The organism is Bradyrhizobium sp. ARR65 (assembly GCF_000472385.1).
Taxonomy (GTDB): domain Bacteria; phylum Pseudomonadota; class Alphaproteobacteria; order Rhizobiales; family Xanthobacteraceae; genus Bradyrhizobium.
Genome location: NZ_AWZU01000015.1, coordinates 57,672 through 115,342, shown reverse-complemented (window position 1 = coordinate 115,342; position 57,671 = coordinate 57,672). Strand labels below are relative to the sequence as shown.

Genomic DNA, 57,671 nt, shown 5'->3' with positions numbered 1-57,671 from the left:
CTGTTGCGCCTGCAATTCGCCGGCGAGCTGCTGGGACTGCTTCAGCAGTCCTTCGGTCTGCATCGTGGCTTCGATCGAGTTGAGAACGATGCCGATGGAATCTGTGAGCTGCTCGAGGAAAGTCATCTGCGAGGTGGTGAAGCTGCTCAACGACGCAAGCTCGATCACCGCCTTGACCTGGCTTTCGAACAATACCGGCAGGACAACGAGATTCCGTGGCACGACGCGCATCAGGGCGGATCGGACCGGAACAGTGTCGGCCGGAATGTCGGAGATCAGGCGCTGGCGCTTGTCCAGGGCACATTGGCCGATCAGCCCCTCGCCGAACTGCATCGCTTCCGGATGCGGATAGTTGCCGTCGGCGGCATAGGTCGCAAGCAGGCGCAATCGCGAGCTGTCCTCGTTGTCGACCTGGTAGATCACGCCCATATGGGCGTTGACCAGCGGGGTCAATTCGGTCAGCAGCAGCCGGCCTACGGTGGTGAGATCGCGCTGGCCCTGCAGCATATTGGTGAAACGGGCAAGGTTCGTCTTCAGCCAATCCTGCTCGGTGTTGAGCTCGGTGGTGAGCCGCAGGTTGGTGATCATGGTATTGATGTTGTCTTTCAACTCGGCGACTTCGCCGCGTGCATCCACCTGGATCGACCGGGTGAGATCGCCCTTGGTCACGGCCGTGGCGACTTCCGCGATCGCGCGCACCTGCGAGGTGAGGTTGGCGGCAAGCAGGTTGACGTTGCCGGTCAGATCCTTCCAGGTTCCGGCGGCGCCGGGCACGTTGGCCTGCCCGCCGAGCCGCCCCTCAACGCCAACCTCGCGCGCCACGCTGGTGACCTGATCGGCGAAGGTCGCGAGCGTCTCGGTCATGTTGTTGATGGTTTCGGCAAGGGCCGCGACCTCGCCCTTGGATTTCACCGTCAGGTTCTGCTTGAGGTCGCCGTTGGCGACCGCGGTGACGACCTTGACGATGCCGCGCACCTGCTCGGTCAAGTTGGCCGCCATGAAATTCACGGTGTCGGTCAGGTCCTTCCAGGTGCCGGCGACCCCGGGCACCTGGGCCTGGCCGCCGAGCTTGCCTTCGGTACCGACCTCGCGGGCGACGCGCGTCACTTCGCCCGCGAAGGCATTGAGCTGGTCCACCATGGTGTTGATTGTGTTCTTCAGCTCAAGAATTTCGCCCTTCACGTCCACGGTGATTTTGCGTGAGAGGTCACCGCGCGCAACGGCCGTGGTCACTTCCGCGATGTTGCGCACCTGGGTGGTCAGGTTGGCTGCGAGCAGGTTGACGTTATCGGTGAGGTCCTTCCAGGTGCCGCCGACCCCGGGCACCACCGCCTGGCCGCCCAGCCGTCCCTCGGTGCCGACCTCGCGCGCGACGCGCGTCACTTCGGCGGCGAAGGAGCGAAGCTGCTCCACCATGGTGTTCAGTGTGTCCTTGAGCAGCAGGATCTCGCCGCGCACGTCCACCGTGATCTTCTTCGAGAGGTCGCCGCCGGCGATCGCGGTTGCGACCTCGGCGATGTTGCGCACCTGAGCGGTCAGGTTCGACGCCATGAAGTTGACGTTGTCGGTGAGGTCCTTCCAGGTGCCGGCGACTTCTGGCACCTCGGCCTGGCCGCCGAGCTTGCCTTCGGTGCCGACCTCGCGCGCCACGCGCGTCACTTCGGAGGCAAAGGCGTTGAGCTGGTCCACCATGGTGTTGATGGTGTTTTTCAGCTCGAGGATTTCCCCCTTCACGTCGACCGTGATCTTGCGCGAGAGGTCGCCGCGTGCAACAGCCGTGGTCACTTCCGCGATGTTGCGAACCTGCGCCGTCAGATTGCCGGCCATCGAATTGACGCTGTCGGTCAAGTCTTTCCACGTGCCGGCCACGCCGGGCACGTTGGCCTGTCCGCCCAGCCGTCCTTCGGTGCCGACCTCTCGTGCCACGCGCGTCACCTCGCCCGCGAAGCGGTTGAGCTGGTCGACCATGGTGTTGAGGGTTTCCTTGAGCTGCAGGATCTCTCCACGCACGTCGACCGTGATCTTGCGCGAGAGATCGCCATTGGCGATCGCGGTCGCGACTTCGGCGATGTTGCGGACCTGCGCGGTGAGATTGCCGGCCATGGAGTTGACGCTGTCGGTCAGGTCCTTCCAGGTGCCCGCAACGCCGGGCACCTCGGCCTGGCCGCCGAGCTTGCCGTCGGTGCCGACCTCGCGCGCCACGCGCGTGACTTCGCCGGCAAAGGCGTTGAGCTGGTCGACCATGGTATTGAGCGTTTCCTTCAATTGAAGGATTTCGCCCGAAACGTTCACGGTGATCTTTTTGGACAGATTGCCCTTGGCCACCGCGGTCGCGACTTCGGCGATGTTGCGGACCTGCGCGGTCAGGTTGGAGGCCATCGAATTGACGCTGTCGGTCAGGTCCTTCCAGGTGCCGGCGACGCCGCGCACCATGGCCTGTCCGCCGAGCTTGCCTTCGGTGCCGACCTCGCGCGCCACGCGTGTCACCTCGCCCGCGAAGGCGTTGAGCTGGTCCACCATGGTGTTGATGGTGTCCTTGAGCTCGAGGATTTCGCCGCGCACGTCGACCGTGATCTTCTTCGACAGGTCGCCATTGGCGACCGCGGTCGTCACCTCCGCGATGTTGCGGACCTGCGCCGTCAGGTTGGACGCCATCGAGTTGACGCTCTCGGTCAGGTCTTTCCAGGTGCCGGCGACGCCGAGCACGTTGGCCTGTCCGCCGAGCTTGCCTTCAGTGCCGACCTCGCGCGCGACGCGCGTCACTTCCGAGGCAAAGGCATTGAGCTGGTCGACCATGGTGTTGAGCGTTTCCTTCAACTGAAGGATCTCGCCCGACACGTTCACGGTGATCTTCTTGGAGAGGTCGCCGCTCGCGATCGCCGTCGCGACGTCCGAAATGTTGCGGACCTGCGCCGTCAGGTTCGATGCCATGAAGTTGACGCTGTCGGTGAGGTCCTTCCAGGTGCCGGCGACGCCGGGCACCTTCGCCTGTCCGCCGAGCTTGCCTTCGGTGCCGACCTCGCGTGCAACACGCGTCACTTCGGAAGCGAAGGAGTTGAGCTGGTCGACCATCGTATTGATGGTGTCTTTCAGCTCCAGGATCTCGCCGCGCACGTCCACCGTGATCTTGCGCGAGAGGTCGCCGCGCGCGACAGCGGTGGTGACGTTGGCGATGTTGCGCACCTGTGCGGTCAGATTGCCGCACATCGCATTCACGGAGTCGGTCAGGTCCTTCCAGGTGCCGGCGACGCCGGGCACGATCGCCTGTCCACCCAGCTTACCATCGGTGCCGACCTCGCGCGCCACGCGCGTCACTTCGGAGGCGAACGAGCGTAGCTGGTCCACCATCGTGTTGATGGCTTCCTTGAGCTGCAGGATCTCGCCCCGCACATCGACGGTGATCTTTTTCGACAGGTCGCCGTTCGCCACCGCGATCGTCACCTCGGCGATGTTGCGGACCTGGTTGGTCAGGTTGTTGGCCATGGAGTTGACGCTCTCCGTCAAATCCTTCCACACGCCCGTCACTTCCGGCACCTGCGCCTGTCCGCCGAGCTTGCCTTCGGTGCCGACCTCGCGCGCCACGCGCGTCACCTCCGAGGTGAACACGGAGAGCTGCTTGATCATCGTGTTGACGATATTGGCCGACTGCAGAAATTCGCCGCCCAGCGGGCGGCCGTCGACATCGAGCTGCACCGTCTGCAAGAGATCGCCCTGCGCCACGGCGGCGACCGCGCGCGTCACTTCGCGGGTCGGCCACAACAGATCATCGATCAGGGTGTTGACGGAATCTTCCATGTCGGCCCAGGAGCCGGAAGCGAGGCCGAACCTGACGCGCTGGCGGGTCTTGCCTTCGCGCCCCACCGCCTGGCCGACACGCTCGAGCTGCTGGGCCATGCGCTCATTGGCGGCAACGATCTCGTTGAAGGTGTCGGCGATCTTGCCATCGACACCGTGATGGTCGCCGCTCATGCGCACCGAGAAGTCGCCGCTGCGCATCGCCTGCAATGCGTGCAGCAGCTCCTGTTGAGGATCCCGCTTCCCGTTTCCGTTGGGTGGTAGCTTTACGCCGCGGCGGCTCGATGATGCAACGGGATCGAGGTCGCTCATGGCATTCCCCCAAAAAAATGCGCGCCGATTTGGGACACAATCTACACAAGAAAGCTTCGGCAGAATTCCAGATCAAGCAATAAAAGGAAGAGGGCAAAAAATGGAACCTGGCCGATTTGGCCTAGAGAAACTAATAGAAAGCATCTGAGTTGGTTCCAGCCGGAATTAAAAAAAGCCGCCATGCAGTCCGGGCGGTGGAGATCCGAGATTGGCGGGAGCCAAACCGATCCGTAGGGGAGCGCTTGGTTCCGCTCCGGAATGAACATTTATTCAGGTTTGCAGCACCCGGCTCCGTCGGCCGCTGCGGGCCATCGGGACACCGTTTTCGCTCCTTCAGCAGGGCGCGGGATATTGGTGGGATTATTGCCGCCTGGGGCTCTGGCGGCGCGGCGCGGCCTGCGAATTGGCCGCCGATTGAGGCTCGAACTTCTGGCTCATTTTGTTGGCAGCGTCGCTGACGTCGAGCAGAGTGCGGCGGCCTTCTTCCATGTAGATTGCCGACTTGCGCCGCAAACCATCGGCCATCTCGCGGATCGACCTGACCTTTTCAAAGAGTTCGCCGACCCTGCCATCCGCCAGGCCCGGCACCAGCCCGTCGATCTTGGTGACCGCGTTGTCAAAGCTGGCAAACGCGCCCTCGGCCTTGTCGATGGCATCATCGATCGCCTCGCCCTTGCTCTTCAATGAAGCCGTATAGCTTTCAAAAGAGAGCAAAGTGTCCTTCAACACGGCCTGGTTGTCCACGATCACCTTGTCGACGTTGTGCAGGGTGTCGGTGATCGATTGTTGTTCGCTCCAATCGGCCGTCAGCACGGGTATGCCGTCCTGATCCAGTGGGACCGGTGGCGCGCTTGCGGCGCCGCCGACCAGTGAGATCGCCGCAAGCCCGGTTAGTCCCTGGAACTCGATGCCGACGACGGTGTCCTTGCGAATCGGGGTCGCGTTGTCCAGCATCACCATCGCTACGATCCTGCGCGGGCCTTCCAGTTTGATCGATGTGATCTCGCCGGAGGGAATGCCGTCGAAGTTCACCGCGCCGCCTTTGCGCAGACCATTGGCCGAGCCGTCAAATACGATGCGCAGAGGACTGCGCTGTTGCGCGTGGCGCAGCTTCTGAACGGAGAGCATGCCGACAACGACCGCGGCGATGACCGCAAGCGTTGTCGTCCCGATCACGAGGTTGGTAAGGCGCATCCTGATTCCGAAAGCCGCATCCGCCCGGCGGCGGAGCGCCGGGACGTTATTGTACGTTCAAGGGGATGAAAGCGGAAGATTAATGACCGGCCGCGTCCTTGGCGGCGGCGTTGTTGAGCACGATCAGCGCGTCCACGGCGACCCCGGTCTTGGTATTGATCAGGAACGGGTTGACGTCGATGGACGCGATACGATTGCCGGCGTCGGCGATCAGGTTGGACAGCCCGACCAGAGCCTTGACCGCCGAGGCCTCGTGCAGGGCGGGCTTGCCGCGATAGCCTCGCAGCTTCACGCCGGCCTTGGTGCGGCCGATCAGCTTGCGCGCTTCCGCCTCATCGATCGGCGCGCCGGCGAGCGCCACGTCCTTCATCAACTCGATCTCGATGCCGCCGGTGCCGAACAGCACCACCGGCCCCATTTCGGCATCGAGCGAGGCGCCGACGACAAGTTCGAGATCGGCCTTGACCTGCTGCGCGATCAGGATGCCTTCAAGTTTGGGCTTGCTCTTCAGCTTCTTCACCCGCGCCGTGATGTCGTCGAAGGCCTTCCTCACCTCGGCTGCGCTGTTGAGATTGAGCATGACACCGCCGATATCGGACTTGTGCAGGATGTCGGGGCTGACCACCTGGGCGACAACGGGAAAGCCGATCTGTTTGGCGATCGTCACGGCCTCCGCAGCGGTCTGCGCAATTCCTTCCTTCGAGATCGGGATGCCGTAGGCTTTCAGCAGCTTCTTCGAGGCGACCTCGTCCAGGGCCGCGCCGCTTGCGTTCTTTAGCGTTTTCTCCAACAGCGCGCGGGCCTGAGGCTTCGAGCTCGAAACGATATCCGGCACGTCCTTGTCGAGCGCGGCATAGTCGATCAGCGCCTGGATGGCGCCGACGGCGCGGTCCATGCCTTGCAGCACCGCGATGTTCGGCAGCGATTTGCGTAAGCCCTTGGTATGGTCGGTGAAGCCGATCGACATCGCGCTGATATAGATCACGGGCTTCGCGGCTTCGCCCGCCATGTCGTTGACGATGCGCAAGCTGCGCTCGCGCAATTCATGCGGTGCTTTCGGCAGCTCGGAGTCGATGATGACGATGTCGGTGTCGGGGTCGTCGATCATGATCTTGATCGATTTCATGTAGACGGAGGGATCGACAACGGCCGCGAATCCGGCGTCCAGCGGATTGCCCACGATCGAGCCAGGGCCGAGCATTTTAGCCAGCTTGGAGCTGGCGTCCCGGCTCAGCGGTGCGAAATTCAGGCCGGCCGAATGAAACGCGTCGATCAGAAGCCCGCGCTTGCCGCCCGACAGCGTCACAGCGGCGAGGCGGTTGCCCTTGGGCAGATCTGCATGGACAAAACACTCGGTGGTTTCGATCAGTTCGTCGAGGCCGCGGACACGGATGACGCCTTCGCGGTTGGAGATCGCATCAAAGCTTTCGATCGAGCCGGCGAGCGCGCCGGTATGCGCCATCGCCGCCGCGCGGCCGCCTTCGGAGGCGCCGAGTTTGAGGGCGATCACCGGCTTGCCGGCGGCGCGCGCCGCCTTGCAAGCATCGCGAAAGGCCTTGGTGTTGCGCACGCCTTCGAGGTAGACGACGATCACGCGAATGGAGGGATCGGCCGCGAAATAGGCCATCAGATCGGGCGTCTCGAGCCCCGCCTCATTGCCTGTCGTCACCATGTAGCCGACGCCGACGGCGCGATCCTCCAGCGCCTGGCGGATCGCCATCACGATCGCGCCGGATTGGCCGGCGATCGCCACCGCGCCTTGCTCCATGGTCACGATACGGTCGTCGATGTTGGTGAAGATCTTTTCGCCGGCGCTCAAATTGCCCAGGCAGTTCGGCCCCGTAACCGCAAGTCCGGTCTCGCGCACGGCGGCCTGCAGCTCGGCTGCAAGCCGCTGGCTCTCCTCGTCCTGCAATTCGCTGAAGCCTGAGGTGACGATGGTCGCTGAACGTGCGCCGGCGGCCGCCGCATCGCGCACCACCTGGACGGCGACGCGCGCCGGCACGAGCACCAGCACGTGATCGGGCTTTTCGGGCAGCGAGGCAAAATCCTTGTAGCAGGTCACGCCCCACACCGTGTCACGCTTGGCGTTAACGGGATAAAGGCGGCCCTCGTAGCCGTATTTGATCAGGTTGTTCCAGATCCGCTCGGCGTAGTTGCCCGGCTTGTCGGTGGCGCCGACCAGCACGATGTTGCGCGGATGCAGCATCGCATGGATGCCCTTGATGACCGGGCTTGCGTCCGGTGACGGCGACCACTTTTCCGAGATGGCGGAGACCTTGGCTTCCATGGCGTAACTTTCCCCTTGTGCTTTTTCTTTCTTTTTCCGCGCGGCGGTGAATTCGCATCACCCTTTCTTGCGAATGTTTATGGACAGTCGGAGAGCGTGGCAACTCACGTCAGGCGATGGGCGCCTTGCGTGGAGGCCGCTCACCAACTTGGTCGCGGCCGCGAAGGTGAGGCGATGCCGGCGAGCAGCACGGCGAGAATGCCGGTCAGGAAAATGCCGTCGAAGGTTCCCGCGCCGCCAATCGAAGCGACAGGCGCGCCGAGCCCGCCGATCCTGCCGAGGTTCATCAGGTCGGCGCCGATCAGCGTGCCCATGGAGCCTCCGATATAGGCGAGCGGCGGGGCATATTCGCGGGAGAGGATAAAGGCGAGAATGGCGGTGGCGACCACCGGTGCAAAGACGGGCACGGCGATGCCGACGCCGTGCACCGGCGTTGCCATGGCATGGATGATGAGCGCGATGACGATCACGGCGATGGCTGCACGCAGCCAGAGCTGATAGCGGAGCACCAGATAGATGGACATCAAAGTCGGGATCACCGCACCGCCGACATTTACGGCCAGCACCGTGCCGGGATAGCGGGTGACCAGCGGCACGACATATTCCATGCCGAAGAAGTCGACGATTTCTCCGGTCTTCACCGTCTCCCCTGGCAGTATGGTGATCGGGATGTTGAAATAGCTGCCGATCAGCGAACCAAACAGCAGCAGCAATGCCGCGCCCGGCCCGACGCCCAGTCGCATATAGGCGTAGCGCAGGATCCGAAGCTGGATCAGGATGATGAGCGCTGCGAACAGCAGGACCAGGATAGAAAACAGGCCCGGCGTCAGCGGCAGGTAATGTATCTGGGAGTCCATGCGTCTCGCGCGCTTCGATTCGGTTGGTCTGATTGGCCCGGATCAGAAGCATCTCACGGGATTGGCGCCATGACAAACGAGAAGCGGTGGGTGGAATCAGGAACCGGGGCCCATCAGCATGGCGTGGACGACATAGCGTTCCGGCCCCGGCGTCAGCGCCCCAAACGGCCAGCAGGTTGACAGCACGAGCTCATATCCGTCGCGGAGCGGATCGATCCCCGAGGCATCGAACCGGACCACGGAGGCGCTGTCGACCCGATAGCGGAACCGCTTGCCATCGCTGCGAGTGACGTCGATTTCGTCGCCAATGACGACGTCCTGCAGAAAGCGGAAATGGGTGTCGCGATGCGCGGAATAGACGGCAACGCCGCGCTCGCCGGCTTCAGGCGTCAGCTCGACATGTCCCGGGCCGAACGCAAGCGCCTGGCCGCTGGAGCCCGCGAGCGCGATGCTGCTGACATGCAGCCGCTTCACCTCGATGCGCGCCACCGGCCAGGTATCCGCCCATGACCACGGCTTGGTTGGCTGTCCGGTGGTGATGGTTCTTGCAAAAGCGCGCTCCAGCAGAAGCTGCGCAACCCACGCCTTGGCATGGATATAGGCGCCCTGACCGAGCAGGACGATGCCGACGAGGGTAATGAGGAGGGCGAGGCAGGGCGCGCTAGGAGTCGTCATTGTGCTCGTTGTTTGTCTCGGTCATTCCGGGGCGATGCGAAGCATCGCCCCGGAATCTCCAGATTCCCAGCTCGCGCTCACGCGCCCCGGAATGACGGGCTACTAGGAAGGCAGCGCGCGCGGCCTGGTGGGACGGGTGGCCGCGCGCGCCTCGAGAGCGGAGCTTGGGGGTCTCCGCTCTCGATCACAGCGTCAACGCGCAAGCCGTTGACGTCGGTTGACCGCCAAGAGGATCAGGCCGAGCGCGAGCAGGATGCTGCCCGCGATCATCTTCGCTTCCGCATCGGTTGCCGTCTTCGGCAAGGTGAGGGTGCTCGGCGCGGGCACGACTGCTGGCCGCTTGAGCAGTGCAAGCTGCGTCTTCGCGCCCCCGGCATCGGCGCGACGCTCGGTCGGCTCAGCCGGCAGATGTCCGCGCTCGCCAAACACCTTCTCGAAATCCCAGCCCGCGGGAAGGTTGAGCGGCAGCTCGGACGGTTTCATCGGCTCGCCCGCAGGGCGGCTCGGCGTCTTGTCGACCGCGACCAGGCTGGTGAGCCGCGAAACCAGTCGATGCTCCAGCGCGAGCGCCAGGATCGCCTTGTCGGCTTCTTCGGGAGACATCTGCCGCATGGTGCGCGCGACTTCGGCATCGCTGACCTTGCGCCGCGCCCAGAGCTTTGAAATGCCTTTGCCTTGGGCGGCATTCGCAAGCGGGAGCGTCACCACCCACGGCCGGTCGCCGATACGGCCTTTGACCTCGATCGAGCCCGCGAGCTTGTCGAGCTTCGCCGCCAGCACCAGCGGCTCGTCGCGATAGAGGTCCGGAAGTGCGGCCGGCGTGATGTCAGCCGCCGCATCCGAAAATGTTGCAGTGAGGCCGGTGACTTCAGGACTTTCCAGCTTGGCGAACAGCCCGCGCATCCGCTCCTCGACCTGGTCGACCGAGCCGATATGGGTGAAGGCGCCGCGGCCGAGTTCGGCGGCGCGCGTCATCAGGAACGTGTTTGGCGCCGAGCCGATGCCGACCATGAACACCCGCGAGCGGCCACGCATGGCGGCGATGGTGTCGAACAATTGCTGCTCATTGCCGATCGCGCCATCGGTCAGGAACACGACCTGACGAATATGCTCGGCGTCGGCGTCGGCATTGTCGGTCAGGGCCGCGCGCATCGCCGGCACCATTTCGGTGCCGCCGCGCGCCTGCAAGCCGTTGACGAACGACAGGGCGGTGTCGAGGTGCCGGGCGTCGGCCGGCACGGAAGAGGGGAACAGCACGTCCATGGTGTCGTCGAAGCGGATAACGTTGAAGCGGTCGGCGGGCCGCAGCCGACCGAGCGCGTAAACGAGGCTGGCTTTGGCCTGAACGATGGAGGTGCCGCCCATCGAACCGGAATTGTCGATCACAAAGATCACCTCGCGGGCGAACTGCTTCTGCTCGGCTTGCGCAACGGACGGCGGCGTCACGAAGGCCAGGAGATAGTCGGCACTGCCGACATGCTCGCGAAACAGGCCGACCGACGGCGCTTGTTCGGCGGCAGCTTTCCAGGTCAATTCGAAATCGCGATCGGCCGCCACCGGGCCGTTGGCGAGGCGGATAACCCGCGTCGTCTCGTTGGGACTCTCGATTTGAACCTCATGGTAGTGGCTCTTCACATCGCCCAAGGGAAAGCCGGCTTGCAGGCGAACGGTGATGCTGGTCGGGTTGACCGGCGCGTTCTCTGCAGGATCCGCTACCTGCGGCGAGATGCGGTCACGGTCGGGGACTGGATCGGATCTGGTTACGCCCCAACCGCTGCCGTCCGTGCGCAGATCGGCGGTTTGCACCACCGGGGCCGGATTGTAGCGTGGCGCGACGACCAGGGGCACGCGCAGCGAGAACTCGTTGCCGGATTGATGGACCGGCTCCTGATATTCGATCTGCACCAGCACGGTCTCGCCGGGGCCGATATTGGCGACCGAATTGGTGAAAATGTTCGGCCGCTCCTGCTCGGTCAGTGCGGCTTTCTGGCCGTTTTGCTTGGCCTCTTCGTAGATGACGCGGGCCTGCTGCCGCTCCTTGATGTCGCCGACGATCACGCGGTCGCCGACCACCATCTTGAGCGTATCCACGGCGCCGCCATCCGGCAGCGGATAGACGTAAGTCGCCTCCACCCATTGTTGCGTCGGATTGCGGAAGAGCTGGGTGACACGGGCGCGAATGGTCGGCCCGGACACCGTGATATCGACGTCGATGCCGAGCCGCGTCGCGTCGGCATAGCCGTCGTCGTTCTTCAGCAGTAGCGAGCCGGCTCGGGCATCGCTTGGCTTTATGAATGCCACGGGCTGGGCCTCGGCCGACCAGACCGGCTCGAAGCGGACCGCCAGGGCCACCGATCCGATCAGCAGCGTCGCAACGAGCTGCGCGAGCAGGAACAGCAGTATTGTTACTATTCTCGACAGGATTGAATGGCTATCGGTCTCGATCTCATCGCCGGTAATCATCTGGATTGCTCCCGAAATTGCTCTTCCGGTCGGGATTTCTGCGGAATGGCTTGCCTTGGCGCGAGCAGAATGATCGGCAATGTTCGGCCGCCGCCCGTCCGGTCGCGCCGCCTCGGAGGCGGTCTTGTCCGGTTTTGTGCCGAATTGTGCGTCTGCTAGAATGCAAGGAATCGGACAGGGGTTATGATGTCGGAGCCGGACAACCAGCTTTCCGCCGAGCAGAGCCGGCAGATCGCAGAACTCATTCGCGAGGAGATCGCGCGGCGGCGCATGTCGCGGCAGGCGCTGGCCGAGCAGGCGAAGCTCAGCCTGTCGACGCTGGAGAAAGCGCTGGGCGGGCGGCGTCCATTCACGCTGGCAACGACGGTGCGGCTGGAGCAGGCGCTCGGTGTCGCCTTGCGCAAGGTGCCGGATGGCGCGGCCGTCGCGCCGCTCGTCAACGGCGATATCGCGCCCGATAGCCTTGGCGCCTATTCGCGCCGGGCCGTGGCCTGGCTTGAGGGCACCTACATCACCCTTCGCCCCTCCTTTGGCGACAAGGATGCGATCTATGCCTATCGCACCGAGATCGCCTGGGACTCAAAGGCGACGTCGCTGATCTTTCGTGAAGGCGAAAGGCAGGATGCGGCCTATACCCAATGGGGCGAGGTGGCGGTGCCGAACCAGTCCGGCTTCATCTATCTCGTCACCAACCGCAACGGGCAGCACCGCCTGATCACGGTATCGCGGCCGACCATCTCCGGCGAGATGTATGGCATCATCACGACGTTGCTGGCCGGACGCGGTTCGCTGCTGACGCCGATCGCCGCGCCGATTGCCTTCCTGCCAATCAAGAATGTCGCAAGCCCGACTGTGGGGCGGATTTCGTCAAACGACGCGAACTACCCGCTCTACCGCCAGCATCTTCGGCGCACGACGGAAGAACCGTTTGCGATGTTCCTGCCGGGGTAGTTCAGCAAACATTTGGTGTTGTCCGGCTGCTTCTCCCTCGCCCCGCTAGCGACAGGGCTATCGCATATGGCGCCGTCCGATTTTTGCGATGACGTTTTCCGCATCGTCATGGCCGGGCTTGGTCCGGCCACCCACGTCTTTTTCACGCGAAAACCAGGACGTGGATGCCCAGCACAAGGCCGGGCATGACGAGTTTGTGGACCAACCGACCAGATAACGCACATCGAACCTGCAGCGTCATCCGCATATGCGATAACCCCTGCTGCAAGCGGGGCGAGGTGGGGCCATAGCCAGCCTACCGTCCCGTCTCGGCGCTGATGACGTCGCCGAACAGGTCCCACTTGCCGTTGGTGAAGCGCATCATCTTGAGTTGCTCGATCGGTGCAAAGTCGGTCGGGCTGGTGTTGATTTTGATGCCGGGGATCAGGGTCTCAGGCGCGAAGTCCTTCAGGCTCGCAGCCTGCTTCATCACGTTCTCGCGCGTCAGCTCGTCGCCGCACTGCTTTAACACCTGCACCATGGTTTGCGCCGCGGCATAGCCGTAGGCCAGATTGAGATCGGCGAGATTGGCACCCGGCATGTATTTCTCGGTAAAGGCCATGAACTTCTTCATGCCTTCATCGTCCTTCCATTGCGGGTCGGACGCATCCTTCAGATAACCTGCCGACAACACGCCTTCCGACGCCTCCAATCCGGCGGGCTTCATCACGGCGCCGATGGAGATGGAAACGTCGGTCAAGAGATGCATCGGCTTCCACTGCAGTTCGGCCGCTTTCTTGATCGCCTGGGCCGCAAACTTCGGCGTGGTGATGTCGACGAGGACGTCGGCGCCTGTGCCCTTCAGTTTCACGATATGGGAATCGATCGAAGGCTCGGTCGTCTCATAGCTCTCTTCGGCGATGATCAGGCTCGAGGCCTTCTCGCCCAGCACATCCTTTAGCCCCGCGAGATAGTCCTTGCCGAAATCGTCATTCTGGTAGAACACCGCGATCTTGGCATCGGGCTTCTCCTTCAGAATATATTTGGCGAAGATCCGCGCCTCGGCCCGGTAGCTCGGTTGGAAGCCCATGGTCCAGGGAAAGGTTTTCGGATCGTCCCACTTGCTGGCGCCGGTGGCCACAAAGAGCTGAGGCACCTTCTTGGTGTTCTGATATTTCTGCACTGCGGTCTGGGTCGGCGTGCCCAGCGCGTTAAACACCAGGAACACCTCGTCGCTTTCGATCAGCTTGCGCACTTGCTCCACGGTTTTCGGCGGGCTGTAGCCGTCGTCATAGGAGATGAAATTGATCTTGCGCCCGTTCACGCCGCCATTGTCGTTGACCATCTTGAAATAGGCTTCTTCGGTCTTGCCGATGATGCCATAGGCGGAAGCCGGTCCACTATAGGCCTCGACATTGCCGATCTTGATTTCGGTGCCGGTGGCGCCGGTGTCGTATTTCTTTTGCGCGAACGCGTTTTGTGTGGCGAGCAGCGTGAAAGCGGCTGCAGCGGCAAGTAAAGGCAATTTCGTGTTGTTCATCGAGAGCGTTCCCTAGACTTTCTTGGTTGTTAAAGATTGATAGGCAGGGTTCGAAACCGGCGGTCTTGCGCCGCCTTGTGACGTAGCATGCCGAACCGGGCCGCAGCGCGCCAGCAGGACCTTTGGCATGGTGCCATAGGCGGGCAGGTTGGGGAGGCGTTACGCTAACCTGTCTTGCGTTGACTGGCTGAGAACTTCGGTCGCATTGGGCCATTCCGCAGCACGGAAATAGACTGAGCTGAGGCGATGCGAAGCATCGAAATCGGGTCTGAGTTACAAGCAATCGGGTATAGCGAGGAAGCAACAGGAAGATCCAATGATCACCCTTTATCATTGCGACGGCGCACGCTCGTTCCGCCCGCTCTGGATGCTGGAAGAGATGGGTCTTGCGTATGAGCTGAAAATGCTGCCGTTTCCGCCGCGGGTGCTCGCGAAAGATTATCTCGCGCTCAATCCGCTCGGCACTATTCCGCTGATGATCGACGGCGACCTGAAGATGACGGAGTCCTCCGGCATCTGCCACTATCTCGGCACCAAGTATGGGCCGACACCCTTGATCGTCGGTGTCGACGAGCCGGCCTATGGGACGTTCTTGAACTGGATGTATTTCAGCGACGCGACGCTGACCTTTCCGCAGACACTGGTGCTCCGCTACAGCCGGCTCGAGCCGGAGGAGCGGCGCAATCCGCAGGTCGCGACCGACTACGCCAAGTGGTTCCTGGGCCGTCTGCGTGCCGTCGAGACCGTGACCGGGAACGTGGAGACATTGTGCGCCGGCCGCTTCACCGCCGCCGATATCGTAATCGGCTATGCTCTGCGGCTCGCCGACAGCATCGGGCTGTCAGGGGATTTCGGGCCGAATGTCGCGGCCTATTGGGCGCGGCTGCAGCAGCGCGATAGCTACAAGCGAGCCCGCGAGGCCGAACGCCGGGCCGGGGTAGAGCAGAAGGTCGCGCCGCGTTTGCGGCTGTGATGTATCGCTCCGTTATTCCGGGATGGCGCGTCAGCGCCAGACCCGGAATCTCGCGCCACAAGCCCCAGATCCCGGGTTCGATGCTTGCGCACACCCCGGAATGACGTCATGTGGTTAATCCATCTGCCGGTGACATCGCCCGAATTTGCGTTATCTTGCTGCCAACCACAGCGGCCGCAAGAGCCGCGCGAGGAGGAGCCGCTGATGGACGAGAAGGGCCGCGCATCCGGTCATTTGATGCTGATCACCCCAGAGCGCGTGTTCTATGCCGGCCTTTTGGGTCGGCCCCGGGCGCGCTGTTCGGGCGCATTCCATGTCTATGTTGCGATGAGGGGCGGGCTACGGTTGTCGACCGCGGAAGGCCGCGAGGCCCATGGCGAATTGCTGGCGATTATGCCGAACGTGCGTCACACGGTTAGCAGCGACCACCCTTCCGTGATTTCCGTGACCGTGGAGCCGGAAAGCGTCCGTCCCGGCTCCCTCAATGAACTGACGGCGCGGCTGTTGGGCCAAGAGCGCCAGCTTTTCATCGGCCGCATTCGCGCGGCCTATGAGGAGCTGCGCAGCCGCACCTGTCGCGAGGACATTACGAGCGCCGCCTTCGATCGCATGTGCTTCAGCGAAGCCTTGCCGCGGCGCATAATCGATCCGCGCGTCGCCAGGGCGATTGCGCAAATCGTCCGGTTCTCCGGCGAGCCCGTCACGGCAGCGAGCTGCGCGAGCGAAGCTGGCTTGTCGACCTCGCGTTTCCTGCATCTGTTCAAGGAGCAGACCGGCATCTCCTTCCGCTCCTTCCGGGCCTGGAAACGGGCGCGGCATTTGCTGCACTTCGCCAACCAGGATCTCAATCTCGCGCATCTGGCGCAGGATATCGGCTATCCGGATTCGACGCATTTCAGCCATTCGATCCGCCGCTTCTACGGCTTGAAGCCGCGCGCGATCTTCCTGGGCTCGCGGGATCTTGCGATCTATCGCAGCGGCCGCGTCGAGGCCGTCGACAGTGCGGGCGGCCGGCCGGTGATGACTCTGGAAGCCATGAAGGCGGGGCACGCGCCGACCGCGAGGGGCGAGTTCTAGTTAGGTAGGGTGGGCAAAGCGGAGCGTGCCCACCATCCGATCTCGACGCGGTGGGCACGCTTCCGCTTTCGCTCTTCGAGCTGCAGCGGACAAGTGCGTCTTGCCCACCCTACGGCAGCGCGAGCGTCCGGCCCGTGCCCTCATTCAGCAGACACGCCACTTGATGTCCGGCCGCGGCCTCCCGCAGCGCTGGCCGTTCGACCTTGCAGCGGTCCATCGCGTAGCGGCAGTGGGTGTGGAAGGCGCAGCCTGAAGGTGGATTGACCGGGCTCGGCACGTCGCCATCGACCAATGGAGTCAGCCGTTTCATCTTTGGATTGGCGAGCGGCACCGAGGCCAGCAGCGCCTGGGTGTAGGGATGGCGGGGATTTTGGAACAGCTCGGCCTTATCCGCGATCTCGACGATGCGGCCAAGATACATCACCGCCACGCGGTGACTGATGTGCGAGACGACCGCGAGATCATGCGCAATAAAAAGGTACGAGAAGCCATGGTCGCGCTGCAGGTCGATCAAAAGGTTGATCACCTGCGCCTGGATCGAGACGTCGAGCGCGGAGACCGGCTCGTCGCAGACGATCAGCCGCGGCTGCAGCGCAAGTGCGCGCGCGATGCAGATGCGCTGGCGCTGGCCGCCGGAAAATTGGTGCGGATAATTTCGCATATGGTCGGGCCTTAAGCCCACCTGCTGAAACAGTTTCGCCACGCGTTCCTGTTTTTCCTTGCCTGTCGCCAGGCCATGCACGGCAAGCGGCTCGCCGACGATGTCGCCCGCGGTCATGCGCGGGTTGAGCGAGGCGAACGGGTCCTGGAACACGATCTGCATCGAGCGCCGGAACGGGCGCAGCGCGGCCTTGCTGAGGCCGCTGATATCGGTCCCGTCGATGCGGATCTGGCCGCTGGTCGGCTCGACCAGACGCAGCACGCTGCGCGCCACCGTCGATTTGCCGCAGCCGGACTCGCCGACCAGTCCCAGCGTCTCGCCTCGCGCTAGCGAGAAGCTGACGCCGTCGACCGCATGCACCGTACCGACGGCGCGGCGCAGCACGCCGGCGCGCACCGGGTAATGTTTGATGAGGTCGGAGACCTCGAGCAGCGGGCGCTGATCGCTCATGATGCCACCGCCATTTCCCCAGCGCGCCAGCAGGCCGCCCAGTGGTGGCCGCCGAAATTTTCCAGCGGAGGGTATTCGCTGCGGCAGCGCTCGACCGCCAGCGGACAGCGCGGCGCAAAGGCGCAGCCCGGCGGCAAGCGCACCAGGGACGGCACCGTGCCGGGGATTTCCGCGAGCCGCGCCGCCGGCTTGGCCCCTGGCATCGGCAGTGCCGGGATCGAAGCCATCAAGCCACGCGTATAGGGATGACGCGGATTGGCGAACAGGGTTTCGACATCGGCCTCCTCAACCTTCTTGCCGGCATACATCACGATCACGCGCTGCGCGGTCTGCGCCACCACACCGAGGTCATGCGTGATCAGGATCAGCCCCATGCCGAGCTCTTTCTGCAGATCGAGAATGAGCGCCAGTATCTGGGCCTGAATGGTGACGTCGAGCGCCGTGGTCGGCTCGTCGGCAATCAGGAGCGCCGGGCGGCAAGCCAACGCCATGGCGATCATGGCGCGCTGGCGCATGCCGCCGGAGAGCTGGTGCGGATATTCCTGCGCGCGCCGCGCCGGTTCGGGAATGCGGACCAGGCGCAGCATCTCGACTGCCTGCTCCCAGGCGGCTTTGGCCTTCATGCTCCGGTGCAGCCGCACCGCCTCGGTGATCTGATCGCCGATCCGCATCACCGGGTTCAGCGAGGTCATCGGCTCCTGAAAGATCATGGAGATGCGGTTGCCTCTGATATCCCGCATCTCGGCCTCGTCCAGCGCCAACAGGTCGGTGCCTTCGAGCAGCACTTCGCCGCCGACGATCCGGCCGGGCGGGTTGGGCACCAGTCGCATGATCGACAATGCGCTGACGCTCTTACCACAGCCGGATTCACCGACGATCGCCAGCGTCTCACCGCGCCGGACGGTGAACGAGACATGGTCGACGGCCTGGAACAGGCCGGAATTGGTGAAGAACACCGTTTGCAGGTCCTTCACATCTAACACTATGTCGTGCGTCGCCTTGCTCATCAGCCGCGCTGCCTCGGATCGAGAATGTCGCGTAGCGCATCGCCGAACAGATTGGTGCCGAACACGGCAAGGCTGATCGCGATGCCCGGGAAGATCACGAGCCACGGCGCGACGCGCACATATTCGGCCGCGGATTCCGAGAGCATGCGGCCCCAGGACGGATACGGCTCGGGAATACCGAGGCCGAGGAAGGAGAGCGAGGCCTCGGTCAAGATCGTCGAGCCGAGCTGGGCGGTAGCGAGCACGATCAGCGGTGCCAGCGTGTTGGGCAGTACGTGGCGCAGCGCAATCCGCATCTCGCTCATGCCGATCGATTTTGCAGCTTCCACGAAGGGCTGCTCGCGCAGCGCTAGCGTGTTGGCGCGGATCACGCGGGCGACGATCGGCACCAGCGGGATCGCGATGGCGATAATGACGTTGGGCAGCGAAGGTCCGAGCGCCGCCGTCATCACCAGCGCCAGTACCAGCAGCGGCAGCGCCTGCAAGATGTCGGTCACGCGCTGGAACACCAGGTCGACCCAGCCCGAGAGATAACCCGAAGCAAGCCCGATGATCACGCCGAAAGTTGCGCCGAGCGCGGTCGAGCCGAGACCGACCGCAAGCGAGATGCGCGAGCCATGAATGATGCGGCTCCAGACGTCGCGGCCGAAGGAATCCGTGCCCATCCAGTGCTGCCAGCTCGGGCGCGCCAGCGCATGCGCGGCGTCCACCGTGAGCGGATCATAGCGGCCGATCAGATCGGCGAACAGCGCGGTCAGCACGAACAGCGCCATGATGGCGAGGCCGACCGCACCGAGCAGATGGCGCCGTGCCAGAAAGGCGAGCTTGCCCCAGCTCCCGGTCGCGCGTGCGCCGGCGCGTCGGAGTTCGCTTTCAAAGTCGATCGCAGCCAAGCAAAACTCCTTCAGTCCGAATAGCGGATGCGCGGGTCGAACACGGCGTAGAGCATGTCCACCGTGAAGTTTGCCAGCACGACCACGACGGCGATGAACATCACGAGATTCTGCACGATCGGATAGTCGCGCCAGCGGATCGCCTCGACCAGGAAGCGCGCAACGCCGGGAATGTTGAACACGGTTTCGGTGACGATGAGTCCGCCGATCAGGAATGCCGCCTCGATGCCGACCACGGTGATCACAGGCAGGATCGCATTCTTCAGCGCATGATGGAAATTGACCGAAGCATCGGAGGCGCCCTTGGCGCGCGCGGTGCGGATATAGTCCTGCCGCAGCACCTCCAGCATCGAGGAACGGGTGATGCGCATGGTCAGGGCCGAACTGCGGAAGCCGACGGCCATGGCCGGGATGCAGTAGGTCGCAAACAGCTCGCCCCAGGTCTTGGGGTTGGGGTTGAAGATCGGGATGTCGCCGAACATCGCGACCGACGCGGTCAGGATCAGAAGCCCGAGCCAGAACGAGGGCAGCGACAGCCCGCTGAGGCTGACCACGCGCAAGACGTAGTCGAGCCGCGACCCCTGCTTCACCGCGCTGATCACACCGAGCGGAATGCCGACGGACGCCGAAAACAACAGTGCCATCCCGGCCAGGCGCGCCGTGATCGGAATCCGCGGCAGGATTTCGTCCAGCGCGGGCTTTTCGGAGACATAAGAATAACCAAGGTCGCCATGCAGCAGCCCGCCGATCCAGTGCAGATATTGCAGGATCAACGGCTGGTCGACGCCGAGCTGACGCTCCAGCTCGACCTTGTCGGAGGGATCGACATAGCCGGCCGCGGCGAACAGGATATCCACGATGTTGCCGGGAACGATGCGCAGCAGAAAGAAGATGACGATCGATATCCCGAACAGGGTCACGAGCATCAACGCAAGGCGTCGCACGATGTAAGCAAACAATTGGCCTACTCCTGTTGAGGTTCGCGGCGCGACTGCAGCTTCGTTTCCTGCTTCAAAACTGGCTCCGATCTCAATCCGTCATCCTGGAGGTGCTCACGAAGTGAGCCTCGAAGGATGGACGGCCGCCGCTGCAGCACCGGGGCCGTACATCGTTCGAGACGGCCGCTTTGCGGCCGCCTCAGGATGACGGGGATAGATTGAGCGCCTGGCCGTGATGGGATCGTTCCGCTTATTCCCTTTGCCGCCGCTCACTTATCCAGCCACACGTCCTCGTAGCGGTAGCCGTTGTAGGAACTGTTCACCATCACGGTGACGCCCTTGACATAGGGCTGCCAGCACGTGCCGGTGCGGGCGTAAAAGATGATCGGCCGTGCCACGTCCTCCTGCAGCTTCTTGTCGATCTCCCAGACCAGCTTCTTGCGCTTGTTGATGTCGGTCTCCTGCGACTGCACGTCGAACAGCTTCTCGATGTCCTTGTTGCAGTAATTGGTGTAGTTGCGCTCGGAGCCGCAGGAATAGTTTTCGTAGAAGGACTGGTCGGGATCGTCGACGGCGTTGCCGGTGAGGTTCAGCCCCAGCGCGTAATCCTTGCGCGCGATCTTCGGGAACCAGTTGGCGGTCTCGACCACATCGAGTTCGCCATCGATATAGATGCTCTTGAGCTGGTCGATCAGGATCACCGCGGGATCACGATAGACCGGAATGTTGCGGGTGGAAACCCTGACCGCGAGATGCTTGTCCGGACCGTAGCCGGCCTTCTGCATCAGCTTGCGCGCCTCTTCGCGGTTGGCTTTGACATCGGGGCCGTAGCCCGGGATCTGCTCCATCATCTCCTTCGGCATCGACCACAGGCCGGCCGGCGCCGGCAGCATGGAACCGCCGATGTCGCCTTGGCCTTCGAACAGGATGTCGATGAACGCCTTGCGGTCGAGCGCCAGCGCCAGGGCGCGGCGAATATCGGGGTTGTCGAAGGGCGGGCTGGTCGAGTTGATGATGATATTGGTCGAGACGTTGTTGGGCTCAACCTTGCAGACCGCGTTCGGCGCCTGCGACTTGACGTCCTTGAGCAGCGGGATCGATACCTCCGTCGGGAAGGTCATGTCGAATTTGCCGGCCACGAAGGCGAGGATCGCGGTCGAGCGGTTCGGGATGATGGTGAACTCGATGCCGTCGAGATGCGGGAGGCCCTTCTTCCAATAATCCGGGTTGCGCGTCAGCTTGATCGATTCATTGGCTTTGAATTCGACGAATTTGAACGGCCCGGTGCCGATCGGGTGCGTGCGCATTTCCGCCGGAGATACATGGCAGGGATAGATCGGCGTGTAGCCGGAGGCGAGCAATGCCAGCAGCGAAGGCTGCGGCCGCTTCAGGTGGAAGGAGGCCTCATAGTCGCCGTTGGTGGTGACTTCGTTGACCTGCTCGTACCAGGCCTTGCGCGGGTTCTGGCGGAATTTCTGCGGCGACTTACCCATCAGCATGTCGAAGGTGCATTTCACGTCGGCCGAGGTAAAGGGCTTGCCGTCGTGCCATTTGACGCCCTGCCGCAATTTGAAGGTGAGCGTCTTGTTGTCCGCGCTCCATGCCCAGCTTTCGGCCAGGTCCGGAACGATGGAGTCCATGCTGTTCTGCGGTACGTCCTGCTTATAGATGACGAGATTGTTGAAGACCGGCATGAAGGGGACGTTGACCGAATAGGTCGCGCCCTCATGGATGGAAGCGCTGCCGGGACTGTCGCGATGATAGATCCGCAGGATACCGCCTTGCTTCGGCTCTTGCGCATGCACGCCCGCCGTCATCGCCAACAAGGACAAAGCCGCCGTGACGGCCAGCGCGCAAACGCTCCGCATGCATTCCTCCCTGAACTCTCAGCCTTTTTTGGCCGGCCGATGAGGCGGCGACGATAGCCAGCGTCGCCAGCATAGGCAACCGGGTGAGGCGTGAGGTCACATCGGCAATTTGGATGAATGCAGATGCGTGCAGGTCACACTGATCCAACGTACATCGGTCCGCCGGACGCGTGATCGTCTTTCACGATGTGCAATGCGGTTATCCCGCAGTGCATCGTGCAGCGACATGAACCGCGCTCATGGCCGCGTCATTTTTTCTTCATAGGTTCTTTTGATGCATGGATGCCGGGTTCCCCCGAGCCTTTCGGCTACGGCCCGGCCGATTTCCGTCTTTGAAGTCAGGCCGCGCGCCTTTGCTGGGGCATGGAGGCGAGCAGCGTGCGCAATGCGAGCACCGAGGGGGAAATCTCGCCGCGGCGCCAGACCAACGGCGTCGTGATCTGGGCCTGCGCTTTCGGGATCGCATGCCGCTGCACTTTGGCCTGCGGGATGACGTCAAGCACCGATTCCGGCATCAGCGCGATGCCAGCGCCGGCCGTCACGCAGGCGACGATGGCATGATAAGATGACAATTCCAGCACGCGGAAGGTCACAAGACTGTCACGGCCGAGCCAGCGCTGCAGCACCCGCCGATAGGCGCAACCTTCCGGAAACGCGATCAGGGAGGCGCCCTCGACATCGCTTGCACGCCTGATCGGCGGGTGATCCAGGCTCGAAATCAGGGTCAGCCGCTCGGCAAAGACCGGAATATGTTCGAACGCCTTCGCCGGCGGCGATTCGGCGATGAAGGCCGCATCGAGCTGCCGCTCCGCGAGCTGTTTCAACAGCGCATCATTCGTGCCGGTGATGAGCTCGAGCCTCACGTCCTTGTAGCGGGCGTGAAAGCCGGCAAGGATCGGCGGCAGCCGGCTTGCCGTCGTGCTTTCCAGCGCGCCGAGCCTGAGCACGCCGCGCGGCTTCGTTCCTGAGACGACATCGCGCGCCTCATCTGAGAGCCGGATCAGCCGATCGGCATAGTCCAGCAGCAATTCGCCGGCGGGCGAGAGGTGCAGTCGCTGCTTGTCGCGATGAAACAGTTTCACGCCCATGGACGCCTCGAGCTGCTTGATCCGCGTGGTGACGGCGGAGGGTACACGGTGCAGCTTGCTGGCAGCCCGGATCACGCCGCCCTCCTCGACGACGCTCTTGAACACTTGCAGGTCGGCGAAGTTCATCCGCGCGCTCCGTTCTATTTCGGCGAATAAGTCTGGTCAGAATTTTCTATATCATAGAACATGCGCGTGCGCTAATCGAGTGGGCATGACCGGAAAAAAGCTTGAGCCTTCCGCCGCGGCCGCCGCCCTGATCGGGCTCGTGGCGCTGGCCAGCGCCATGGGCATCGGGCGCTTCTCGCTGACGCCGATCCTGCCGCTGATGCAGCAGGATGCGGGGCTGACGCTGACCGCGGGCGGTTGGCTCGCCACAGGCAATTATGTCGGCTATCTCATCGGCGCGCTCATTTGCATTATGCTTACGCCCGCACCCGCCTTCGCCATCCGTTGGGGCCTCTTGAGCGTCGGCCTGTTCACGCTCGCGATGGGGCTTTGCGGCTCCGAGACGGTGTGGCTTGCCTTGCGGTTTCTCGCCGGTGTTGCCAGCGCCTTCGTGCTGGTCGGCACGTCCGCTTGGGCGATGCCGATTCTCGCGCGCCACGGCCGGGAGGAATGGTCCGGTCACGTTTTCTCCGGCGTCGGGATCGGCATCGCGTTTGCCGGCCTGTTCGGTCTCGCGGCCGGCCTCGATGCGTGGGGCTCGCGGGCGACCTGGATCGCGCTCGGCGTGGTCGCGCTTCTGCTGGCGGGCCTGCTGTGGCGGAAGCTTGGTGCCGACGTTGCGGCCCTATCGCGTCCGGCTGCAGAGCAACGTCCGGCGCTGCCGCGTCCGGCGCTTGTTGCCGCGGCCTGCTACGCCACCTTCGGCTTCGGCTACATCATCCCGGCGACGTTCCTTCCGGCCCTGGCGCGCGGCTATATCGATGATCCCGCGATGTTCGGCTTGATCTGGCCGGTGTTCGGGGTAGCCGCCGCGGCTTCGACGGTCGTCAGTGCCTGGCTGTTTCGTGGGCTTGCGCCGCGGCAATTATGGGTTCGGGCGAAATGGGTGCTCGCCGCCGGCGTGCTGGCACCGGGGCTGTGGCTGAACCTCTCGACCCTGTTGATCTCGGCCGTTTGCGTCGGCGGCACGTTTGTCGTCATCACCATGGCCGGCATCAAGGAAGCCTTGCGGCTTGGCGGCGCACCGGCCTCGCTGGCGGTCGGCGTCATGACCGCGGCGTTCGGTGCCGGCCAGATCGCAGGACCGTTGACGGTGAGCCTGTTCGGCCGATCGGATCATGCTTTTGCTTGGGCCAGCGTGATCGCGGCGGCGAGCCTGGTCGCCGGGAATATCGCCCTGTTGTTTTTGGGTCGCGGATCGGACGGCGAGGTGAAGGCTTGAGCCGACGCTTCTCATTCCGAGGCCGCTCGACAGGGCGGAACCCGGAACTCCCGTCATTCCGGGTTCGGTGCTTCGCACCGCCCGGAATGACGGCGTCCTCGCTCACACGATCCGCGAGCTCTTGTTGCCCCAATAGCGGTCTCGCAGCAGCCGCTTATAGAGTTTTCCGGTCGGCAGCCGCGGCAGCTCATTGTCGAAATCGATCGAGCGCGGCACCTTTTGCCGCGCCAGCGACTGCTTGCAGAAGGCTATCAGCTCTTCCTCGAGCTCGGCACACGGGTTTATGCCCGGCATCGGCTGCACCACCGCCTTCACTTCCTCGCCGAGATCGGCGTTGGGCACGCCGAACACCGCGGCGTCGGCGATCTTGGGATGGGTGATCAGGAGGTTCTCGCATTCCTGCGGATAGATGTTCACCCCGCCCGAGATGATCATGAAGCTGCGACGGTCGGTGAGATAGAGATAGCCGTCGGCATCGACATAGCCGACATCGCCGACCGTGCTCATGGCCCCGTCAGGCGAGCGGGCTTCTCTGGTCTTTTCAGGATCGTTGAAATATTCGAACGGCGAAGCCGTCTTGAACCATACCGTGCCTTCCGTTCCGGCCGGGCATTCCCGCATGGTCTCGTCGAGAATATGCAATTCGCCGAGCAGTACCTTGCCGACCGTGCCCTTATGCTTGAGCCATTCCGCGCTGTTGCAGGCGGTGAAGCCGAGGCCTTCCGTTGCGCCATAATATTCCTGGATGATCGGCCCCCACCATCGGATCATTTCCTCCTTGACCTGCACCGGGCAGGGCGCCGCGGCATGGATTGCGATCTCCAGCGATGAGGTGTCGTAGCGTCTGCGCACCTCCTCCGGCAGCTTCAGCATGCGGGAGAACATCGTCGGCACCAACTGGCTATGCGTCACGTCCCACCGCTCGACGAGCTCGAGGTAACGCTCGGGATCGAAGCTCTCCATGATAATCGCGGTGCCACCTACCCGGATGGTCAGGTTGACGGCAGCCTGCGGCGCGGAATGATAGAGCGGCGCCGGGGATAGATAGATCATGCCTTCGCGGTACTGCCAGAGCTTCTCCAGAAAATCGAACAGCGGCAATTGCCGCGCCGGCGGCTGCTCCGGCAGCGGCCGGAGAATGCCTTTCGGCCGCCCTGTCGTGCCAGAGGAGTAAAGCATCGCCGTGCCGACGCATTCGTCAGGGATGGGGGTTGCGGGCAGCGCCGCCGTGGCGGCTTCAAGGCCAACGATGCGCGCGCTTTCGCCAGCGCCGTCCGCGACGATGCACAGCTCGATCCTCGGGCATTGCTTGATCGCCTCGCGCGCGACCTCGAGCTTTGCCTGCGACGTGATGAGGATACGCGATTGGCTGTTCTCCAGAATATAGGCGAGCTCGCCCGCCGTGAGGTACGAGTTCACGCAGGTGAAATAGAGCCCGGACCGCTCGCCCGCGCCGCAGGCCTCAACGTAGCGGCTGTTGTTCTCCATGAAAATCGCATAATGATCGAGGCGCTTGAGCCCATGCTGGCGAAACAGATGCGCGAGCCGGTTGGCTCGCGCTTCGAGCTCCCGATAGGTTACGGCCTCGCCGGTCGATGCCATGATGAAGGCCGGTTGCAGCGGCCGCAGACGCGCGTGCTTGCCGGTGTACATTCGCCTCGTTCCCCCTTTGCGTTTGCTCCCGAAGAGATTTTTGCGTCGCTTTATTGTTTGAAGAACAATGTAGCGGAGCGATGCGGCCGCGTCATGTGTGAAGACGCTGTCTTGCCCGGCGGCAGGGGGCCGGCGGAGCTAGGACCTGGCGGTAGCTCGTCATCCCACGAAGAGAAACGGTTGGGCGGTTCCATATGCGGCTGCGAATGGCCGCCGACGCGAATAAATTCGCGCCACAAAACTCGCGTATGGAAATAGCTGACGAGCTGTCTTAGTCTTGATGGCTTGCGGGTTGGTTGCGGCATAGTGAGGAAGGGGCCTTTGCAAGCAATGGTGCCATCGAAGCCTTTCACTAAAACCCTCCCCGGTAGACTGCGGCATGGCGCGTTGGGATCGGCGATCGTACTGCTGGCCTGTGCGCTCGCCGGCTGCGAGCAAAAGCCGCCTCAAGCCAACGCGGCGACGCCGGCGCCTGCCGTCACCGTCGCGCAACCGGTCAAACGAACCGTGACGGATTGGGACGAGTTCACCGGCCGCTTCGAGGCTGTCGAAGAGGTGCAGGTGCGCCCCCGCGTCGGCGGCTATGTCACCAATGTTGAATTCAAGGACGGCGACATGGTCCATGTCGGCGACCTGCTCTATGTCATCGACTCGCGTCCATTCGAAGCCGTTGCGGCACAGGCGGACGGCCAGCTCGCGGACGCGCGGGCGAAAGCCGAGCTTGCCAAGCGTGAGCTCGATCGTGGGCTGACTCTGGTCCAGACCAGTGCAGTCTCCGAACAGATTGTCGACCAACGCCGCCAGGCGCTGCAGGCGGCGCACGCCGCCGAGACGCAGGCCGAGGGCGCGCTGAAGGCGGCGCAGCTCAACATCGAATTCACCCATGTGCTGGCGCCGATCACCGGTCGCGTCAGCCGCCACCTCGTCAGCGTCGGCAATCTCGTGCAGGGCAGCGACACCGGCGCCTCGACGTTGCTGACGACGATCGTGTCGCTCGATCCGATCTACATCTATTTCGACGTGGACGAGGCGACTTACCTCAAGAACAACAGGCTCTGGTTCGAGGGCAAGAGGCCGAGCTCGCGCGATACGCCCAATCCGGTGCAGGTGGCGTTGACTGGGGAAACAAAGCCCTCGCATCAGGGCAAGATGGACTTTGTGGACAACCGCCTGGATGTCTCCACCGGCACGCTGCGTAGCCGCGCGGTGATCCCGAACCACGATCTCTCTATTCTTCCCGGTCAATTCGGTCGGGTACGGCTGATCGGCAGTTCGCCCTATGAAGCGCTATTGATTCCTGACACTGCGATTGCGACCGACCAGTCGCGCAAGATCGTCTTCGTGGCGAAGGAGGACAACACGGTCGAGGCGAAGACGGTCGTGCTTGGACCGCTTGACGATGGCCTGCGCGTGATCCGGGAGGGGCTTAACGCCGACGACCACGTCATTATTGACGGAATTCAGCGTGCCCGCGTCGGCGCCAAGGTGAACCCGCGCGTGGCCGAGATCGGCGGCGGCAAGACATGAATCTCGGGCGGCTATCGGTCAACCAGCCGATCCTGGCGATGGTGCTGTCCATCGTGCTCCTGATCGTGGGCGCGCTCGCTTACTCCACTTTGCCGGTGGCCGAATATCCGGAGGTGGTGCCGCCGACCGTGGTGGTGACCGCGCAATATCCAGGGGCCTCGGCGCAGACCATTTCCGACACGGTCGCCGCTCCCATCGAGCAGCAGATCAACGGCGTCGAGGACATGCTGTATATGTACAGCCAGGCGACCTCGAACGGCCAGCTCACCATCACCGTCACCTTCAAGCTCGGCACGGATCTCGACAAGGCTCAGGTGCTGGTTCAGAACCGGGTCGCAATCGCGCAGCCGCAGTTGCCGGAAGAGGTGCAGCGCAACGGCGTCGTCACGCGTAAGAACAGCCCCGATATCCTGATGGTCGTGTTCATGCTGTCGCCCGACGGAAGCCTCGACCAGCTCTACATCTCGAACTATGCGCTGCTGCAGGTCCGCGACCAATTGCTGCGGCTCGACGGCATCGGCGATATCCAGATTTTCGGCGCGCGCGATTATTCGATGCGGCTCTGGCTCGATCCGGACAAGATCGCAAACCTCGGCATGACGGCGGGCGACGTCATCGCCGCGATCCGTGCGCAGAACTTGCAGATCACCGGCGGCCAGCTCGCCAGTCCTCCGATCGCCGATCGCGCCTTCCAGCCCAATCTCACATTTACCGGGCGTCTGAAGGACGTCGCCCAGTTCGAGGACATCGTTGTCAAGGCCGGCGAGGACGGGCGCACGGTGCGGCTGCGGGACGTCGCGCGGGTCGAACTCGGCGCGTTGGACTATTCCACCAACAGCTTCATGTTGCGAAAGACCGCAGTGGCGATGCTGGTGACCCAGCGCCCCGGCTCGAATGCGCTTGCGACCGCCAAGGGCATATCGACCACCATGGCCAAGCTGAAGGCCTCTTTCCCCAAAGGTCTTGACTACAACATCGGCTACAATCCGACCGAGTTCATCGCGCAATCGATCAATGAGCTGATCAAGACCATCTATGAGGCGATGATCCTGGTCGTCATCGTGGTCCTGGTGTTCCTGCAGGGCTGGCGGCCGGCCATCATCCCGATTGCGGCAATCCCGGTGTCGCTGGTCGGTACCTTTGCCGCGATGGCCGCGCTCGGCTATGCCATCAACAATCTGACCTTGTTCGGGCTGGTGCTCGCGGTCGGCATCGTGGTCGACGACGCCATCGTCGTCGTCGAAAACGTCGAGCGGCATTTGCGTGACGGCATGAGCCGGCGCGATGCGGCGTTGAAGACCATGGAGGAGGTCGGCAGCGCGCTGGTCTCGATCGCGCTGGTCTTATGCGCGGTGTTCGTGCCCACCGCATTTCTGGGCGGCATAACGGGGCAGTTCTTTCAGCAATTCGCGGTCACGATCGCGGTCGCAACGGCGATCTCCTGCTTCTGTTCGTTGACATTGTCGCCGGCATTGGCCTCGCAGATCCTCGTCCCCCATGAGGAGAAGCGACCGCCTGCCGCCTGGAATCTGATCGGCCGCGCCTGGGAGGGTTTTACCAGCCTGTTCAATCGCGGATTTGATTGGGCCTCCAGCTCTTACGCCGGGATCGCCGACTTTGTGATCCGGCACCGCGCGGTGATGCTCTTGGTCTACGTGGCCCTGATCGGCAGCGCCGGTTGGCTGATCGTGACGACACCGCAGGGCTATATTCCGGCGCAAGACCGCGGCTACATCATTGTATCGGCGCAACTGCCCGGCGCGGCGTCGCTGGCGCGAACCACAGACATCGTCCGCCAGATCGAGAAGATCGCTCTTGATACGCCCGGCATCATCCGCGTTGCGGCCTTCGCCGGTCTTTCGGGCGCGACCCGGACCCAGGCCAGCAACGCGGCGGCGTTGTTTCCGGTGTTCGAGGAACCGGAGGTGCGCCTGAAGAAGGGGCTGACCGCGGCGGTCATCACCAGCGAGCTGCGCAAGCGGCTTTTGGCCATCGAGGGTGCGTTCATCATCGTCATTCCGCCGCCGCCGATCCCGGGCATCGGCACCGGTGGCGGCTTTACCATGCGCATCCAGGATCGGCAGGGCCGTGGTCCGGAGCTTCTGGCGGCGGCGACCGACGAGCTCGTCGCGGCCGCGCGCAAGGCGCCTGGGCTGACATCGGTGTTCTCGCCCTACACGGCGAATACCCCTCAGCTCTTTGTCGATATCGACCGCATCAAGGCGCAAAAGCTCGGCGTGCCAATCCAGAACGTCACTGATGCCATCGAGACCTATTTCGGCTCGACCTATGTCAACGACTTCAACATTCTCGGCCGCACCTACCACGTCACGGCACAGGCTGACCTGCGCTACCGGAAAGAAACCGCTGATCTTGCGCGATTGCGCACCCGTAATGCCGCGGGCGACATGGTGATGCTCGGCAGTCTGGTCGATTTCCGTGACGTTTCCGGACCCGACCGCGTGGCGCGCTACAATCTCTATCCCGCAGCGGAGCTGCAGGGCGAGGCGTTGCCGGGTACGAGCTCGGCGACCGCCATCAACATCATGAAGAAGCTCGCGGACGAGACGCTGCCGAGCGGCTTCTCCTATGAATGGACGGACCTCTCCTATCAGCAGGTCACCGGCGGCAATGCCGGCCTCTACGTGTTCCCGATCTGCGTGCTCTTTGTTTACCTCGTGTTAGCCGCGCAATATGGAAGCTGGAGCCTGCCGTTCGCGGTGATCCTGATCGTGCCGATGTGCCTGCTTGCCGCAACGCTTGGCGTGCGCATCATGGGGCAGGACGTGAACATCTTGACCCAGATCGGCTTCGTGGTGCTGGTCGGATTGGCCGCCAAGAACGCGATCCTGATCGTGGAGTTCGCGCGCGACATCGAGCGCGAGGGCCACAAGCGGCTCGATGCCGTGATCGAAGCCTGCAGGTTGCGATTGCGGCCGATCCTGATGACCTCCTTCGCCTTCATCCTTGGTGTGCTGCCGCTGGTCGTCTCCACCGGCAGTGGATCGGAGATGCGCCAGGCGGTCGGGGTCGCCGTCTTCTTCGGCATGCTGGGCGTGACGCTGTTCGGCCTGATCTTCACGCCGATCTTCTATATCGTCGTGCGCAATTTGGCCGACCGGACCCAGCGCAAGGAGGCGGCGCCAGCCGCCTGAAGCCTCATTTTCCAATCCCCGCGGCTGCAATACTTTTGGCTGACGTGAAATGGGTGGGCAGGCGCGGGGTTCTTCAATATCATTGCGCAATAGAAACTGCTGGGAGGCTTGTATGAAATGGGGTTTTTGGGCGGCTGTCGCGGGGGGTGTGGTGTTGCTCGCGCAGCCGGCCTCGGCGCAGGTCAAGGTCGGTATCCTGAACGACCAGTCGGGCGTCTACGCCGATTATGGCGGCAAATATTCGCTGGAAGCCGCCCGAATGGCGATCGAGGATTTCGGCGGCGAAGTGCTGGGCCAGAAGGTCGAACTGGTCACCGCCGATCACCAGAACAAGCCGGATCTCGCGGTGGCCATTGCGCGGCGCTGGTATGATACCGAAGGCGTCGACATGATCACCGAGCTGACGACCTCCTCGGTCGCGCTCGCGGTGCAGGAGCTTTCGAACGAGAAAAAGAAGATCGACATCGTGGTGGGTGCGGCGACCTCGCGCATCACGGGGGACGCCTGCACGCCTTACGGTTTCCACTGGGCGTTCGACACGCGCGCCCTTGGCGTCGGCACCGGCGGTGCGCTGGTGAAGGCGGGCGGCGATACCTGGTTCTTCCTGACCGCCGACTACGCCTTCGGTTACGCGCTCGAGAAGGACACCAGCGACATCGTCAAACAAAATGGCGGCAAGGTGGTGGGCTCGGTTCGTGTTCCTCTCAACTCGTCCGACTTCTCGTCCTTCCTGCTGCAGGCGCAGAGCTCGAAGGCGAAGATCGTCGGTCTCGCCAATGCCGGCCTCGACACCACCAATTCCATCAAGCAGGCGGCGGAATTCGGCATCGTCAAGGGTGGCCAGAAGTTGGCGGGCCTGTTGATGACGATCTCGGAAGTCAACGGGCTTGGGCTCGACGCGGCACAAGGCCTGGTTCTGACCGAAGGCTTCTACTGGGATCACGACGACCGCTCCCGCACCTTCTCCGAGCGCTTCTTCAAGCGCACCGGGCACATGCCGAGCATGATCCATGCCGGCACCTATTCGGCGACGCTCAGCTATTTGAAGGCGGTGAAGGCCGCCGGCACCAAGGATTCCGACGCGGTCGCCATGAAACTGAAGGAGCTGCCGGTCGACGACGCCTTTGCCAAGGGCAAGGTGCTGCCCAATGGCCGCATGGTCCACGATATGTACCTGTTCGAGGTCAAGAAGCCCTCGGAGTCCAAGAAGCCGTGGGACTATTACAAGCTGATCTCGACAGTCCCCGGTGATGAGGCCTTCTTCTCGGCCAAGGCAAGCGGCTGCCCGCTGACGAAGTGATCGCCGATCGTCATGGTGAGGAGCGAAGCGCTGAAGCAATCCAGAGTCACGCGCGCGGCTCTGGATTGCTTCGCTTCGCTCGCAAGGACATATGTAATCACTTCACCCCTGTAGCAATCGCCACACGATCGTGCCGAGCGAGCCCAACAGCAGCACGAAACAGGCGAGCGCCTGGATGAAGAAGCCCGGGCTGCGCCTTGCGACGGCTTGGCTATAGCCGATCATGTAGACAATGCGGCCGACGATCCAGACAAAACCCACGACAGCCGCGCTCTTGTCGCCGACATAAACGGCAAACAGCCAGAGTGACGGCAGGAAGATCGGCATCCATTCCAGCGTGTTCATCTGCACCCGAAACACGCGCTCGAAATCGGGATGGCCTGATATGGCCGGCAACTTGACGCCGTACTTCGCACGCGCGCGGGCCACCGAAGCGCTGGTGAAGAAGTAGAACACAATCGCCAGGCAGGTGACGAGTGCGGTGAAGTGATACATCGCTTGTTCCCCTCCAGAATGACGAGGTAGGAGCATCCGCTGGTCAAATTGCAAAGCCGGACGAGCGCCTTCAAACGGGACCGTCATTGCCGCCGGAGGTCGGGCGCGTGTTGCTTTCGATTCGCTCAGTTCTGCGCGTGCCTTAATACCCGGTCAATTCAAGATAGCCCACCCCTGCGTGCGTACCATGAAAGCTGATCGGGCCCTCCCAATAGGAAACGCTCGTCCCCATCCAGGCGCGCGGATTGAGCGGGACCGTATCTATCGCAAGCTGCAGCGCGGGAATCGTGATCTGCCATTGCACCGGCAGCTTGCGGCGATCGATCTCGACTATGTCTTTCGGCGTCATGGTGACGTCAGCGGGAGTGAGTTGCCGCTTGTCGCCCGCAGGTGAAACGAATGTTCCGGAGATGTAGTCGCGGCCGTCCTTCTGCCGCATCCGGTAGAGCATCAGCTTCTCGCCCGAGGTCAGGTGCAGCGCGAACCAGTCCCACCCCGTTTGATCGGAGGCGAGCGGCTGGCTGCTCCATTCCCGGTCCATCCAGGCCTGGCCCGTGACGTCGACCGGCTTGTCGTCGATCGTGAGGCGGCCGGTCGCCTTGAAGAACGGCTGACTGTAGTAATAGGAGGCCTGCTCGCGGTCTGATTTCTTGCTGTAGCCGGCATCGCCCTGCAGCACCAGCGGCCGGTCCGTCTCGAGCTGAAGGCTGTAGGAGAAATCCTTCGCGGCGGCCCTGAGCGTGAGCGGCGAAATGGTGTTGGGATCGGTGCGTTCGGAGCCGCGCATCTCCCAGGAATCGATCCAGGCCCGGAAAGGCTCTGTTTCGACGCCGGCCTGTCCGACCCCGCCGCGCGCGACGGTTTGGCTGAAGCGGTGGGTATCGGCGCGCGTCACTGCCGCATGCGCCATCCAGAGCTGCTGGTTCGCCCATCCGTCGCGTTGCGGGCCTGGTTGCAGCGCGTGGCGAAACAACGTCCATTGCAGGCCATAAGGCGTGCCGCCGTGATCTGCGAGATTGGCGGTCAGATACCACCATTCGATGCGGAAACCGGGATGCGGGCCGTGATCGGCGGGAAACGAGAATGTCTTGCCCGGCGTGACCTGCGCATAGCCCTTGGCATCCGAGCTAAGTCCCGCAAGACCCTGCGCAAACGCTCCCTGAGGAGCAAGGGCCAGCATTCCAAGGCCACTGACGACGGCGCGTCGCGTCGGCTTCGTTTCAGCGCTCATTGACAAACACTTTCACGAGACTCGCCGGCTGCATACGCGCGAGCCTTGCGACTGGCAATAGCGCGGCCGCGAGCGACACCGCCATTGCAACGCCCAGGAGCTTTATGAGCTGCAGCGGGAACACATGAAACGGCAGCCGCCAGCCGAACGCTTTGACATTGACGATCGCAATCAGGCACCAGGCCACCAGTAGGCCGAGCGGCAGCGCCAGCACGGCGGTGATGAGCGCGACCGACAGCGTCTTGGTGAGTTCGATGCCGGCAAGCCGACGGCGGGTGATGCCGATCGCCCAGAGCGGCGCAAGCTGCGGCAGGCGGGAATTGGCCAGCGTCAACAGGCTGGTCAGGAGCGCAATGCCGGCAACGCCAAGTGTGAACGTGTTCAGCGCGGCGGTCACCGCAAAGGTCCGGTTGAAGATCCGTAAGGATTCGGCTTTCAGTGCGGTCTGGTCCATGAGATTGCGGCCATCGAGGCCGAATCGATCCGATAAAGCAGAGATCAGCGCGGCCGCGCTGCCGGGCTTGACGCGCAGCGCGAGACGCGTTCGCGGTGTTTGCGGAAAATGCGCCATGAGGGCGGCGGTATCCACGGCAAGCTGGCTTTTGGGATTGCCATAGTCGGCATAGATGCCAACGACGCGAAGCTTCCAATCTCCGATCGGTGTCGGTACCTCGATTGTTTCGCCGAGGCTGACATTGGCGCGCTCCGCCAGTTGCTCGCTGACGAAGGCCGCATCCGCCTCGCGAAGCCGGCTCCAGGCGTTTGGAGAGGACTGCAACAGCGGCCAGTGCGCCTGATACGTCGCATCATCGGGCAGGCCGAACACCTCCAGCGGTGCGCCGTTCAGTTGGGTGTCGGCGCGGCCGCCCTGCAACACGGCTTCGACCTCGGATCGTCTGCGCAGCCATGATTTGATCGCCTCGGCTTGCGCATCGTCGGATGCGGCGAGATAGATGTCGGCGGTCAGCCGTCCGTTGAGCCAGGTGACAAAGGTTCGGCTGAACGTCTCGACCATGGTGCCGACGCCGACATTGACTGCAAGCGCGAGCAGCAGCGCCATCAGCGCGAGCGACAGTCCCGAAAGCTGCTGGCGGCTATCGGCCCAGAACCATGCGGCGAGCGCGCCAACGGCGCTACGCTCGCCGGCCGTCAGCGCCGCTTCAAGCAAGGCGGGCAGGATCAACGCGGCGCCGAGCAGAAGGGCTGCGAGCACGCCAAATCCCGCGAGCAGCGAGTTGCCGTACCACATCAGCCAGCCGGCACCAGCCAGAATGGCAAGTGCGGCCGCGCTCTGCAAAATCAGCCAGCGGCGCTGCGCCTGATGCCAGGCATGGGGCTGCGCCGCGGCAAGGATGGGAAGCCGAATCGCTTTGGCAAGACTGGTGGCTGCGGCGACCAGCGCGCCGGCGATGCTGATCATAAGCCCAGCCAGCCACCATTCCGGCTTCATGCTCAACTCGCCCGGAATATCCGCGCCGTAGAGTCCGCGCAGCGATGCCGCGACGTCCGGCAGCAGCGCCGCTGCGATGAAATAGCCGCAGACAAGGCCGATGAGGCCCGCGATCAGCGCCAGTGACACGAGCTCAATCACCAGAACACTGTTGAGCATGAGGCTCGAGGCGCCGCAGGCGCGCAGGGTCCGGAGCATCGGCAGCCGCTGCTCGAACGCGAGCCCGATCGCCGAATTGACGATGAACAGCCCGACCACGAAGGACAACAGTCCGAATGCCGTGAGGTTTAAGTGAAAGCTGTCGGTCAGGCGCTCGAGCTCGGTCTCGGCATCCGCCTGCACGAGGTGGAGCTGATCGCCGACGACGCTTTCGAGCGCGAGCGCAGGGCCCTTCGGCTTGCTGACCAGCAGGCGCGAGAGCTGCGCCGGCTTGTTCAGCAGCTTTTGCGCAATCCCGATGTCGACCACCAGCACGTTGCCGACGAGCTGCGGCTGCGCATGCAGCGGCGGCAATGGTGCGCCGCCGCTGATCTCGGGCGTCGCCCCTTGCGGCAGGCCGAGGTCGGATAGCGTCTCCGGCGCGACCAGGGTCTGCCCGGGCGGCGTGATGAAGGCCAGGAGGTCCTCGCGTCCGATCGTCGGTGCATTGCCGACTTCGGCCGGCAGCGTCACCGGCTCGATGCCGAGCAGGCGATAGGAATGTCCCTCGATCTGCACGCGGCCCTCCAGCACGGGCGATACTTGCCACCCGGCGCGGCGCAGTTTTGCAAACAGCGCCTGCGGGAAGGTCCCGCCATTGCCTGCAACGAGCGCGGCGGTGCGTGCGCCGCCGAATACGGCTGCCGCGCGATCGTAGGATTCGCGCGCCTGCTGGTTCAGCGCCTGCACGCCGCTCCAGAGCGCGGTCGCCGAGATCAAGCCGATCAGCAGCGTGGCGAGCTGCATCCTGTGCCGCCGCCAGTGGCTCAAGAGCACGGCGAGGATCCACAGCGCGCGCCTCATGCAACGACCCCGTTGTGCAGCGTGACCTGCCGGTCCAGCGTCGCGGCGAGCCGCAGGCTGTGGGTCACCATCAGGAAGGCGCAGCCGGTACGCGCGACCAGGTCGCGCGCCAATGCCAGCACGTCATCCGCGGTCGCCTCGTCGAGATTGCCGGTCGGCTCGTCCGCGAGCAGCAGCACCGGCTTGATGGCCAGTGCGCGGCCGATCGCCACCCGTTGCTGCTGGCCGCCGGACAATTGCTCGGGGTAGCGCTTGAGCAGGCCGCCAAGTCCGAGCCGCTCGATCAGCTCGCTTTGCCAAGCCGGATCATGGCGTCCGGCAAGCCGCGCCTGGAACGCGAGATTATCCGCGACGTTCAGGCTCGGCACCAGATTGAACTGCTGGAACACCAGGCCCAACCGGTCGCGTCGCAGCGCGGCGCGGCCGGTGTCGGACAGTTTGGTGATGCAATCCTGGCCGATCCAGATTTCACCGCCGACGGCGGCGTCGAGCCCCGCGATCAGATGTAACAGCGTGCTCTTGCCGGAGCCGGACTCTCCTGTCAGCGCCACGCGCTCGCCGGCGGCGATCGCGAGATCGACGCCGCGCAGTACCGCGACCTCCTCGCCGGCCGAACGGTAGGATTTTGTCAGATTGCGAACGCTCAGCACGATGTCCTTGCCCGTTTGCGGTAGCGGGCGCGAGCGGTGCCCTTTCACGATGGTTGCGGCACCATATAGCAAGGTCGGCCGTGGAGATCACGGCATCTGCCCGCGTTTGGTCATGTAACCCTGTCGTCGGGCCGGTTGCGCCGCACATGCCCTGATCACGAAGGCGAGGGTTGCATTGCCGGCGATGCCGCCTGTAGCATCGGAACTCGCCGGCTCGAAGGGGCCCATCAAGAAATAAAGCAAGGATATGACGGGGAGGGATCGCATGGCCGCGCAGCCGACGCCCAAGGAGCCGATATCAAAGGAGCCGACACCAAAGGGCGCCTGGAAGATCACCTTTCTGCTGTTCCTGTTCATGCTGGTGAATTTCGCGGACAAGATCGTGGTCGGTCTCGCCGGCGTGCCGATCATGACCGATCTGAAGCTCGAGCCTGAGCAGTTCGGGCTGCTCGGGTCCTCCTTTTTCCTCCTGTTCTCGATCTCGGCGATCGTGGTCGGTTTCATCGTCAATCGTGTCGAGACACGCTGGGTATTGTTGGCGCTGGCGCTTGTTTGGGCGTTGGCACAGTTTCCCATGGTCGGAACCGTCGGCTTCACGACGCTGCTGATCTGCCGCGTCATTCTCGGCGCGGGCGAAGGGCCGGCATTTTCGGTGGCGGCGCATGCCATCTACAAATGGTTCCCTGACGAGAAGCGGGGGCTGCCGACCGCCATCCTCTCGCAAGGTTCGGCCTTCGGCGTGATCGTCGCGGTGCCCGCGTTGAACTGGGTGATTGTGAACTATAACTGGCATTACGCTTTCGGCGCGCTCGGCATCGTCGGGCTATTGTGGGCGCTCGCTTGGCTGGTGCTGGGCAAGGAGGGACCGCTTGTAGAAGCCTCGAGCACGCAGGCTGCCGAGGCAAAAATACCTTACCCGCAACTGCTCACCTCGCGCACCTTCATCGGCTGCATCGCGGCGACCTTCGGCGCCTACTGGGCGCTGTCGCTGGGGCTCACCTGGTTCACGCCTTTCATCATCAAGGGGCTCGGCTACTCGCAACAGCAGGCGGGTTTCATCTCGATCTTGCCGTGGATCTTCGGCGCAGCAATCGTGCTGCTCGCCGGCTGGCTCTCGCAGACCTTGATGGCGCGGGGCGTTTCGACCCGCATCGCGCGCGGCGTGCTGGGCGCGGCCCCGCTGGCGGCCGGCGGTGCGATCCTGGCGATGATGCCGCACGTGCAGGGAACGGGCCTTCAGATCGCACTGCTCGTGGTCGGCACCGGCCTGTGCGGCGCGATCTATGTGGTCTGTCCACCGATGATCAGCGAGTTCACGCCGGTGTCGCAGCGCGGCGCCGCCATCGCGATCTACGGGGCGCTCTATACGCTCGCCGGCATCGTTGCGCCGGCGGTGATGGGCAGTGTGATCCAGCACTCCCCGACGTTGCTTGACGGTTATTTCACCGGCTTCACCATCAACGCCGTGATCATGGTCGTCTCCGGCCTGCTCGGCCTGCTCCTGCTCTGGCCCAACACCGAGCGCGCGCGGCTGATGGGGCAGGCAGTCGCCACACAATCCCCCGTGGTCCCGGCGAAGGCCGGGACCCATCCCGCGTGATCTCTCAATGAGGCATGACGGCTGACGCCGCGCTTAAAACCGCGCTGTTGACTCTGCGGCTCCCACCTCGCCCCCGCAAGCGGGGCGAGGGAATAACCCGCCCTCCGCCTTGAGCCTACTGCAACTTTCTCTGCACGCCGCGCACCAGCTTTCCCGGCCGCGCGCCGGTAGGCGCGCCTGCGCGCTGCGTCACCACACCGGAGACGATGGTGGCGTCATAACCGTCGACCTGCTGCAGCAGGCGCCGGCCGCGCATGGGGAGATCATAGTGCACCTTCGGCGGATGCAGATGCAGCCGGTCGTAATCGATCACATTGATATCGGCCTTATATCCCACCGCGATCAGGCCGCGATCGTTGAGCCCGACCGAGAGCGCGGTCTTGCGTGACTGCGCCGCCACCACGAAGGGGATCGACAGTTTTTCGCCGCGCTTGCGGTCGCGCGTCCAGTGCGTCAGCAAATAGGTCGGAAAACTCGCATCGCAGATGATGCCGCAATGCGCGCCGCCGTCGCTGAGGCCAGGCACGGATTGCGGATCGCACAGCATCTCGCGCGTCGCATCGAGATTGCCCTCGGCATAGTTGACGAACGGCACATAGAGCATGCCACGGCCGTGATCGGAGAGCATGGCATCATAAGCCAGCTCTTCGGGCCGCGTGCCGAGCTTGCGCGCCTGCGGTCCCAGTGCATTCTCCGGCGGCTGCTCGTAGTCGGGCGGATCGCCGAGCAGGAACATCTTGTCGTAGTTCGGCCGGAAGAACAGCGGGTCATCAGTTGTGCTTGGCGTCTCGCTCAGGATCGCCGCGCGCACCTCCGGCTGCTTTAGTCGCAGCAGTCGCTCCGCGAGCGGCAGATGCGCGATCGCCCTGTAGCTCGCATGAGTCTGGAACGGATTGCGCGACAACTCCAGCCCCAGCAGCAGCCCGACCGGACGGGCGGCGATCTGCGCCGTGACCGACAGTCCCCTCGTCGCTGCCGCATTGATCTCATCCAGCGTCTGGCGCCAGCGCCGCGGCGCCTTGTCGTTCTGGGTGACGGAGAAAGAGATCGGGCATTTGGTTCGCTCCGCGACCCGCAGCATCATCGGCAGATCTTCATGGAGCGTGGATGGATCGAGCACGAATTGCAGCACGCTGCGGCCTCGTTCGTGCATGGCGCCGGCGATGGCCGTGAGCTCGTCCTCGCCCGCTTTCAAGGTCGGGGTGAAATCGCCGGTCGAGGTGCGGTGATTGAGCGTGCGCGAGGTGGAGAAGCCGAGCGCGCCGGCGCGCACCGCTTCGCCCGCGAGTTTCGCCATCGCCGCGTTGTCCTCGGGCGTTGAGGGATCACGACGCGCGCCGCGCTCGCCCATCACGTAGACGCGAAGCGCCGCGTGCGGGAGCTGCGCGCCGATGTCGATGTCGAATGCGCGCCGCGAAAGCCAATTCATATAGTCGGGAAAGCTTTCCCACTCCCAGGGAATGCCGGCGCTCAGCACCGGCTCCGGAATGTCCTCGACGCCTTCCATCAACTGGATCAGCCGCTGGTGATCGTCCGGCCGGCACGGCGCGAAGCCGACGCCGCAATTGCCCATGATCGCCGTGGTGACGCCGTTCTGCGATGACGGCGAGATATCCTGGCTCCAGGTCACCTGGCCGTCATAATGGGTGTGAACGTCGACAAAGCCCGGCGTCACCAGCCTGCCGCGCGCGTCGATCTCTTCGGTGCCTTTACTTGAGACTTTGCCGACTTCGGCGATGCGGCCGTCCTTGATCGCAATATCGGCTTCGAACAATTCGCCGCCGGTTCCGTCGGCAATGGTTCCTTCGCGGATGACGAGGTCTGGATTGGCGGTCATGGCGTTCCGTCCTCGATGCTTGTTTTCGTTGGGCCGTATCATCGGCCCGCACCGGGGACTGTCAACCGCCGCGAACAGGCGTCAGCAATGCGTCAAGCGCCCTCAAGCGCTCGCCAGGCGCTGCTCGCGCTTGCGCTCGGTGAAGGGCGCGAGCACGACGGTGAGCACCATGAACGCGGCGGAGAGGCCGAACACCCAGCGCGGCAGGCTCTGGTCCATGATCCAGCCGAACAGGAGCGGGCTCAGGATGCCGCTTAAATTGAACCCGGTGGAGACGATGCCGAAGGCGCGGCCCGCGGCGCCTGCCGGCGCGGCATTGCGGACCAGCATGTCGCGCGAGGGCGCGATCACACCGCCGAGAAAGCCGGCGGCGGTCATCGCCGCCGTAAGCAAGGCCGGCGGCAGCGCCATCATCGCGATCAGCAGCACGATCCCCGCATTGACGCCGAAACAGATCGCGGCAACCTGCCCGTGACGGTGGGTGTGATCGGCCAGAAAGCCGCCGGCGAGCACGCCGACGGCGCTCGCGCCGAGATAGGCGGTCAGGGCGACATTGGCGGTCGAAAATGCGGCGCCATAGCCGTTCATCAGCGCCACCACGCCGAAATTGCTGATGCCGGCATTGGACAGGCCGAGCAGCATGAAGAAGATGGTCAGCACCATCAGGGCCGGCGTGACGATGGTCTGTTTCGATGCCTTGCCGCCGGCACCCCGTTGGTGCTTCGCGCTGGCCTCGGGCACGCCGAACAAGAGCAGCGCGAGCGCCACCAGAGGGCCGATCGCGCCTGAAACGATCAAGGCGCCGACGCCGCCCACAGAAGTGACCAGCGCCGCGACGATCGGCGGCGCCACCGCGCCGCCGAGATAGCCGGCGAAGGTGTGGACCGAAAAGGCACGGCCCATCCGCGCTTCGTCCATATGCGCCGACAGGATCGCGTAATCCGCTGGATGGTAGACGCTGTTGGCAAGGCCGAGCAGCACGGCGCATGCAATCAAGACGGAATAGCTTAAGTGCAGCCCGATCAGGGCCAGCGCAAGCCCACCGAGGCAAAGGCCCAGCAGCAGGATTTTGCGCGCGCCAAAATGGTCGACCAGATAGCCCGTCGGCGCCTGCGTCAGCGCGGAGACGACCGCGAACACGGTCAGTGCGAAGCCGAGCTCGATATAACCGACGCCGAGCGCCGTTTTGAGGAACGGAAACAGCATCGGCAGCACCAGCATATGGAAGTGGCTGACCCAATGCGCCGTTGAAATCAGGGTGAGTGTACGCAGCCCAGTATCCGCCTTGCTTTGCTGCGATGCGGCGAGAACGTCGGCCATTGCTGATGCAGGTTCCGTCTATTTTCCAGGCAATCAAACTATCGGCAGAGACGGTTATTTGTCCATGAACGGCGCCGCATGGCAGCTCTATCGCGCGCCCACACCGCCGTCCTTCCGGGGCACGCGCAACGCGCGAACCCGGACTCCAGAGGTTATGGCGCGAGACTTCGGGTTCGCGCTACGGCGCGCCCCGGAATGACCGAAAGCAGCTAATACGGCTCCTCGTCCGGCCCGTAGCGATCCCGCTTTGGCGTGGCGATGTCGCCGTCTTGATAGAGCTCGTCCCAGTCCGGAGGCGTTGGCTTCTTCTTTTTGTTCTTCTCCGCGTTCGTCGCGGGCTCGTCCTTTTTGCCGGCGCCGCCGGCCTTGTCGCCTGGCATCGTCAGGTCCCTTTCACGCTGCCATCACCGGGCCTCCGGCTTTCTTCCAGGCATCCATGCCGCCGGCGATGTGGGCGGTGTTGAGCAGGCCAGCCTGCTTGGCGGCGCACACGGCCATGGCCGAGCGTTCGCCGAAAGCGCAGAAGAACACGATGCGCCGGCCGGTCGAGGCCGCGACTTCGCGCAACATGCCGCCCGGTTTGAGGCTCTCTTCAATCGAGGGATAGGGCGCATGCAGCGCGCCGGCCAGCGTGCCGTGTTTGGCGCGCTCGCCGCTTTCGCGCAGATCCACCAGGAGGATGTCGGGCCGGCCGAGCGCCTTGATCGCTTCGCACGCGGAGAGCGCCCGGCCCTCCTTGGCAAGATCCTCCTGGTGCCAGCCGACATGCATGTTGGCGGGCACGGCGACATCCATCATCTTCGGGTTCGGCAATTTCAGATTGTTCATCAGCTCGACATATTCATCGGCCGATCGCACCTGAAGCCGCGGATTGTAGCGCTTCTCCTCGCCGATGGTGGAGACGGTGTCGCCCTTGTAGTCATGCGCGGGATAGACCAGCGTCTCCTCTGGCAGCTTGAGCAGCCGGTTGAAGATGGAGTCGTATTGCGCCCGCGCACTGCCGTTCTGGAAGTCGGTGCGGCCGGTGCCGCGGATCAAAAGCGTGTCCCCGGTAAAGACGCGATCGCCCATCAGGAAACTGTAGGAGTCGTCGGTGTGGCCGGGCGTGTACATCACGTCGAGCGAAATGCCCTCGATCGTCACGTTGTCGCCATCGGCGACTCGCATCGACACCACGTCGGCCTTGCTCTGATCGCCCATGATGGTGATGCAATGGGTGCGATCACGCAGTTCACCGAGACCAGTGACGTGATCGGCATGCAGATGGGTATCGACGGCCTTGACCAGCTTGAGGTCGAGCTCGCGTAAGAGTTGGCAGTAGCGATCGGCCTTCTCCAGGACGGGATCGAGGATCAACGCCTCGCCGCCGGAGCGGCTTGCGATCAGGTAGCTGTAGGTTCCAGAGACGCTGTCGAAGAGCTGCCGAAAGATCATGGCCGGCCTCCCAAGAAAATGATTCCAAATATTAGAGCATTGCGAGAAAAATTGTGTAGCGGCTTTCGGTCGCGATCAGGCTGAAGTGAAAGTGGCGTGAGGATTCCGCTGTAGCGGCGCACCGTCATTTTCGGGATGGTGCGGAGCACCAGACCTGGAATCTCGAGATTCCGGGTTCGGCTCGGAGCCTGTCATCGGGCCGCGCTTTGCGCGGACCCGTCGGAGCCGCCCCGGAATGACGGCGAGAGCGTCACGGCCTTACCAGAGTATACCCGTTCTCGGTGAGCAGCAGTATCTGCGCCACCCCGACCTGGACCGGCGTTGCAGCGGGAATAATGTCAGGACGCTTGCCGGTTTCGCGCTCGATCGTCTCGACGGTATTGAGGCAGACGTCGAAGCGCACGCCTTGCGCGATCAGGCTTTCGACCAGCTTGCGGCCGGCATTTTCGCTGCGCAGCAAATCGATGCCGGGACCGAATGCCACCACCTCGATGGCGACCTTGTCGGGATCGTAGAACTTCAGAAGGTTGTTGGCGACGCTGATCACAAGCGCCTGCTTTTTCGGGTCGCTGTCGGAGAGCTGCAGCACGATCTTGTGCTCGGCAAATGGCTTGTCCTGCAGCGGCGCCTGCTGGGCGCGCGCCGGTGGCAGGCTTGCCGGAACCAATGCGACGGCAGCGCGCAAATGATTAGCTGATGGAGCGAACGTCGTTTCATCCCTGGCCCACGATGCCCGGATTGCCGTCGATGCCCTTCAAGGTCACGCCGCTGCCGTGTGCGCGCGGTGTCGTGCCCGCGCGCAGATGGTTCGCGAAAACGTCCCAGACGGGCTTGCCCGCTTGCGCATTCATCGAAGCCCAGCCGGCAACCTTGTACCTTTTTCCGGCTTCGATCGGCCGGCCACTATCGAGCCTGAGTTCGGAAATGCGCTTGCCCATGCCCTCAGCGGGTGCGCAGACATAGGACAGGCCGCCGGTACGAACCATGTCGCCACCCTGCTGGTAATAGGGATCGGGATTGAAGAGATTGTCGCAGACGTCTTCGAGCACGGCTTTGATCTCGGCGCCGGTCATGCTCTGCACATAAGTTTCGGGATAGGTGATCGCGGTCTCGCCGAGCACATCTTCCATCGTCAATGCCTGGCCGGCGAGCGCCGTGGTGCCCCAACGAAAGCCCGGTGACAGCGCGATCTCGGCATCGAGCTCGCTGCGCAGCGCGTCGCAGATCAACTGGTCCATGGGGCCGGAGAAATTACCGCGGCGGTAGAGCAGCCGGTCGGTCGTTGCGATCTTGTCGAACCAGGCCGCATGCGGCTCGCGCAGCCTGTCGATCAACGCGGTCATCGCCGGGTCGGGTTTCAACAGCTCCGAGAACACCGGCAGCAGCCGATAGCGCACGCCGCTGACCTTGCCCTTGCCAAGCTCGAGATCGAGCACACCCAAGAACTTCCCGTTCGAGCCGGCATTGGTGACCAGCGTGGTGCCGCCGACGTTCTTCACCGGCACCGGTTGCGGCACGGCGTCATGGGTGTGGCCACCAAGGATGACATCAATGCCCGTAATGCGGCCCGCGAGCTTCAAATCGACATCCATGCCGTTGTGCGACAGCAGGATCACCGCATCGACCTTCTCTCGTGCCCGCAAGTCGTTGACGAGCGTTGAGAGCTCGTCGTCGTGAATGCCGAAGGTCCAGTCCGGCGTGAAGCGCTTTGGGTGCGCGACCGGTACGTAAGGGAAAGCCTGGCCGATCACGGCAACGCGATAGCCGCCGAGCTCCTTGATCGTGGCAGGCTTGAAGACGCGGCCTGATGCAGGATCGAACGCCTTGGCATCGTTGAACGCGGCTTCTTCCGTGAGGAAAACGTTCTGGGCCAGGAACTCGCCCTTGAAGCCGGCGAGATTGGCACGCAGCGCGGCCTCGCCATAGGTGAACTCCCAATGGCCGGTCATTGCCTCGATGCCGAGCAAGTTTGCCGCTTCCACCATGTCGGCGCCCTGCATGGCATTGGCAAGTCCCGTGCCCTGCCAGAGATCGCCACCGTCCAGAAGCAGCGTGCGCGCCTCGCCGACATCACCGCGCAAGCGATCGATCAGCGTCTTCAGATGCGCAAAGCCGCCGAGCTTGCCGAACCGAGGCGCGGATTTCTCGAAGTCGACACAGGTGAAGGCATAGGCGTCGGCGCTGTCGGGCTTGATGCCAAAGCGGTCGAGAAAGGCCTTGCCGACCAGGTGCGGGGGCTGGCCGGCCATGGCCCCGAGCCCGATATTGACGCTGGGTTCGCGGAAATAGACCGGCTTGAGCTGCGCATGGGTGTCGGTGAGATGCAGGATGCGCGCGTTGCCGAAGCGCTCGAGGTCGTAAATGCTCGCCACGTCCGCCGCGCGCGCGAAGCGCGGAAGAGCGGACAGCGCGGCGGCGCCCGACAGTTTCAGGAATTCCCGTCGGCGAATTGGCATCGCGCCTGATCTCCGCGCCCGCAAAAAGAGTCTAGAGCATGATCCGGAAAAGTGGACGCCGATTTTCCGAAAAGATCATGCTCAAAATGAGAATCTAGAGCGGGATGACGATTCGAAGAAGCGTGATCCCGCTCTAATGAATTTCGGCATCCTTCCAGCGTTCTTTTTCGCTGGTCGCCTGAAAGATCGAAGCCTTCGCCAGCGCCTCGGCTTCCCTGGCCGAGGCGGTTGCGGTGTCAAAATCGCCTTTGTCAGCGGCCTGTTTGGCCGCCTTGAGCTGGGCTTCGGCCGTGATCCATTGATTGCGCAAGGCGCCTGCTTCTTTTTCTGCGGCTTCCGCCGCGGCATAGGCGGCCTTGAAATCGGCTTCCAAGGCCGCCCGCGCCGGCACGGCAACGGCAATCAGCAAGCAAGCCGCAAGCATCGCGCCCTTGATGGCCGCCCGCATCATGGCCTTGCTCCCGGACCCGCGACAGGCAGGCCATTACTGACATAGGAGAGGAAATATTCGAGATCGCGATAGTCTTCCGATTGCGGCTCCTCAGGGACGGCGCGGGTCTGGCTGTTGCAGGTCACGAAACGGCGGCTGATCGTGCCCATGCCGGCCCATTCGGAGCGGTAGATCGGCATGGCGTTGAGAATGCCGAGTGCGGGCGCCAGCGTCTCCGCGCGGAGGCGCTCGCCCGGGCTTTGCACATGGCAGCTCGCGCAGGAGAAGTTGAGTTGCCCCCGGCGGGTATAGAAATAGCGCTTGCCGTTCTCATAGGCTGCCAGCGCGCGCGGATCGTTCGGGATCTTGATGTCGAAGGGTTTGCCGCGCGAGGTGAAGGCCATGTAGGCGGTGAGCGAGGCCATATCGTCCTTCACATAAGAGAGCGGCGCCTCACCATTGGCTTCGCGGCAGCGATTGAGCGCGAGCTCGAGCGTGATGACCTCGCCTTCCTTCGCATCGAAATAAGGATAGTTCTGGCGGATCCCGATGCCGCCGTTCTCAAAGCAATCGGCATAGGTCTTGCCGTTCTTGAACGGTTTCGAAAACATCTCCTTGCCGGCCTCGAGCGCGAATTCGTAAGGCGGGAATTCCTCCTTCTCCTGCCATTGCCGGCGCATGTCCTCATTCATCGAATAGGGGCCGTTGACGAAATCCTCCAGTTTGACGTTGGGGAATCTCTTCACGAAATAGTCGCGGAACGCCTTGGCGTCGGCTGCGGGATCGACGGCGTCGGCACCAGGCGCCGCGCGCACGATCACGGCGAAGGCGCCAAGCAACAGCACCGCCGAGGCGAGCGAAATGGCAAAACGCGCGCGCATCCTATTGGATCTTGGCTGTGGTTGAGTCGCTCGCACCCTTGTTGTCGACCCAGCTGATCTTCAGCTCGTCGCCCTTGTTGGCGCCCTTGAACGCGAACTTGATGTAGGGGTCTTTTGACACGGCAGGCCCCCAATTGGCGACGAAAACGGATTTGCCGTTGTGCTCGAAGGTGAGCCGCTGGATGAAATGGGCTGGAATGAGCTGGCCCTGTGCGTCCTTGACGAAGCCGGAATCCATCGGATGCTGAATCAGCGCCTGCACCTCGGTGGTCTCGCCATTGGCGGTCGCACGCACGCGAATTGTCGATGCCATCGGATCCTCTGTTCTGCTCGTTAGCCGCCGCAGCCGCCGACGGTGACCTTCACTTCCTTGGTGGCGCTGTAAAGCTTGCCGCCCGCTTCCACGATCGCGATCACATTGCTGGTCTGCTGCATCTTCAGGCGGTTTGCGACGACAGGCAACGTGCCTTCCGGGATCTGATAGGATGCGGCAAGCGCATTCGGGTTGCCGCTGACCAGGAACGAGATCGAGGTGACGTTTTCGAGCGTGGTGGTCACCGAAATCGGGACCACCGCGCCGTTCTCGGCGATTTCGGGCGCATCCAGCTTGACTTTGTCGGAAGCCTCGGCGCTCCTGCCGTAGAGCGCCTGGATCGCGTCCTTGTCGCCCTTCTGCTTGAAGGCATCTTCAGGATATTTATCGTTCGCGGCCGCGAGCGCCGGCAGCGCGATCAGATTGCCCAATCCGGCCAGCGCGACAGATCCCGCGCCCTGCAGGATCAGGCGTCGCGTCGCCGAAAACCGCTCAAAAGAAAAAGTCATCCTGGTCTCCAAATAGAGCGGCCGTCACAACGTCTCCAGAAAATCAACGATCGCGTTGATCTCCTGCTCGGTCAAAATCCGGTTCCGGCCGAACGGCGGCATCATGGTCTGCGGATTGCGTTTGGTCTCGTCGTTGAGGATCGCGACCAGCTCGTTCCGATCGGGATATTTGCTTTTGATGTCCTTCAGCGCGGGTCCGATCGTGCCAGCAAGGTCGCCGCCCTTGATCTCGTGACAGGTCAGGCAATTGCCCTTGCCCCGATCGAAGGCGAGCCTTTGTCCCTCGGCCGCGCCCGATTGGGCCCGCGCGATGGTGGTCGGACCCGCCAGCAGCAGGAGCACGAGGGAGGCGGCAATCGCGGATTTTTGGCAGGAAGGCGCGATCAAGGGCGGTTCCTAGGGGAGCGCTATGTCGATGATCTCTTTGGGAATATAGGCGGTGAAAAGCACAAACGCGATTGTCTGGCAATGCCGGTGATAAATGACGCGAAAAGCGGTTAAAATGCCTTCGCACTGCACCCAGAGAGGCTGATTATCTTCCATTGTGGGGTGGCCTGGGGATGTTCTGCGGATCAGGTCTTTATCGGAGCGCGCCGTGGCGGACTACGTGGTGGAATTCGGTAAGGATGGCCGGCGGATCGAGGCGGACGGACGCCTGGATGCGGCGGCCTTTCATCGCAATCACGGGCCGATCTGGGCCGTGCTCGAGCGGTTCCTGGCGGGGAAGTCCGGCGATGTCCTGGAGGTCGGCAGCGGCACCGGGCAGCATGTGGTGCATTTCGCCCGGCATAGTCCTGGCATCACCTGGTGGCCGAGCGATCTCAACGAACAACATTTGAAGAGCATCAGCGCGTGGCGTGCGCATGCGCAGGCGCCGAATATTCGCCCGCCGTTGCGGGTCGATCTGTCTGATCCGGACTGGGTGCGGCTCATGCAGGCCGCCGGCGGTCCGCCTGAGGTGCTGGCGGTGTTTTGTGCCAATGTGATCCACGTTGCACCCTGGCGCGTGGCGGAGGGCCTGTTCGCCGGGATGGGCGCCCTCCTGCGCGCCGACGGCCGGCTGTTTCTCTATGGCCCATTCAAGCGCGGCGGCAAGCACACCGCGCTCTCCAACGCCGTGTTCGATACATCCCTGCGCGAGGGCAATCCGGAATGGGGCGTCCGCGACATCGCCGATCTGGACAAGCTCGCCGACAGCGCCGCTCTTGCCTTGAGCGAGATCATTGAAATGCCTGCCAATAACCTGATCCTGGTGTTCGCGCGCGCTTAGCGCGCCGGAGGGCTCACCAAGAGCTCGGTGCTTGGAGACTCCCCTTCGCCCTGACTCTCTCCACGCAGGCAAGGAGAGGGAACGCATCCGTAAAAGACGATAGATGCTTTTCATCCGTCCCCAACGCATAGCGTCGGCCCGGCCGCGGCGGTTGATCGCGCGGCTCCCGCTCTCCATAGTAGCCGCATCTGAATCGGGCCCGCATGGGCCGGCAGGGCCCCATGCTTGATGTGACTGCGAGCGAAGAGATCGTCGACGACGCCCGGGCGCGTACGAACATAGCCAGACTCGCTGCGGCGCAGGCGCTGACCGGCGCCAATTCGGCAGTCATCTTTGCCACGGGCTCGATCGTTGGGGCGACGCTCGCGCCCGACATGTCGCTCGCGACCGTGCCGATATCTATGCACGTGCTGGGTTTAGCTGCCGGCACCTTGCCGACCGGCGCGATCTCGCGGGCCTACGGCCGGCGCGTTGCCTTCATCATGGGTACCGGCTGCGGCACGCTCACGGGCCTGATCGGCGCTTATGCCATTTTGCACGGCCTGTTCTGGCTGTTCTGCGGCGCGACCTTTCTCGGTGGTCTCTATGGCGCGGTGGCGCAATCCTACCGTTTCGCCGCCGCCGATGGCGCAAGCGTCGGGTTTCGGCCCAAGGCGGTGTCGCTGGTGATGGCGGGCGGAATTTTTGCAGGCGTACTCGGTCCGCAGCTCGTGCAATGGACCATGGACGTCTGGCCGCCTTATCTGTTCGCCTTCAGCTATCTGGTGCAAGCCGCCGTCGCGCTGGTCGCCATGGCGATCGTGGCCGGCGTCGATCTTCCGAAGCCCGCGGCGACCGACATGCATGCGGGGCGCGCGTTATCGCAGATTGTACGCCAGCCGCGTTTCATCGCGGCCGCGCTCTGCGGCATCATCGCCTATCCCATGATGAACCTCGTGATGACCTCGGCGCCGCTCGCCATGAAGCTCTGCGGCCTAACGGTGAGTGATTCCAATTTCGGCCTGCAGTGGCACATCGTCGCGATGTATGCGCCGAGCTTCTTCACGGGCTCGCTGATCGAGCGCTTTGGCGCGCCGATCGTGGTCGCGCTGGGGCTGGTCTTGGAGGCGGTGGCTGCGACTATCGGTCTTTCCGGCATCACGGCGATGCATTTCTGGGCGACATTGATGGTGCTGGGCCTGGGCTGGAATTTCGGCTTCGTCGGCGCCTCCGCCCTTGTGCTTGAGACGCACCGTCCGCAGGAGCGCAACAAGGTCCAGGCGTTCAACGATTTCCTGGTGTTCGGGACCATGGCAATCGGTTCGTTTTCGTCAGGCGCATTGCTCGCCAATTACGGTTGGTCGGCGGTGAACATGGTGGTCTACCCGCCGGTCGGACTCGGCCTCGTCGTGCTCGCGCTGACCTCGTTCGCGAAGAGGCGACGGACCCGGCTGGAGGCGATCGACCAATTTCCCGAACCGAGCATCTGATGCCAACTGCTGACAGTTCGGCGGCAGTCGAAGCTTTGCTCTTTGCCAATCGGCTAGTTTTGGTCGTCATGGCCGCGCTTCGTCCCGGTAATCCATGTACTCCGTCATTCCGGGGCGATGCGGAGCATCGAACCCGGAATCTCGAGATTCCGGGTCTGGTGCTGACGCACCATCCCGGAATGACGGTGCAACAATTGGAGACCGGTTGAGCCCGGTCGTGACGGCGTGGGCGGCAACGAGATTCGAAATGGACGCAACCAGCCAGATCTCCATCGACGAAACCTCCATCCGCTATGATGGCTGGCGCATCGTCGCCGCCTGCTTTCTGGTCGCGACCTTCGGCTGGGGATTCGGCTTTTACGGCCAGAGCGTCTATCTCGCCGAATTGCATCGCGCGCGAGCCTGGCCGGCCTCGCTGATCTCTGGCGCGACCACCTTCTTCTATTTGTTCGGCGCGGTCATAGTGGCCTTCGTCGCCGAGGCGGTGCGCGCCTTCGGTCCACGCAACTGTCTGTTGGCCGGCGTCCTGGCCATGGCTGTGGCTGTCATTGCGATTGGCCAGGTGACATCGCCCTGGCAGCTCTACGCCGCGAACGCCTTGCTCGCCTTCGGCTGGGCCGGCACGAGTCTGGCGATCATCACCAATACGCTGAGCCTCTGGTTCGACAAGCGGCGCGGCATGGCGATCAGCCTCGCGCTCAACGGCGCGAGTTTCGGCGGCATCGCCGGCGTGCCGCTCCTGGTGCTCCTCATCGGCGCTTTCGGCTTCTCCCGCGCGATGACGGTATCCGCGCTTGTTATGCTCGCCGTGCTGGCGCCGATCGTGCTCGGCTTGATCGGCCAGCCGCCGCTCCATGCAGGGATCGTACCGATGAGCGCGGCGCGCGACGCACCATCATCGGCGCAAATCCGCGCCCGGGCGTTGCGCGACCTCGGCTTTCTCTCGATCGCCATCGCCTTTGCGCTGGTGCTGTTCGCGCAAGTCGGCTTCATCGTGCATCTGATCTCGTTCCTTGATCCGGTGATCGGTCGGGAGTCGGCTGCGGTGGCGGTCGCGGTGCTGACCGCCATGGCCATGGCCGGTCGCATCCTGTTCTCGACCGTAATCGACCGGCTCAATCAGCGGCTGGCGTCGGCGCTATCCTTCCTGAGCCAGGCCGTCGCGCTCGCGATCATCATCAATTCACGAAGCGAGCTATCGCTGATCGCGGCCTGCGCGCTGTTCGGCTTCTCGGTCGGCAATCTGATTACGCTGCCGTCGCTGATCGTGCAGCGCGAATTCGACGCGCGTGCGTTCGGCGTGCTCATCAGCCTGAGCACCGCGATCAACCAGGTCACCTATGCCTTCGGTCCCGGCGTGATCGGCCTCTTGCGCGATCTCTCCGGCAGCTACACGCTGCCGTTCTACGGCTGCATCGCACTGGAAGTGATCGCGGCCGGGCTGATCATGCTGCGCGGGGCGAGGACGTCATTGCGAGCCAACGGGTCCGCGCAAAGCGCGGCCCGATGACAGGCTCCGCGAAGCAATCCAGAGTCGCACTGAAGGCTCCGGATTGCTTGTCGCTTTCGCTCCTCGCAATGACAGCGGAATGCCGGCGACGGCCCTACGCAAGCTCCGACACCTCCCCCTCCGGCAGTCCGAACTCGAACGCGTTCAGCGTCATCGATACCAGCGTGTAATAGCCGCACAGGCCGATGATCTCGACCAGGCCGCGTTCGCCGAGCGTGTCGACCGCGGCATCGTACAGCGGCTTCGACAGCCCGTGCCCTTCGTGCAGCGATTTTGCCACGTCATAAATCATCTGCGCCTTCGGATCGTCGAACTGCGGCGTCCGGCGATCGCGGATGGCCTCGACGATATCAGGGTGCATGCCGCCCTTGAGCGCGAGACGCTTATGCGCCCACCATTCGTAATGCGCCGTAAAATGCCGCGCCGTGACCAGGATCGCGATCTCCGACAGTTTTGGCGGAAAGATCGTGTTGAAACGCAGCATTTCGCCAAGACGCGTGGCGTGGCGCGCCATGTCCGGGCTGTTGAGCCAGGCCAGCATCGGCGCCGGCGCCGCGCCGCGCTTGCCGGCAATCGCCTCGTCATGAATCGCCTTCTGGTCCGCGGTCATTTCGTCAGGCGAAATCAGCTTCAGCCTCATGTCCGTTTCCTCTGGTTTTTGTTGCGCTTGCAATCGATAGCGCCGATCGGTCCCTTTGGCCACGGCCGGAGTGACCTCGCCCGATCGAGTACGCGGCGGCGTCGCCGCATAAGTCGAAAGTCTCTGGGAATACTGGATCGCCGCTTTCGCGCCCTAGCGCGGCGGCTCTGTCGTATCCGTGAGTTGCTTCATGACAGTTAGGCTGTCACCGGTGCCCTCAATTCCCGAGGAGGGACGGATTTCGAATGAAATGCCGCTCGGAAGAACGTAGATCACATCTGAACCGGCGCGACGCGGTGTATTGTCCGTTGCGGAGCTGCTTGCAGCGTCGGAGGCGGGAATTGCCTCGTCTGCACGTCCGCAAGGATCGGTCTGAGGCGTGGGAGATGGCCGGTTAACTGCGCTTCCACTGGTGATGGTGCGAACACTCATACTCATACTACAACTCCAACAAGGGCCCGCAGGCATGCCAGTGCTCGCAATATGCGTGCCACTGTCACTGTTTTTCCGATCAAGGGCTTAGGGGGAGTGCGCTTGCGTGCCGGCAGAAACGGCCAGGCAAGATCTGCCTGCTTCGCCCAAACGATAAAGAAGAATTAATACTGGCGCCTTAGCCTGACTGCTCATGAGCGATCAGGTCACCCGCAGCGCGGCCGAGCCATTCGCAGCGCGCGCAGCGCTGCCCTGGCTGGTGGGCGCGGGCGTCTACGCTCTGGTGCTGGCGCTCGGCCCGCACCTGCTGAACGATCCGGACACCTATTCTCATATCGCGGTCGGGCGCTGGATCATCGCCCATCGCGCCGTCCCGGCGAGCGACCCGTTCTCCTTTTCCATGCACGGTCAGCCCTGGGTCGCATTCGAGTGGTTGTCGGAAATCCTGTACGCCGTGATCTACGCGCTCTCCGGCTGGGCCGGCGTGGTGGTGCTGGCGGCGGCGGCGATCGCCCTCGCCGTCGGTCTCTTGATGCGCTTTCTGCTGCGCGAGGTTCCGCCGACGCCTGCGCTGCTCCTTGTCGCCGCGGCGGTCGTCTTGTTGGCGCCACACATGCTGGCCCGGCCGCACGTGCTGACGCTGCCGGTCATGGTGATCTGGGCGGCGGCGCTCGTGTCCTGCATGGACCGGCGTGCGCCTCCGCCCTATTGGGCGCTGCCGCTCCTGGTGCTATGGGCCAATCTGCACGGCAGCGTGGTGCTGGCGCTGGGGCTGATTGGGCCGGCCGGGCTCGAGGCCCTGCTGAACGAGAAGCGCAGCGAATGGCCACGCGTGCTCTCGCGCTGGCTGCCGTTCACGGCTCTGGCCGTTGCGGCGTGCTGCCTCACGCCTTACGGGCCAGAGCCGCTTCTGATTCCGCTCACGACGCTCGGCCTCGGACACGCGCTCAATTGGATCGCGGAATGGCGGCCGCAGGACTTCGGCCGTTTCGGTGCCTTCGAGTTTCTGCTGCTGGCGGGCATCTTCGCGCTGTCGCGCGGCGTGACGCTGCCGCCGGTGCGCGCCTTGGTCGTGCTCGGCCTGATCCATTTTGCGCTCGCGCAGGTGCGCAATGCAGACCTGTTGGCGATGCTGGCGCCGCTCTATCTGGCTGCGCCGCTGGCGCGGCAATTCGGCACACCGACCGAAGCTGATGCGGCCGGCCCGGCGCTTGGCCTGAGCGTGACGGCCGTTGTGCCGATGGTCCTTGGCCTGATGATCGCGGCGACCGGGCTCGCACTATCGCGCGACGTCCGCCCGGCGCAGCACTCCACGCCCGAGGCGGCCGTGGCCAATGCTGGTCTCGCCAAAGCAGGACCCGTGCTCAACGACTATGCGTTTGGCGGCTATCTGATCTTCGCAGGCATCCCCACTTTCATTGACGGCCGCGGTGAACTGTACGGCGGTTCGTTCATTGAGCGCTACAATCGCGATGTGGTGCTAGCTGACCTGCGCGATTTTCTTGCGCTGCTCGATGAGTACAAGTTCGGCGCAACGCTGCTGTCGCCGCAGACGCCGGCGGTTGCGCTGCTCGACCGTCTGCCGGGCTGGCAGCGCGTCTACAGCGACGACGTTGCTGTGGTGCACAAGCGGATCGAGCATGATCCGGAGAAGTGGGAACCGATTCTCCGAAAAGATCACGCTCAGACAAAAAATTAGGACGTGGTGACTATTCGAAGAATAGTTATCACGCGCCGCAGCAATAGGTCAGGCGGTGCCAAAGGCGGCGTATTGCGCACCCAGCGGCAGGTTGCTTAAACCGCGCTCGATACGGCGCGCGGGCTTTGTCTCCCACGGCAACAGCAGGAAATGACGCGCCCCGATCTCGAGCAAGCCGCCGGCCATCATCAGTTTCCGCGCCTTGCCGGCGCCAAGCAAGACCGCATCGCGGTCGAACTCGCAACGCGCGACCGCGAGGCGGGTCAGCGGATTGAGCGGGTTATGTTCGATGATGCAGACGAGGCCCCCGGGTCGCGTGACGCGGCGCATCTCCTGCATGAACTGCGCCCATTCTTCGGGCGGGACATGATGCAGCACACAGATCGCGGTCACCAGGTCGAAGCCGGCGTCGTCGAAGGGAAAGCGCCGGCCGTCGAAGGCACGATAGTCGACGTCGCGGTTGTCGGCATGCGCCTGCGCGATGCTGGCCGCGGAAACGTCAATGCCACTCAGGCGGCCGACGATGCCGCGCAGCAGGGGATGAAAGCTGCCGACCCCGCAGCCGACATCGAGCATGGCAGGCTTGTCCTGCCCGAGGCGCTCTCCGATCAACTCGCGCAGCAAGTCGGCCTTGGCGCGCATGAAGAAACTGTGCGGCAGGCCGGAGAAATCGATCGAGGACTGGACGACGTCCCGGTAGTTGCTGCGATAGCTGTCGAAGAGCTCGGCCATGCCAGGGGGCGCCTACTCGTGCACAGCGTGGATCGCGGCTTTGGCTGGCAGTTGGTCCGGCATCGCCTGGCCGCTTTCGAAGCCGAGACGCGTCTGCACCACATAGAGCGGGCGCCGCTTCACCTCGGCATGGATGCGGCCGACATAAAGGCCGACGATGCCAGTCATCAGCATGTTGATGCCGCACAAGAGCGACATGATCACGATCGTCGAGGACCAGCCGGCGACCAGATGGGGGTCGTTGCTCATCCACAACACCATGACCCAGCCGCCGTAGAGCAGCGCCAAGCCCGACACCGCGAGCCCGCACCAGATCGCCAGACGCAACGGCGTGTCGGAAAAGCCGAGCGCCGCGTTCATGGCGAGCCGCGCCATCTTGAGCAGCGGATATTTGGTTTCGCCGGCGCTTCGCGCCAGACGATGGAACGCGACCTCGGTCTGCCGGAAGCCGAGCCAGGCGATCATGCCGCGGACGAAGCGGTCCCGCTCCGGCATCTGGCGCAGGGCCTCGAGCACCTTGCGGTCGATCAGGCGGAAGTCGCCGACGTCGGCAGGAATGGGGATCGAGGACATGCCGCCAAGCACACGGTAGAACAGATGCGCGGTTGCGCGCTTGAACCGGCTTTCGCCGGCGCGCGACAGGCGGCGCGCATAGACGACATCATAGCCTTCCCTCCATTTGGCGATGAGCTCGTCGACCACTTCCGGCGGGTCCTGCAGGTCGGCGTCCATCACGATGATCGCTTCGCCCTGCGCCGCGTCCATGCCGGCCGTGATGGCGATCTGGTGGCCGAAATTGCGCGACAGGCCGATATAGCGGAAGCGAGGGTCCCGTTTGGCAAGCGCCTGCAGCACGATGGGTCCGGAATCGCGGCTGCCGTCGTCGACGAAGATCACCTCTGCGCCCTCCTGCAGCCGGGCGAGCAGCAGGTCGAGCCGGCGCAGCAGGACCGGCAGCACGGCTTCCTCGTTGTACACGGGAATCACGATACTGTAGCTGATCGCCCTGGAATCGGCCGCCATTCGAAAGGTCCACTCCGCTGAAATCGCCGAAGTCTAGACCACCGATCGTTAAGGCGGCCTTGCCGCAATCTGTGAAAGGCGGCCCGGTCTCGTCATTGCGAGCGAAGCGAAGCAATCCAGACTTCCTCAGCGGATGCAGGCTGGATTGCTTCCGCCTACGCGCAAAGGTGCTTCGGCGGGACTTCACGCCTCGCCATAGCTCGCGCAGCGAGCGACGTTAGGTCGTCGCTTCGCTCCTCGCGATGACGCGCATGATGAAGGCGCTCGTCCGGATCTGCACGTGATCGTCGGATGCTCAAGGCGTGCGGCGAATCTTGTAGAGAACAAAGCGCGCGGACCTGTCCACTTCCTCAAGCAGGCTTGGCAGCGGGTTCGCCACGGCCGGACCGAGCAGGTAAAGATAATCGTAATCCCGATACCAGGCGCGAATGAAAGGCGGGATGTCGGACGGCGCGATCTGGCCCGCGGCGATCGCGCTCAATAGGCGCAGCGGCACCGGCCCGCCGTAGGGGATGTCGAGCCGGCGCACGGCGGCGTGCGGCTGGATCGGTTGCTTGCCTGCCTCCGTGAAGACGTTCGGCACGAAGGCATTGGCGTAGTGGACCGCCAGCGTCGGCGCATAATACATCGGATATTGCGTGAGGTCGTTGAACGGGGGGTCTGCCTCCTCACCGCTGCTGCCGATCAGCACCATCGCGCCATGTTCGATCTTCCCAAAGGATTCGATGATCGCCGCATAGTCCGCGCGATAGGACAGCCAGACCGCCAGCACCACAGTCAGATTGGCCAGCGTGATGCCGCTGACGATTATGAGCCCAGCCATCGTCGATCGCCGGTCGGGCAGCGACAGCGAGCAGAACGAGGGGAGGATCAAGGCCGCCGCGGGGATAAGGCGAAGGTCGGCAAATGACGTGCCGAGCAGCTTGGACGGAATCGCGAGATAAAGCAGAGCGAAGCCGATCACGAGCCAGATGCCGGCCGGTTCAAGCCTGAGAAAGCCGCGCTTGGCCGCGACGTAGAGCGCGGTCGCCAGCGCCAGCGCGGTCGCCGCCGAAACGGTCATGTTGTAGCCGTTCATGATGCGAAACAGCCAGACCGGCTTGAGCGCAAAAAACCAGGCGTTGCCCTCGCTCCCGATCGTGCCGGCGGTCAATCGCATGACGATCGACAGCGCCAGCGCCGGTGTCGCGAGGATCACCAGCCGCAGCGCGGCGTCGCGGTAACGCAGTTTCCGATCGAAGCTGCGCCACAGCTC

General features: G+C 63.5%; 45 protein-coding genes (2 of these 45 cut by a window edge). 12 read left to right on the top strand and 33 right to left on the bottom strand.

Annotated elements, in window-relative coordinates; translation table 11 throughout:
• From F758_RS0118280 to F758_RS0118255, 6 genes are all read right to left on the bottom strand, one after another.
• Positions 1–4,107, bottom strand: partial view of a HAMP domain-containing protein gene (locus tag F758_RS0118280; protein ID WP_024509218.1) — the 5' portion only. Its footprint begins 2,178 nt before the window's first position; the window shows 4,107 of its 6,285 coding nt (coding positions 1–4,107); the start codon lies at positions 4,105–4,107; the stop codon falls past the left edge of the window.
• A gap of 360 nt (positions 4,108–4,467) precedes the next feature.
• Positions 4,468–5,301 carry an MlaD family protein gene (locus tag F758_RS0118275; protein ID WP_024509217.1) on the bottom strand — a complete coding sequence of 278 codons (834 nt, stop codon included), beginning with the start codon at positions 5,299–5,301 and terminating at the stop codon, positions 4,468–4,470.
• Between the two features lie 79 nt (positions 5,302–5,380).
• On the bottom strand, positions 5,381–7,591 hold the full coding sequence (locus F758_RS0118270) for an acetate--CoA ligase family protein (protein ID WP_024509216.1): 2,211 nt from the start codon (positions 7,589–7,591) through the stop codon (positions 5,381–5,383).
• Between the two features lie 140 nt (positions 7,592–7,731).
• Complete coding sequence (locus F758_RS0118265; RefSeq protein ID WP_024509215.1) at positions 7,732–8,448, bottom strand: DUF1614 domain-containing protein; 717 nt, start codon at positions 8,446–8,448, stop codon at positions 7,732–7,734.
• 96 nt (positions 8,449–8,544) lie between these two features.
• Positions 8,545–9,123, bottom strand: a complete 579-nt coding sequence (locus F758_RS0118260; protein ID WP_024509214.1) for a class GN sortase — start codon at positions 9,121–9,123, stop codon at positions 8,545–8,547.
• A gap of 192 nt (positions 9,124–9,315) precedes the next feature.
• Positions 9,316–11,586 (bottom strand): marine proteobacterial sortase target protein, encoded by a 2,271-nt coding sequence (locus F758_RS0118255; RefSeq protein ID WP_024509213.1) that lies wholly within the window; start codon positions 11,584–11,586, stop codon positions 9,316–9,318.
• 186 nt (positions 11,587–11,772) lie between these two features.
• Between F758_RS0118255 and F758_RS0118250 the strand changes: the two genes are divergently transcribed.
• A complete protein-coding gene (locus tag F758_RS0118250; RefSeq protein WP_024509212.1) occupies positions 11,773–12,537 on the top strand; it encodes a helix-turn-helix domain-containing protein in 765 nt (254 codons plus the stop codon).
• A 295-nt stretch (positions 12,538–12,832) separates the two neighbouring features.
• On the opposite strand, the gene F758_RS0118245 is transcribed toward F758_RS0118250, so the two are convergent.
• The gene (locus tag F758_RS0118245) at positions 12,833–14,056 is read right to left on the bottom strand and encodes an ABC transporter substrate-binding protein (protein WP_024509211.1); all 1,224 of its coding nucleotides are present in this window, start codon (positions 14,054–14,056) and stop codon (positions 12,833–12,835) included.
• 316 nt (positions 14,057–14,372) lie between these two features.
• Here F758_RS0118245 and F758_RS0118240 point away from each other — a divergent pair, with 316 nt between their 5' ends.
• Together F758_RS0118240 and F758_RS0118235 are read left to right on the top strand one after the other, a co-directional pair.
• The gene (locus F758_RS0118240) at positions 14,373–15,029 is read left to right on the top strand and encodes a glutathione S-transferase family protein (protein WP_024509210.1); all 657 of its coding nucleotides are present in this window, start codon (positions 14,373–14,375) and stop codon (positions 15,027–15,029) included.
• A gap of 204 nt (positions 15,030–15,233) precedes the next feature.
• Entirely contained in the window at positions 15,234–16,106 is an 873-nt protein-coding gene (locus F758_RS0118235) for a helix-turn-helix domain-containing protein (protein WP_024509209.1), read from the top strand.
• Positions 16,107–16,215: 109 nt separating this feature from the next.
• On the opposite strand, the gene F758_RS0118230 is transcribed toward F758_RS0118235, so the two are convergent.
• The 6 genes from F758_RS0118230 to F758_RS0118205 all read right to left on the bottom strand — a co-directional run bounded on the left by F758_RS0118230 (position 16,216) and on the right by F758_RS0118205 (position 23,137).
• A complete protein-coding gene (locus F758_RS0118230) occupies positions 16,216–17,217 on the bottom strand; it encodes an ABC transporter ATP-binding protein (RefSeq protein ID WP_024509208.1) in 1,002 nt (333 codons plus the stop codon).
• A complete protein-coding gene (locus F758_RS0118225) occupies positions 17,214–18,224 on the bottom strand; it encodes an ABC transporter ATP-binding protein (protein WP_024509207.1) in 1,011 nt (336 codons plus the stop codon). Before F758_RS0118225 ends, F758_RS0118230 begins: the two co-directional genes overlap by 4 nt.
• Positions 18,224–19,117: an ABC transporter permease gene (locus F758_RS0118220; RefSeq protein WP_024509206.1), complete on the bottom strand. Its 894-nt coding sequence runs from the start codon at positions 19,115–19,117 to the stop codon at positions 18,224–18,226. The genes F758_RS0118225 and F758_RS0118220 overlap by 1 nt, the downstream gene beginning before the upstream one ends.
• An 11-nt stretch (positions 19,118–19,128) precedes the next feature.
• Positions 19,129–20,076, bottom strand: a complete 948-nt coding sequence (locus F758_RS0118215) for an ABC transporter permease (RefSeq protein ID WP_024509205.1) — start codon at positions 20,074–20,076, stop codon at positions 19,129–19,131.
• 248 nt (positions 20,077–20,324) lie between these two features.
• Positions 20,325–21,923 carry an ABC transporter substrate-binding protein gene (locus tag F758_RS0118210; protein ID WP_024509204.1) on the bottom strand — a complete coding sequence of 533 codons (1,599 nt, stop codon included), beginning with the start codon at positions 21,921–21,923 and terminating at the stop codon, positions 20,325–20,327.
• Positions 21,924–22,261: 338 nt separating this feature from the next.
• Positions 22,262–23,137, bottom strand: a complete 876-nt coding sequence (locus F758_RS0118205) for a LysR substrate-binding domain-containing protein (RefSeq protein WP_024509203.1) — start codon at positions 23,135–23,137, stop codon at positions 22,262–22,264.
• An 85-nt stretch (positions 23,138–23,222) separates the two neighbouring features.
• On the opposite strand from F758_RS0118205, the gene F758_RS0118200 reads away from it, so the two are divergent.
• On the top strand, positions 23,223–24,398 hold the full coding sequence (locus F758_RS0118200; protein WP_024509202.1) for a YbfB/YjiJ family MFS transporter: 1,176 nt from the start codon (positions 23,223–23,225) through the stop codon (positions 24,396–24,398).
• 102 nt (positions 24,399–24,500) lie between these two features.
• On the opposite strand, the gene F758_RS0118195 is transcribed toward F758_RS0118200, so the two are convergent.
• On the bottom strand, positions 24,501–26,051 hold the full coding sequence (locus F758_RS0118195; RefSeq protein WP_024509201.1) for an AMP-binding protein: 1,551 nt from the start codon (positions 26,049–26,051) through the stop codon (positions 24,501–24,503).
• A 330-nt stretch (positions 26,052–26,381) separates the two neighbouring features.
• Between F758_RS0118195 and F758_RS0118190 the strand changes: the two genes are divergently transcribed.
• The 3 genes from F758_RS0118190 to F758_RS0118180 all read left to right on the top strand — a co-directional run bounded on the left by F758_RS0118190 (position 26,382) and on the right by F758_RS0118180 (position 32,033).
• On the top strand, positions 26,382–27,578 hold the full coding sequence (locus F758_RS0118190; protein ID WP_035722383.1) for an efflux RND transporter periplasmic adaptor subunit: 1,197 nt from the start codon (positions 26,382–26,384) through the stop codon (positions 27,576–27,578).
• The gene (locus F758_RS0118185; RefSeq protein WP_024509199.1) at positions 27,575–30,733 is read left to right on the top strand and encodes an efflux RND transporter permease subunit; all 3,159 of its coding nucleotides are present in this window, start codon (positions 27,575–27,577) and stop codon (positions 30,731–30,733) included. The genes F758_RS0118190 and F758_RS0118185 overlap by 4 nt, the downstream gene beginning before the upstream one ends.
• Positions 30,734–30,845: 112 nt before the next feature.
• Entirely contained in the window at positions 30,846–32,033 is a 1,188-nt protein-coding gene (locus F758_RS0118180; protein ID WP_024509198.1) for an ABC transporter substrate-binding protein, read from the top strand.
• Positions 32,034–32,135: 102 nt separating this feature from the next.
• On the opposite strand, the gene F758_RS0118175 is transcribed toward F758_RS0118180, so the two are convergent.
• From F758_RS0118175 to F758_RS0118160, 4 genes are all read right to left on the bottom strand, one after another.
• Positions 32,136–32,528 (bottom strand): MAPEG family protein, encoded by a 393-nt coding sequence (locus tag F758_RS0118175; protein ID WP_024509197.1) that lies wholly within the window; start codon positions 32,526–32,528, stop codon positions 32,136–32,138.
• A 142-nt stretch (positions 32,529–32,670) separates the two neighbouring features.
• Positions 32,671–33,759, bottom strand: coding sequence for a lipocalin-like domain-containing protein (locus F758_RS0118170; RefSeq protein WP_024509196.1), 1,089 nt, complete (start codon positions 33,757–33,759; stop codon positions 32,671–32,673).
• Entirely contained in the window at positions 33,749–36,211 is a 2,463-nt protein-coding gene (locus F758_RS0118165; RefSeq protein ID WP_024509195.1) for an ABC transporter permease, read from the bottom strand. Before F758_RS0118165 ends, F758_RS0118170 begins: the two co-directional genes overlap by 11 nt.
• The gene (locus F758_RS0118160; protein WP_024509194.1) at positions 36,208–36,861 is read right to left on the bottom strand and encodes an ABC transporter ATP-binding protein; all 654 of its coding nucleotides are present in this window, start codon (positions 36,859–36,861) and stop codon (positions 36,208–36,210) included. The genes F758_RS0118165 and F758_RS0118160 overlap by 4 nt, the downstream gene beginning before the upstream one ends.
• A gap of 265 nt (positions 36,862–37,126) precedes the next feature.
• On the opposite strand from F758_RS0118160, the gene F758_RS0118150 reads away from it, so the two are divergent.
• Positions 37,127–38,461 carry an MFS transporter gene (locus F758_RS0118150; RefSeq protein WP_024509192.1) on the top strand — a complete coding sequence of 445 codons (1,335 nt, stop codon included), beginning with the start codon at positions 37,127–37,129 and terminating at the stop codon, positions 38,459–38,461.
• 115 nt (positions 38,462–38,576) lie between these two features.
• Here the strand turns inward: F758_RS0118150 and F758_RS0118145 are convergent, their stop codons facing one another.
• The 11 genes from F758_RS0118145 to soxX all read right to left on the bottom strand — a co-directional run bounded on the left by F758_RS0118145 (position 38,577) and on the right by soxX (position 47,998).
• The gene (locus F758_RS0118145; RefSeq protein ID WP_024509191.1) at positions 38,577–40,298 is read right to left on the bottom strand and encodes an N-acyl-D-amino-acid deacylase family protein; all 1,722 of its coding nucleotides are present in this window, start codon (positions 40,296–40,298) and stop codon (positions 38,577–38,579) included.
• A 102-nt stretch (positions 40,299–40,400) separates the two neighbouring features.
• The gene (locus F758_RS0118140) at positions 40,401–41,618 is read right to left on the bottom strand and encodes an MFS transporter (RefSeq protein ID WP_024509190.1); all 1,218 of its coding nucleotides are present in this window, start codon (positions 41,616–41,618) and stop codon (positions 40,401–40,403) included.
• 209 nt (positions 41,619–41,827) lie between these two features.
• Complete coding sequence (locus tag F758_RS50865) at positions 41,828–41,998, bottom strand: hypothetical protein (protein ID WP_198026524.1); 171 nt, start codon at positions 41,996–41,998, stop codon at positions 41,828–41,830.
• 13 nt (positions 41,999–42,011) lie between these two features.
• Positions 42,012–43,052, bottom strand: a complete 1,041-nt coding sequence (locus F758_RS0118130) for an MBL fold metallo-hydrolase (RefSeq protein WP_024509189.1) — start codon at positions 43,050–43,052, stop codon at positions 42,012–42,014.
• Positions 43,053–43,302: 250 nt separating this feature from the next.
• Positions 43,303–43,737: a DsrE family protein gene (locus F758_RS0118125; RefSeq protein WP_024509188.1), complete on the bottom strand. Its 435-nt coding sequence runs from the start codon at positions 43,735–43,737 to the stop codon at positions 43,303–43,305.
• A 28-nt stretch (positions 43,738–43,765) separates the two neighbouring features.
• Positions 43,766–45,508, bottom strand: coding sequence for a thiosulfohydrolase SoxB (gene soxB, locus F758_RS0118120; RefSeq protein WP_024509187.1), 1,743 nt, complete (start codon positions 45,506–45,508; stop codon positions 43,766–43,768).
• Positions 45,509–45,641: 133 nt separating this feature from the next.
• Positions 45,642–45,956, bottom strand: a complete 315-nt coding sequence (locus F758_RS0118115; protein ID WP_024509186.1) for a hypothetical protein — start codon at positions 45,954–45,956, stop codon at positions 45,642–45,644.
• On the bottom strand, positions 45,956–46,819 hold the full coding sequence (gene soxA, locus F758_RS0118110) for a sulfur oxidation c-type cytochrome SoxA (protein ID WP_024509185.1): 864 nt from the start codon (positions 46,817–46,819) through the stop codon (positions 45,956–45,958). The genes F758_RS0118115 and soxA overlap by 1 nt, the downstream gene beginning before the upstream one ends.
• Before the next feature lies 1 nt (position 46,820).
• Positions 46,821–47,132, bottom strand: a complete 312-nt coding sequence (gene soxZ / locus F758_RS0118105) for a thiosulfate oxidation carrier complex protein SoxZ (protein ID WP_024509184.1) — start codon at positions 47,130–47,132, stop codon at positions 46,821–46,823.
• A gap of 20 nt (positions 47,133–47,152) precedes the next feature.
• Positions 47,153–47,641 carry a thiosulfate oxidation carrier protein SoxY gene (soxY, locus tag F758_RS0118100; protein WP_024509183.1) on the bottom strand — a complete coding sequence of 163 codons (489 nt, stop codon included), beginning with the start codon at positions 47,639–47,641 and terminating at the stop codon, positions 47,153–47,155.
• Positions 47,642–47,665: 24 nt separating this feature from the next.
• A complete protein-coding gene (gene soxX, locus F758_RS0118095) occupies positions 47,666–47,998 on the bottom strand; it encodes a sulfur oxidation c-type cytochrome SoxX (protein ID WP_051386949.1) in 333 nt (110 codons plus the stop codon).
• Positions 47,999–48,236: 238 nt separating this feature from the next.
• Between soxX and F758_RS0118085 the strand changes: the two genes are divergently transcribed.
• The 3 genes from F758_RS0118085 (at position 48,237) to F758_RS0118075 (ending at position 51,890) form a co-directional block, all read left to right on the top strand.
• Complete coding sequence (locus F758_RS0118085; protein ID WP_024509181.1) at positions 48,237–48,911, top strand: DUF938 domain-containing protein; 675 nt, start codon at positions 48,237–48,239, stop codon at positions 48,909–48,911.
• A gap of 221 nt (positions 48,912–49,132) precedes the next feature.
• Positions 49,133–50,380 (top strand): MFS transporter, encoded by a 1,248-nt coding sequence (locus F758_RS0118080; RefSeq protein WP_024509180.1) that lies wholly within the window; start codon positions 49,133–49,135, stop codon positions 50,378–50,380.
• Positions 50,381–50,627: 247 nt separating this feature from the next.
• Positions 50,628–51,890, top strand: a complete 1,263-nt coding sequence (locus tag F758_RS0118075; protein ID WP_024509179.1) for an MFS transporter — start codon at positions 50,628–50,630, stop codon at positions 51,888–51,890.
• 94 nt (positions 51,891–51,984) lie between these two features.
• Here the strand turns inward: F758_RS0118075 and F758_RS0118070 are convergent, their stop codons facing one another.
• Positions 51,985–52,530: a carboxymuconolactone decarboxylase family protein gene (locus F758_RS0118070; RefSeq protein ID WP_024509178.1), complete on the bottom strand. Its 546-nt coding sequence runs from the start codon at positions 52,528–52,530 to the stop codon at positions 51,985–51,987.
• Positions 52,531–53,155: 625 nt separating this feature from the next.
• Between F758_RS0118070 and F758_RS0118065 the strand changes: the two genes are divergently transcribed.
• On the top strand, positions 53,156–54,661 hold the full coding sequence (locus F758_RS0118065) for a hypothetical protein (protein ID WP_024509177.1): 1,506 nt from the start codon (positions 53,156–53,158) through the stop codon (positions 54,659–54,661).
• 48 nt (positions 54,662–54,709) lie between these two features.
• Here the strand turns inward: F758_RS0118065 and F758_RS0118060 are convergent, their stop codons facing one another.
• The 3 genes from F758_RS0118060 to F758_RS0118050 all read right to left on the bottom strand — a co-directional run.
• Entirely contained in the window at positions 54,710–55,393 is a 684-nt protein-coding gene (locus F758_RS0118060; RefSeq protein ID WP_024509176.1) for a class I SAM-dependent methyltransferase, read from the bottom strand.
• Positions 55,394–55,405: 12 nt separating this feature from the next.
• Positions 55,406–56,416 (bottom strand): glycosyltransferase family 2 protein, encoded by a 1,011-nt coding sequence (locus F758_RS0118055; RefSeq protein ID WP_024509175.1) that lies wholly within the window; start codon positions 56,414–56,416, stop codon positions 55,406–55,408.
• Between the two features lie 295 nt (positions 56,417–56,711).
• Positions 56,712–57,671 carry the 3' portion of a hypothetical protein gene (locus F758_RS0118050; protein ID WP_024509174.1) on the bottom strand. The gene runs 546 nt beyond the window's last position, so 960 of the gene's 1,506 nt are visible here — the last part of the coding sequence; its start codon lies beyond the right edge, outside the window; it ends in the stop codon at positions 56,712–56,714.

What these genes read in the sequence shown, in the direction of transcription:
- soxB (WP_024509187.1), bottom strand. Translation starts at nt 45,508, where the DNA reads ATGCCAATTCGCCGACGGGAATTCCTGAAACTGTCGGGCGCCGCCGCG.
- soxZ (WP_024509184.1), bottom strand. Translation starts at nt 47,132, where the DNA reads ATGGCATCGACAATTCGCGTGCGTGCGACCGCCAATGGCGAGACCACC.
- F758_RS0118210 (WP_024509204.1), bottom strand. Translation starts at nt 21,923, where the DNA reads ATGCGGAGCGTTTGCGCGCTGGCCGTCACGGCGGCTTTGTCCTTGTTG.
- F758_RS0118230 (WP_024509208.1), bottom strand. Translation starts at nt 17,217, where the DNA reads ATGAGCGATCAGCGCCCGCTGCTCGAGGTCTCCGACCTCATCAAACAT.
- F758_RS0118070 (WP_024509178.1), bottom strand. Translation starts at nt 52,530, where the DNA reads ATGAGGCTGAAGCTGATTTCGCCTGACGAAATGACCGCGGACCAGAAG.
- F758_RS0118060 (WP_024509176.1), bottom strand. Translation starts at nt 55,393, where the DNA reads ATGGCCGAGCTCTTCGACAGCTATCGCAGCAACTACCGGGACGTCGTC.
- F758_RS0118200 (WP_024509202.1), top strand. Translation starts at nt 23,223, where the DNA reads ATGACCGGAAAAAAGCTTGAGCCTTCCGCCGCGGCCGCCGCCCTGATC.
- F758_RS0118265 (WP_024509215.1), bottom strand. Translation starts at nt 8,448, where the DNA reads ATGGACTCCCAGATACATTACCTGCCGCTGACGCCGGGCCTGTTTTCT.
- F758_RS0118190 (WP_035722383.1), top strand. Translation starts at nt 26,382, where the DNA reads ATGGTGCCATCGAAGCCTTTCACTAAAACCCTCCCCGGTAGACTGCGG.
- F758_RS0118175 (WP_024509197.1), bottom strand. Translation starts at nt 32,528, where the DNA reads ATGTATCACTTCACCGCACTCGTCACCTGCCTGGCGATTGTGTTCTAC.
- F758_RS0118235 (WP_024509209.1), top strand. Translation starts at nt 15,234, where the DNA reads ATGGACGAGAAGGGCCGCGCATCCGGTCATTTGATGCTGATCACCCCA.
- F758_RS0118250 (WP_024509212.1), top strand. Translation starts at nt 11,773, where the DNA reads ATGTCGGAGCCGGACAACCAGCTTTCCGCCGAGCAGAGCCGGCAGATC.
- F758_RS0118240 (WP_024509210.1), top strand. Translation starts at nt 14,373, where the DNA reads ATGATCACCCTTTATCATTGCGACGGCGCACGCTCGTTCCGCCCGCTC.
- F758_RS0118170 (WP_024509196.1), bottom strand. Translation starts at nt 33,759, where the DNA reads ATGAGCGCTGAAACGAAGCCGACGCGACGCGCCGTCGTCAGTGGCCTT.
- F758_RS0118255 (WP_024509213.1), bottom strand. Translation starts at nt 11,586, where the DNA reads ATGATTACCGGCGATGAGATCGAGACCGATAGCCATTCAATCCTGTCG.
- F758_RS0118080 (WP_024509180.1), top strand. Translation starts at nt 49,133, where the DNA reads ATGCTTGATGTGACTGCGAGCGAAGAGATCGTCGACGACGCCCGGGCG.
- F758_RS50865 (WP_198026524.1), bottom strand. Translation starts at nt 41,998, where the DNA reads ATGCCAGGCGACAAGGCCGGCGGCGCCGGCAAAAAGGACGAGCCCGCG.
- F758_RS0118205 (WP_024509203.1), bottom strand. Translation starts at nt 23,137, where the DNA reads ATGAACTTCGCCGACCTGCAAGTGTTCAAGAGCGTCGTCGAGGAGGGC.
- soxY (WP_024509183.1), bottom strand. Translation starts at nt 47,641, where the DNA reads ATGACTTTTTCTTTTGAGCGGTTTTCGGCGACGCGACGCCTGATCCTG.
- F758_RS0118270 (WP_024509216.1), bottom strand. Translation starts at nt 7,591, where the DNA reads ATGGAAGCCAAGGTCTCCGCCATCTCGGAAAAGTGGTCGCCGTCACCG.
- F758_RS0118115 (WP_024509186.1), bottom strand. Translation starts at nt 45,956, where the DNA reads ATGCGGGCGGCCATCAAGGGCGCGATGCTTGCGGCTTGCTTGCTGATT.
- F758_RS0118075 (WP_024509179.1), top strand. Translation starts at nt 50,628, where the DNA reads ATGGACGCAACCAGCCAGATCTCCATCGACGAAACCTCCATCCGCTAT.
- F758_RS0118140 (WP_024509190.1), bottom strand. Translation starts at nt 41,618, where the DNA reads ATGGCCGACGTTCTCGCCGCATCGCAGCAAAGCAAGGCGGATACTGGG.
- F758_RS0118245 (WP_024509211.1), bottom strand. Translation starts at nt 14,056, where the DNA reads ATGAACAACACGAAATTGCCTTTACTTGCCGCTGCAGCCGCTTTCACG.
- F758_RS0118260 (WP_024509214.1), bottom strand. Translation starts at nt 9,123, where the DNA reads ATGACGACTCCTAGCGCGCCCTGCCTCGCCCTCCTCATTACCCTCGTC.
- F758_RS0118145 (WP_024509191.1), bottom strand. Translation starts at nt 40,298, where the DNA reads ATGACCGCCAATCCAGACCTCGTCATCCGCGAAGGAACCATTGCCGAC.
- F758_RS0118130 (WP_024509189.1), bottom strand. Translation starts at nt 43,052, where the DNA reads ATGATCTTTCGGCAGCTCTTCGACAGCGTCTCTGGAACCTACAGCTAC.
- F758_RS0118195 (WP_024509201.1), bottom strand. Translation starts at nt 26,051, where the DNA reads ATGTACACCGGCAAGCACGCGCGTCTGCGGCCGCTGCAACCGGCCTTC.
- F758_RS0118055 (WP_024509175.1), bottom strand. Translation starts at nt 56,416, where the DNA reads ATGGCGGCCGATTCCAGGGCGATCAGCTACAGTATCGTGATTCCCGTG.
- F758_RS0118275 (WP_024509217.1), bottom strand. Translation starts at nt 5,301, where the DNA reads ATGCGCCTTACCAACCTCGTGATCGGGACGACAACGCTTGCGGTCATC.
- F758_RS0118150 (WP_024509192.1), top strand. Translation starts at nt 37,127, where the DNA reads ATGGCCGCGCAGCCGACGCCCAAGGAGCCGATATCAAAGGAGCCGACA.
- soxA (WP_024509185.1), bottom strand. Translation starts at nt 46,819, where the DNA reads ATGCGCGCGCGTTTTGCCATTTCGCTCGCCTCGGCGGTGCTGTTGCTT.
- F758_RS0118065 (WP_024509177.1), top strand. Translation starts at nt 53,156, where the DNA reads ATGAGCGATCAGGTCACCCGCAGCGCGGCCGAGCCATTCGCAGCGCGC.
- F758_RS0118225 (WP_024509207.1), bottom strand. Translation starts at nt 18,224, where the DNA reads ATGAGCAAGGCGACGCACGACATAGTGTTAGATGTGAAGGACCTGCAA.
- F758_RS0118185 (WP_024509199.1), top strand. Translation starts at nt 27,575, where the DNA reads ATGAATCTCGGGCGGCTATCGGTCAACCAGCCGATCCTGGCGATGGTG.
- F758_RS0118180 (WP_024509198.1), top strand. Translation starts at nt 30,846, where the DNA reads ATGAAATGGGGTTTTTGGGCGGCTGTCGCGGGGGGTGTGGTGTTGCTC.
- F758_RS0118165 (WP_024509195.1), bottom strand. Translation starts at nt 36,211, where the DNA reads ATGAGGCGCGCGCTGTGGATCCTCGCCGTGCTCTTGAGCCACTGGCGG.